At 46.5% G+C, this 56,990-nt stretch carries 51 protein-coding genes and 1 pseudogene; 38 read left to right on the forward strand and 14 right to left on the reverse strand.

The window, feature by feature from the left end; all coding sequences use genetic code 11:
- Positions 1–318: 318 nt before the first annotated feature.
- From I6E49_RS07465 to I6E49_RS07485, 6 genes are all read left to right on the forward strand, one after another.
- A complete protein-coding gene (locus I6E49_RS07465; RefSeq protein WP_235401469.1) occupies positions 319–636 on the forward strand; it encodes a hypothetical protein in 318 nt (105 codons plus the stop codon).
- Entirely contained in the window at positions 633–1,451 is an 819-nt protein-coding gene (locus I6E49_RS07470) for an HD domain-containing protein (RefSeq protein ID WP_235401472.1), read from the forward strand. Before I6E49_RS07465 ends, I6E49_RS07470 begins: the two co-directional genes overlap by 4 nt.
- 259 nt (positions 1,452–1,710) lie before the next feature.
- Entirely contained in the window at positions 1,711–2,973 is a 1,263-nt protein-coding gene (locus I6E49_RS07475; RefSeq protein WP_235401475.1) for an AAA family ATPase, read from the forward strand.
- Positions 2,974–2,975: 2 nt separating this feature from the next.
- Positions 2,976–3,485, forward strand: a complete 510-nt coding sequence (locus I6E49_RS07480; protein ID WP_235401476.1) for a hypothetical protein — start codon at positions 2,976–2,978, stop codon at positions 3,483–3,485.
- Between the two features lie 658 nt (positions 3,486–4,143).
- Entirely contained in the window at positions 4,144–4,347 is a 204-nt protein-coding gene (locus I6E49_RS14630; RefSeq protein WP_366558412.1) for a hypothetical protein, read from the forward strand.
- A 111-nt stretch (positions 4,348–4,458) separates the two neighbouring features.
- Positions 4,459–5,118, forward strand: coding sequence for a hypothetical protein (locus I6E49_RS07485; RefSeq protein ID WP_235401477.1), 660 nt, complete (start codon positions 4,459–4,461; stop codon positions 5,116–5,118).
- A gap of 87 nt (positions 5,119–5,205) precedes the next feature.
- On the opposite strand, the gene I6E49_RS07490 is transcribed toward I6E49_RS07485, so the two are convergent.
- Entirely contained in the window at positions 5,206–6,252 is a 1,047-nt protein-coding gene (locus tag I6E49_RS07490) for a sugar kinase (protein WP_235401479.1), read from the reverse strand.
- 137 nt (positions 6,253–6,389) lie between these two features.
- Between I6E49_RS07490 and I6E49_RS07495 the strand changes: the two genes are divergently transcribed.
- The 3 genes from I6E49_RS07495 to pflA all read left to right on the forward strand — a co-directional run bounded on the left by I6E49_RS07495 (position 6,390) and on the right by pflA (position 9,628).
- Positions 6,390–7,304 carry a glutaminase gene (locus I6E49_RS07495; RefSeq protein ID WP_235401481.1) on the forward strand — a complete coding sequence of 305 codons (915 nt, stop codon included), beginning with the start codon at positions 6,390–6,392 and terminating at the stop codon, positions 7,302–7,304.
- A gap of 50 nt (positions 7,305–7,354) precedes the next feature.
- Positions 7,355–8,827: a phosphomannomutase/phosphoglucomutase gene (locus I6E49_RS07500; protein ID WP_235401483.1), complete on the forward strand. Its 1,473-nt coding sequence runs from the start codon at positions 7,355–7,357 to the stop codon at positions 8,825–8,827.
- A 78-nt stretch (positions 8,828–8,905) separates the two neighbouring features.
- Complete coding sequence (pflA, locus tag I6E49_RS07505; protein ID WP_235401487.1) at positions 8,906–9,628, forward strand: pyruvate formate-lyase-activating protein; 723 nt, start codon at positions 8,906–8,908, stop codon at positions 9,626–9,628.
- 311 nt (positions 9,629–9,939) lie between these two features.
- Here pflA and I6E49_RS07510 read toward each other — a convergent pair whose 3' ends face one another.
- The 4 genes from I6E49_RS07510 to I6E49_RS07525 all read right to left on the reverse strand — a co-directional run bounded on the left by I6E49_RS07510 (position 9,940) and on the right by I6E49_RS07525 (position 15,640).
- Complete coding sequence (locus tag I6E49_RS07510) at positions 9,940–12,327, reverse strand: ABC transporter permease (RefSeq protein ID WP_235401490.1); 2,388 nt, start codon at positions 12,325–12,327, stop codon at positions 9,940–9,942.
- Positions 12,328–12,338: 11 nt separating this feature from the next.
- Complete coding sequence (locus I6E49_RS07515) at positions 12,339–13,019, reverse strand: ABC transporter ATP-binding protein (protein WP_235401493.1); 681 nt, start codon at positions 13,017–13,019, stop codon at positions 12,339–12,341.
- Between the two features lie 63 nt (positions 13,020–13,082).
- Positions 13,083–14,330 (reverse strand): efflux RND transporter periplasmic adaptor subunit, encoded by a 1,248-nt coding sequence (locus I6E49_RS07520; RefSeq protein WP_235401496.1) that lies wholly within the window; start codon positions 14,328–14,330, stop codon positions 13,083–13,085.
- The gene (locus I6E49_RS07525; RefSeq protein WP_235401499.1) at positions 14,315–15,640 is read right to left on the reverse strand and encodes a TolC family protein; all 1,326 of its coding nucleotides are present in this window, start codon (positions 15,638–15,640) and stop codon (positions 14,315–14,317) included. Before I6E49_RS07525 ends, I6E49_RS07520 begins: the two co-directional genes overlap by 16 nt.
- 170 nt (positions 15,641–15,810) lie before the next feature.
- Between I6E49_RS07525 and I6E49_RS07530 the strand changes: the two genes are divergently transcribed.
- The 8 genes from I6E49_RS07530 to nqrF all read left to right on the forward strand — a co-directional run bounded on the left by I6E49_RS07530 (position 15,811) and on the right by nqrF (position 23,350).
- Entirely contained in the window at positions 15,811–16,338 is a 528-nt protein-coding gene (locus tag I6E49_RS07530) for a response regulator (RefSeq protein WP_235401501.1), read from the forward strand.
- 21 nt (positions 16,339–16,359) lie between these two features.
- Complete coding sequence (locus I6E49_RS07535; protein ID WP_235401502.1) at positions 16,360–17,244, forward strand: sensor histidine kinase; 885 nt, start codon at positions 16,360–16,362, stop codon at positions 17,242–17,244.
- A gap of 251 nt (positions 17,245–17,495) precedes the next feature.
- Positions 17,496–18,848, forward strand: a complete 1,353-nt coding sequence (locus I6E49_RS07540; protein ID WP_235401504.1) for a Na(+)-translocating NADH-quinone reductase subunit A — start codon at positions 17,496–17,498, stop codon at positions 18,846–18,848.
- Between the two features lie 28 nt (positions 18,849–18,876).
- Positions 18,877–20,037 carry an NADH:ubiquinone reductase (Na(+)-transporting) subunit B gene (locus tag I6E49_RS07545; protein ID WP_235401506.1) on the forward strand — a complete coding sequence of 387 codons (1,161 nt, stop codon included), beginning with the start codon at positions 18,877–18,879 and terminating at the stop codon, positions 20,035–20,037.
- Positions 20,038–20,050: 13 nt separating this feature from the next.
- Positions 20,051–20,779 carry an NADH:ubiquinone reductase (Na(+)-transporting) subunit C gene (gene nqrC, locus I6E49_RS07550; RefSeq protein WP_235401508.1) on the forward strand — a complete coding sequence of 243 codons (729 nt, stop codon included), beginning with the start codon at positions 20,051–20,053 and terminating at the stop codon, positions 20,777–20,779.
- Positions 20,780–20,796: 17 nt separating this feature from the next.
- Positions 20,797–21,420 carry an NADH:ubiquinone reductase (Na(+)-transporting) subunit D gene (locus I6E49_RS07555; protein WP_235401510.1) on the forward strand — a complete coding sequence of 208 codons (624 nt, stop codon included), beginning with the start codon at positions 20,797–20,799 and terminating at the stop codon, positions 21,418–21,420.
- Between the two features lie 13 nt (positions 21,421–21,433).
- Positions 21,434–22,060, forward strand: coding sequence for an NADH:ubiquinone reductase (Na(+)-transporting) subunit E (nqrE, locus tag I6E49_RS07560; protein WP_235401512.1), 627 nt, complete (start codon positions 21,434–21,436; stop codon positions 22,058–22,060).
- Between the two features lie 18 nt (positions 22,061–22,078).
- Positions 22,079–23,350 (forward strand): NADH:ubiquinone reductase (Na(+)-transporting) subunit F, encoded by a 1,272-nt coding sequence (gene nqrF / locus I6E49_RS07565; RefSeq protein ID WP_235401515.1) that lies wholly within the window; start codon positions 22,079–22,081, stop codon positions 23,348–23,350.
- A 108-nt stretch (positions 23,351–23,458) separates the two neighbouring features.
- Here nqrF and I6E49_RS07570 read toward each other — a convergent pair whose 3' ends face one another.
- The 3 genes from I6E49_RS07570 to xpt all read right to left on the reverse strand — a co-directional run bounded on the left by I6E49_RS07570 (position 23,459) and on the right by xpt (position 28,585).
- The gene (locus I6E49_RS07570; protein ID WP_235401517.1) at positions 23,459–27,058 is read right to left on the reverse strand and encodes an Eco57I restriction-modification methylase domain-containing protein; all 3,600 of its coding nucleotides are present in this window, start codon (positions 27,056–27,058) and stop codon (positions 23,459–23,461) included.
- A complete protein-coding gene (locus tag I6E49_RS07575) occupies positions 27,058–27,831 on the reverse strand; it encodes a hypothetical protein (protein WP_235401519.1) in 774 nt (257 codons plus the stop codon). Before I6E49_RS07575 ends, I6E49_RS07570 begins: the two co-directional genes overlap by 1 nt.
- 181 nt (positions 27,832–28,012) lie before the next feature.
- The gene (gene xpt / locus I6E49_RS07580) at positions 28,013–28,585 is read right to left on the reverse strand and encodes a xanthine phosphoribosyltransferase (RefSeq protein ID WP_235401521.1); all 573 of its coding nucleotides are present in this window, start codon (positions 28,583–28,585) and stop codon (positions 28,013–28,015) included.
- A 162-nt stretch (positions 28,586–28,747) separates the two neighbouring features.
- Between xpt and I6E49_RS14635 the strand changes: the two genes are divergently transcribed.
- The 20 genes from I6E49_RS14635 (at position 28,748) to hisS (ending at position 51,902) form a co-directional block, all read left to right on the forward strand.
- Positions 28,748–29,569: a Rossmann-like and DUF2520 domain-containing protein gene (locus I6E49_RS14635; protein ID WP_295342095.1), complete on the forward strand. Its 822-nt coding sequence runs from the start codon at positions 28,748–28,750 to the stop codon at positions 29,567–29,569.
- A 20-nt stretch (positions 29,570–29,589) separates the two neighbouring features.
- Positions 29,590–30,108: a KdsC family phosphatase gene (locus I6E49_RS07590; RefSeq protein ID WP_235401524.1), complete on the forward strand. Its 519-nt coding sequence runs from the start codon at positions 29,590–29,592 to the stop codon at positions 30,106–30,108.
- Positions 30,109–30,184: 76 nt separating this feature from the next.
- The gene (locus I6E49_RS07595) at positions 30,185–30,769 is read left to right on the forward strand and encodes a Maf-like protein (protein WP_235401526.1); all 585 of its coding nucleotides are present in this window, start codon (positions 30,185–30,187) and stop codon (positions 30,767–30,769) included.
- A gap of 136 nt (positions 30,770–30,905) precedes the next feature.
- On the forward strand, positions 30,906–31,901 hold the full coding sequence (locus I6E49_RS07600; protein ID WP_235401528.1) for an AAA family ATPase: 996 nt from the start codon (positions 30,906–30,908) through the stop codon (positions 31,899–31,901).
- 27 nt (positions 31,902–31,928) lie between these two features.
- The gene (locus I6E49_RS07605) at positions 31,929–32,798 is read left to right on the forward strand and encodes a DUF58 domain-containing protein (RefSeq protein WP_235401530.1); all 870 of its coding nucleotides are present in this window, start codon (positions 31,929–31,931) and stop codon (positions 32,796–32,798) included.
- Positions 32,799–32,835: 37 nt separating this feature from the next.
- Complete coding sequence (locus I6E49_RS07610) at positions 32,836–33,909, forward strand: BatD family protein (protein WP_235401532.1); 1,074 nt, start codon at positions 32,836–32,838, stop codon at positions 33,907–33,909.
- Between the two features lie 15 nt (positions 33,910–33,924).
- The gene (locus tag I6E49_RS07615) at positions 33,925–34,923 is read left to right on the forward strand and encodes a vWA domain-containing protein (protein ID WP_235401534.1); all 999 of its coding nucleotides are present in this window, start codon (positions 33,925–33,927) and stop codon (positions 34,921–34,923) included.
- 11 nt (positions 34,924–34,934) lie between these two features.
- Positions 34,935–35,957: a VWA domain-containing protein gene (locus I6E49_RS07620; RefSeq protein WP_235401535.1), complete on the forward strand. Its 1,023-nt coding sequence runs from the start codon at positions 34,935–34,937 to the stop codon at positions 35,955–35,957.
- A gap of 40 nt (positions 35,958–35,997) precedes the next feature.
- A complete protein-coding gene (locus I6E49_RS07625; protein WP_235401537.1) occupies positions 35,998–36,669 on the forward strand; it encodes an aerotolerance regulator BatC in 672 nt (223 codons plus the stop codon).
- Between the two features lie 48 nt (positions 36,670–36,717).
- On the forward strand, positions 36,718–39,297 hold the full coding sequence (locus tag I6E49_RS07630) for a BatD family protein (RefSeq protein WP_235401539.1): 2,580 nt from the start codon (positions 36,718–36,720) through the stop codon (positions 39,295–39,297).
- 42 nt (positions 39,298–39,339) lie between these two features.
- Positions 39,340–40,041 carry a phosphatase PAP2 family protein gene (locus I6E49_RS07635; RefSeq protein ID WP_235401542.1) on the forward strand — a complete coding sequence of 234 codons (702 nt, stop codon included), beginning with the start codon at positions 39,340–39,342 and terminating at the stop codon, positions 40,039–40,041.
- A gap of 38 nt (positions 40,042–40,079) precedes the next feature.
- Positions 40,080–41,309, forward strand: coding sequence for an S-adenosylmethionine:tRNA ribosyltransferase-isomerase (locus I6E49_RS07640; RefSeq protein WP_235401544.1), 1,230 nt, complete (start codon positions 40,080–40,082; stop codon positions 41,307–41,309).
- A gap of 48 nt (positions 41,310–41,357) precedes the next feature.
- A complete protein-coding gene (locus tag I6E49_RS07645) occupies positions 41,358–42,557 on the forward strand; it encodes a DUF2027 domain-containing protein (RefSeq protein WP_235401547.1) in 1,200 nt (399 codons plus the stop codon).
- A 7-nt stretch (positions 42,558–42,564) separates the two neighbouring features.
- Complete coding sequence (locus I6E49_RS07650; protein WP_235401550.1) at positions 42,565–44,499, forward strand: NAD(+) synthase; 1,935 nt, start codon at positions 42,565–42,567, stop codon at positions 44,497–44,499.
- Between the two features lie 28 nt (positions 44,500–44,527).
- Positions 44,528–44,926, forward strand: coding sequence for a helix-turn-helix domain-containing protein (locus I6E49_RS07655; RefSeq protein ID WP_235401552.1), 399 nt, complete (start codon positions 44,528–44,530; stop codon positions 44,924–44,926).
- A gap of 225 nt (positions 44,927–45,151) precedes the next feature.
- A complete protein-coding gene (locus tag I6E49_RS07660; RefSeq protein ID WP_235401555.1) occupies positions 45,152–47,098 on the forward strand; it encodes a dipeptidyl peptidase 3 in 1,947 nt (648 codons plus the stop codon).
- A gap of 16 nt (positions 47,099–47,114) precedes the next feature.
- Positions 47,115–47,735, forward strand: a complete 621-nt coding sequence (locus tag I6E49_RS07665) for a DNA alkylation repair protein (RefSeq protein ID WP_235401557.1) — start codon at positions 47,115–47,117, stop codon at positions 47,733–47,735.
- 47 nt (positions 47,736–47,782) lie between these two features.
- Positions 47,783–48,286, forward strand: a complete 504-nt coding sequence (locus I6E49_RS14640; RefSeq protein ID WP_363662195.1) for a Fur family transcriptional regulator — start codon at positions 47,783–47,785, stop codon at positions 48,284–48,286.
- Positions 48,287–48,294: 8 nt separating this feature from the next.
- A complete protein-coding gene (locus tag I6E49_RS07670; protein ID WP_235401558.1) occupies positions 48,295–49,569 on the forward strand; it encodes an adenylosuccinate synthase in 1,275 nt (424 codons plus the stop codon).
- 947 nt (positions 49,570–50,516) lie between these two features.
- On the forward strand, positions 50,517–51,902 hold the full coding sequence (gene hisS / locus I6E49_RS07675; protein ID WP_235401559.1) for a histidine--tRNA ligase: 1,386 nt from the start codon (positions 50,517–50,519) through the stop codon (positions 51,900–51,902).
- Between the two features lie 407 nt (positions 51,903–52,309).
- Here hisS and I6E49_RS07680 read toward each other — a convergent pair.
- The 5 genes and pseudogenes from I6E49_RS07680 to I6E49_RS07700 form a co-directional block, all read right to left on the reverse strand.
- Positions 52,310–52,477: pseudogene (locus I6E49_RS07680) on the reverse strand (ISAon1 family transposase); the annotation flags it as partial.
- Complete coding sequence (locus I6E49_RS07685) at positions 52,443–52,781, reverse strand: ISAon1 family transposase N-terminal region protein (protein ID WP_235401560.1); 339 nt, start codon at positions 52,779–52,781, stop codon at positions 52,443–52,445. The gene I6E49_RS07685 and the pseudogene I6E49_RS07680, both read right to left, overlap by 35 nt.
- The gene (locus I6E49_RS07690) at positions 52,751–53,248 is read right to left on the reverse strand and encodes a ribonuclease H (protein WP_235401562.1); all 498 of its coding nucleotides are present in this window, start codon (positions 53,246–53,248) and stop codon (positions 52,751–52,753) included. The genes I6E49_RS07685 and I6E49_RS07690 overlap by 31 nt, the downstream gene beginning before the upstream one ends.
- Before the next feature lie 94 nt (positions 53,249–53,342).
- Positions 53,343–54,023 carry a DNA alkylation repair protein gene (locus I6E49_RS07695; protein WP_235401564.1) on the reverse strand — a complete coding sequence of 227 codons (681 nt, stop codon included), beginning with the start codon at positions 54,021–54,023 and terminating at the stop codon, positions 53,343–53,345.
- Between the two features lie 24 nt (positions 54,024–54,047).
- Positions 54,048–56,018, reverse strand: a complete 1,971-nt coding sequence (locus tag I6E49_RS07700; RefSeq protein ID WP_235401565.1) for a KUP/HAK/KT family potassium transporter — start codon at positions 56,016–56,018, stop codon at positions 54,048–54,050.
- Between the two features lie 156 nt (positions 56,019–56,174).
- On the opposite strand from I6E49_RS07700, the gene I6E49_RS07705 reads away from it, so the two are divergent.
- Positions 56,175–56,315 (forward strand): hypothetical protein, encoded by a 141-nt coding sequence (locus I6E49_RS07705; RefSeq protein ID WP_235401567.1) that lies wholly within the window; start codon positions 56,175–56,177, stop codon positions 56,313–56,315.
- A gap of 351 nt (positions 56,316–56,666) precedes the next feature.
- On the opposite strand, the gene I6E49_RS07710 is transcribed toward I6E49_RS07705, so the two are convergent.
- The gene (locus I6E49_RS07710) at positions 56,667–56,858 is read right to left on the reverse strand and encodes a hypothetical protein (RefSeq protein WP_235401568.1); all 192 of its coding nucleotides are present in this window, start codon (positions 56,856–56,858) and stop codon (positions 56,667–56,669) included.
- Between the last annotated feature and the right edge of the window lie 132 nt (positions 56,859–56,990).

The raw sequence follows: 56,990 nt of genomic DNA on the forward strand, positions 1-56,990 counted from the left end.
GCTACTGATTCCGAAAGATTGAGTCTGGCGGAACGGCTTCCACTTGAATTAATCAATTAATAGAACCTACCTTTAATGTTATACTCACCACATAACGTATCATTATCCAAGAGATGTTTTGTCTTTTCGAAGATTTCCGGTACACCTGGATAAAACTTAAGTTTATCACCATAGCTTAACAACTTCTTGTTGTGCAACCCTGCGAAACGACCTTCTGGCTTAGCATCATTAATAAACTGATTAAGATATATTAGGTCTCTATTCACCTTGTATAGCTAAATAATTAATTTAAGTACTTGAAGACAAAAAGACATAAGAATGTATAAAACAATTGAAATAAAAGACATTATAGGATCTTTCTGTGACATAATGTCTTGCCAGTTAAGGGTAGATATGAATGACGTGAGAAAAGTAATGAAGATAGTAAATGAAGAAGATGACTTTATAACAACAGTATTCACCCATAAGGCAATATGTCGTGTAAACGAACTTTTAGGAATAGACGTTGATGACAAATGTAATTTGATATCCCCTGATGAGACTGTTCGTAATGAGTTTATCAGAGAGTATTACCGTGTAGATTCCTCAACCCGTACCATTGTATCAGAAGTTATAAGAGAATATATAAAGAAATGAAAGGTTATAAAATCTTCCTTGATACTGTACATGGATATATTTCTGTACCAAATGGGTATTGTGACAAGTTTGTAGATACAGCAAATTTTCAACGTTTGCGTAGGATAGAGCAGTTGTCTTCCCGTTCGTTATATCCATGTGCTCGTCATGACCGTTTCGTTCATTCCATTGGTGTGTTTCATATTGGAGAAAGGCTTTTGGATACAATCAAGTCTGACGGTGTAGAATTGGATGAAAGCCTAAGGCAGTCATTTCTTATAGCATGTCTGCTTCACGATGTTGGTCACTCTCCGTTTTCTCATACATTGGAGAGCTGTTTTGGTAGCACGTCCGATTTGTTTGACGTGTATAAGTCATATCTTGTAGCAAATGGGATAGAAGACCAATCACTCCAAAAACTTGATGTAACTCAAACGGATGTAAAACAACATGAAATTATGTCTGCTCTTCTATGTGTCACTACATATAAGGATGCTATACAGTCATTAAAAGGCTATCCTGCATTGATTGGAAGAATGATAATGGGTTTTCAATATATTGATGATTCAAAATCATTAGAAAACTGTTTTATCTCCCTATTACATGGAGATGTTATTGATGCCGATAAACTTGACTATATCTGTAGGGACAAATGGTCTTCTGGTTATCAGAACAACTCAGTTGATGTTGAGAGGATTATTAAGTCTGTAAAATTGTACAGGAATAATGAAGGGGAATATAGCATCGTTTATTTGAAAAATGCTTTGTATGACATACAGAGTATGATTGATAACAAGATATACATTATTCATATAACTATGCCCCGCAACAAATAAAACTATTAGCGCTGTCACTGTATCAATATCTTTTATCTGTTTAATTTAGAAATATATAGTTCATAGATAATGCAATATTGAATTGAATTCGTTATCTTTGCAGAAGATTGGCTGCACCTCAGCAATTCAAGCACACTTGATTGCATTCGGTTTGCACAATCTTTGCATAAGATTGGCTGCACCTCGGCAAAACATTCAAGCAAGCTTGATATTCTGCTCTCGGTTTGCACAATCTTTGCATTGACAGACCATAAGGTTTGTGATAATATCAATAACATCAGTTAAAACAATAAGTGATATGACCACTCTCAAAATACAAAACGTCGGACCATTACTGTCGGCATATGTCGAATTCAAGAAATGCACTTTGTTTATTGGAGAACAAGGTGCAGGTAAAAGTACAATCGCAAAGTTGTATTCTCTGTTCACATGGCTTGAAAAGGGATTGTTAAGACATACGATTTCTGAAGATTCGGTGATAAAATATAATCGATTTAAAAACAAGTACGCTGCATATCATAATCTGAAATCATATTTCTCAGAACAATCATACATCCTATATACTGGTGAGCAGTATGTCTTCGAATACGAAAATGAACACCTGGACATTAGGCGAAATGATTCAAATGGTGAGTTGAATTCTGCTAAGGTGATGTACGTTCCTGCAGAGCGTAACTTGCTGAGCGTAGTGGAGAGTGGCAAATTGCAAAGTGGATTGTCTGAAGCAATGCAAACCTTGATGGAGGAACTGAACAATGCCAAAGCTTATTATGCCAAAGGTGTGGATTTGCCAATCGGAGGTATGAACTTCACATACGACAGACTGAACAAGGTGAGCTGGATAAATGGAAAGAATGCAAATGGTAGGGAGTTTAAAATTGCATTGAAGGAAGCTTCAAGTGGTTATCAGTCGTTGATGCCTATGACGCTTGTTTGTCATTATTTATCAGATCTTGTTCTGAATAGTGGGGCTGAGACTATGGACTATAAAGAACAGCAACGATTGCAACAGGAGGTGGATAAGATAATGGAGGATAATAAAATCTCCGATACTGTAAAAAATGCAATGCTTCGAAATATATCTGCAAGGTACAGATATACTGAGAATGTGAATGTGGTGGAGGAGATGGAGCAAAACCTATACCCGGAATCACAAAAGCGTGTTTTGTTTGACCTACTTAGCATTAACAATAGATTGGAACGCAACAAATTGGTGTTGACAACTCATAGCCCGTATTTGGTGAACTACGTGACCCTTGTTGTGAAAGCCGCTATGATAGAGCCGCAGATTCCTGCAGATGCCGTTGAACTGAAAGATTCATTATATGGTATAGTTCCAGCAGAGTCAATAATGAATGCTTCTGATTTGGCTATATATGAATTGAGAGATGGCGAAGCAAGGTTATTGGAAAATTATGATGGTATTCCTTCGGATTCGAACTATCTAAATCAACAGATGGCTGAGACAAACTATTTGTTTGACCAACTGCTTGACATCGAAGAACAAATACAGGAGGCATAAATATGGAGGATGTCGTAGATTTCTTTATTCCTAAGTGCCAAATGCTTGGAATAACGGCGGAAATGTTTGGTATTTGTGATGATGATGACAAGGCAGAGAAGACTCCTGCATATGTCAGTCTCGATAACGAAGAGAAATGGGGCGCTATTATAAAAAACCATAGTGGAAAACCATTGAATTTTACAGCGGTGGACAATTGTGTTGTTGTTCGGAGAGATAATGATGATATGGAAAACCGTTGTGATGCGATGTTGTCAAATGCAGATAATTTGGTGTTTGTAGAGTTAAAGAACGAACGCCAAAAATGGTTTCCACATGCTGTCGAACAATTGCAGAAGACAATAGATGTTTTCAAGCAATATAACGATGTTAGTATGTATAAAAGGAAACGTGCATACGCATGTAATGTCAGGCACCCGAATTTTGCTTATAGTAACAAGGAACTGAAACAAAAGTTTTACCAGACAAATGGTTTCAGATTATATGACGAAATGACAATAGAGTTCAGATAGAGTCCTTTTCGCTGTAAGCAGATTGGATGAAACAATAATGAATCCCCGTCCGAATGACGGCGTTAGTGCAGAGCGATACTGCAACGGGGAACAAGGCAATATTGAATTATGAATTAGGAGTTACGAGTTGTTCTCGGCTATGCCTGCGATTTGGAATTGAACATTTTTGAATTGTTATGGAACGTGAATTACCAGAAATAAATTTTGTCATTAAATGAATTCATGAGTAATTTATGGTGAATTCGTGAAAAAGAACTTTATGCTGGGTGCGGTGGTTTTTCGGACACGAATTATCAGGAATTATCCAGAATTTTTACCACGAATTGTATTTATGAGTAATTGACGGCACGCTTATGTGGAGTCATTGGAGGAATAATTATAAAACCTACTTTTTGTAAATAATTTACAAAAAGCTTCAATTATGTTTTGTTTGTTGATGAAAATAAACTAACTTTACTTTTATGTTAGTAAGATTCAAATTCAGTAATTTTAAGTGCTTTAGAGACGAAGCAGTCCTAAGCATGTGGCTTCTAAATATAAGAGCGATGACAAGGTGGACAATACATTTAAGACGGATTATTACTCCTTGTTGAAATCGGCTGCTGTTTATGGTGCTAATGCAAGTGGCAAGACTAAACTATTTCAAGCATTTGATTTTATGCGTGATGTGGTTTTGTCGTCAGACAAACAGTCGGACGGTTGGCAGGAGAAGTATGCTCCTTTTAAATTGTCAACGGTGTCAACAAAAGAGTCAAGCGTATTTGAGGTTGTCTTCATTTTGGAGGGGTTGCAATATAGATATGGCTTGCCGCAACGCAGAGGATGCCAACGAAATCATGTGGTATGCTACTCAGGCGCGTGATGCTTATGCACTACTGACGGCATTAAGCTATATCCGAGGGTGAGGACACGACGGATGGATGACGACGACTTTGTGTCGACTGATGCCTTGGCGCATGGTATAGACACATGATTGCAATTCCGCACCTTCTATATCCAACCCTCAGAACCCAGCAAACTGTATGCATTTAAGGAGAAACTGGATGACCTGACGCTCTGGGAGGACGAGGAAGGCAACAGGGCTTACAGAAAAGAATATGAAAGCTTGCTGACACAGACTGACAAGGACGAATGGCTGGCTAAGAAAAATGCCTGGACTGAGGATGTGGAGAAGTTCAGGAGGGAGGCGAACGGGAATGTCATGTATTTCAACGCCAAGATAGACATGAAATACAGCTATGGCTATACCGACAGATTGCTTGCCGACTTTGAGGAGATTGAACTGAGGACTGAACAGAGGACTGACGGAAATGTGCTGGTTTATTATCGTGACAACGATTTCGGCAGATGGAAGTCGGCTGGTGTATATGCAAAGGTGTTCAGGCAAGCCTACGACTTAAGAGTAGTGCAGAACGTGAAAGGCAAATATCTGGTACGCACAAAGATGTTTGAACCTTTGGAGAGTAAGGAACAGGAATATGATTTTGCCGAACTGTTAGACAACGTCATTTTGCATTTTGTTCGAAATGACAAAGAATATTGGGCGTACCTTGAAAACAATATTTGTTTCGCTAAGAAACCAGAACTTGTAACTATAGGTTTTCTGAACTTCCTGAAGATGGATGATGTGTAATGACGGCAAGAACGTACCAATACTAAAGAAGCGGATGAAGCGATAAGGAAAATAGAAGGAGGGTGTATACCTTAACTATAATAAGCCTCAGCGTTGTATGCGTCCGCCAGAAGAAGTAAGATTGCTGATGATTTCCTCTTCGGTGACGAGGTTCTGATCGCCAGGAATAGTATTCTTTAGAGCACTTGCCGAGAGGGCGAAGTCGAGACAATACTGATTGTCGGCTGCCCATTTCTGATGGGCGTGAATATAGCCTGCTACAAATGCGTCGCCAACGCCCATAGGGTCGACAATAGGCTGTATGTCGTATATCTTGGTGGTGTACAGACTGTCGTGTACGGCATCATAGAGCAAGCCTGTAAGAGTATGATGGGAACTTGCCAACTGGTTGCGCAAAGCCATAACCATCTTCTTGCACTTGGGGAAGAGAACGTGTATCTTACGGAAATACTCCTGATAAGCCTCACGATTGATGACATAACCGGCATCCAGAGCATTGAACGGTATGTGCTTGACACCACTTGCCACCTCCCACTCGTTCTGGTCGCCAAAGACAATGTCGCTATATTGCATCATGTTGTATATGACATCGTGAGGCTGCATGCCATAACCCCAAAGATTCTTACGATAGTTGATGTCGCAGACAATGGTCAGTCCCTTAGCCTCAGCAAGTTGCAGGGCATCCATAGTAGACTCCATGGAGTCGCGACTGATTGCACACGTTATGCCAGAGCAATGGAATACGGCAGCATCGCCAAGCACCTTGTCCCATTCCACCATACCACGCTTTAAGGAATACATGGCAGAATTCTTGCGGTCGTATATCACATGCGAATTGCGCATTGCCACAGCCTCCTCAAAATAGTAAGTGCCCAGACGTTCGCCGCCACGCACCACATGGCTCACGTTGAGACCATACTCTCTGAGGTGCATCAATGCTGCATCGCCCATGGCACCATAGGGCAATCGGCTGACGTATTCGACGTTGTTGCCCAGATAAGCAAGCGAGATGGCAGTATTGGCCTCGCTTCCGCCATAGTTGCCAAGCATGCGATGTCCCTGTGTGAGACGCTGGTATCCGGGCTTTGAAAGCCTTAGTAGTATCTCTCCAAAAGTTACTATCTTCGTATTCATATTCTTTTGTTTGATTTTAAGTAGTGCGTAAAAGTAATCATTTTTCTGAAGAAAAACACTATGTATAATATATTTTTTGTATTTTTGCGTCAGTATTACAACTTGCATCGTATAATATACCACTAACAACGAAATCTATGGACTACCAGCCTTTATTGCAGAAAATAAGAAATGAGATAGAAATATACGCCCATGAAGGCAAACAGGCCGACTATATCCCGGCTTTAGCCAATGTCAATCCCGACCAGTTTGGAATGTGTCTTGACTTGCTCGACGGCCGTACCTATCGCCTTGGTGACTCTGATGTGAAATTCTCCATACAGAGCATAGCAAAAGTGTTTTCGCTTGCCATCGCCTTAAGCATTCTGGGCAAGGAACTGTGGAAGCGTATAGGCAAGGAACCTTCGGGCTCGGCTTTCAATTCGCTCGTGCAGCTCGAATACGAACACGGCAAACCCCGTAATCCATTTATCAATGCCGGAGCATTGGTTACTGCCGATGTGTTGCTCACGCATCTGGACAATCCCAAAGAATTCTTCATAAACTTTGTGCGTACCATCGCCGGCAATCCCGACATTGACTACTCGGAGGAGACGATGCAGTCGGAACTGAGTTGCTGCTATCTTAATGCGTCGATAGCCTATCTGCTGAAGCATCATGGCAATCTGCACAATGAGGTGAACGATGTGCTGGAGTTTTACTGTACTATATGCTCAGTAGAGATGAGCTGTGAGGACCTTGCACACGCCTTTATGGCTTTCGCCAAGAGCAATGAACCCTTCTCGCATGCGGGAGTAAACCTGACCGTGTCGAGGGTGAAACGCATCAATGATATAATGCAGACTTGTGGATTTTATGATGAAGCAGGCGAATTTTCATTTCTTGTCGGACTGCCAGGCAAGAGTGGAGTAGGAGGGGGCATCGTAGCTCTGTATCCCTCACGCTACTCCATAGCAGTATGGAGTCCGCGACTCAACTCGAAGGGTAACTCGATAATGGGTATGAAAGCATTGGAACTGTTCACCTCAGAGACTGAAGAGCCGATATTCTGACATCCCATTATACTAATAAACAATGTGTAATCTTAAAAATAAATACTATTATGAATTGGAAAAAACTACAGAATGGTTCTGACATAAGAGGCGTTGCACTTGAAGGAATTGAGGGTGAACACGTCAACCTTACACCCGAAGTGATTGAGACAATAGCCAAGTCGTTTGTGCGCTGGATACGCAATACTATCGATTGTCAGACTCCTAAGATTGCCGTAGGTACTGACAGCCGACTCTCGGGCAGTACAATCAAGGGTGCCTTTGTAAAGGGAGCTGTAGAAGCTGGTGCCGACGTTGTAGACTGTGGTCTGGCTTCTACGCCTGCCATGTTTATGACTACCGTGAACGATGAAGTGCAGGCTACTGCCTCAGTAATGGTGACAGCAAGTCATCTGCCATACAATCGCAACGGACTGAAATTCTTTACTCCTAAGGGTGGTCTTGACAGTAGCGATATTGCTGCCATTCTCGATATTGCCGAGCGTGCCGACTATGGCTACGATGGAGCAGCAGGCAGCTCTGATAGGCTCGACTTTATGGCTATATACTCGCGCCATATAGCCGACTACATTTGTCAAGGCGTACAGGCTGACGACTATCAGCATCCGCTTAAGGGAATGCATATTGTGGTGGATGCCGGCAATGGTGGTGGCGGATTCTTTGAGAAGATACTGAGCCAGCTTGGAGCTGACACCCAGGGGAGCCTGTTTCTTGACCCTGACGGACGCTTCCCCAACCATATCCCAAATCCTGAGAATGCTGAGGCTATGGCTTCTGTATGTCGTGCTGTGGCTGACAGCAATGCCGACTTGGGCGTAATATTTGATACTGACGTAGACCGTTCTGCCATAATAGGACGAAAGGGCGAGCCTATCAACCGTAACTCGTTGATAGCATTGATTGCTGCCGTTATACTTGAGGAACATCCACGAAGCACTATCGTTACCGACTCTGTAACGTCTGACGGATTGGCTGAATTCATCAGCAGTAAGGGTGGCAAGCACCACCGCTATCGTCGTGGATACAAGAACGTGATAAATGAGGGTATTCGTCTGAATGAAGCTGGAGAGGAATGCTGGCTTGCAATAGAGACTTCGGGACATGCTGCCTTACGTGAGAACTACTTCCTTGATGATGGTGCCTATCTGGCTGCCAAACTCATTGTGTATGCTGCCAAACTGTTCGGTGAGGGTCGTCAGGTGCATGAGGCTATTGCCTCGCTCAAGCAGCCGAAGGAGAGCAAGGAGATAAGAATAAAGCTTACCGATCCTGACTTCAAGGCGTATGGTGCCAAATTGCTTGAAGAGATGAAGGTGAAGGCTGCTGCACAGCCCGGCTGGACTATCGTTGAACCTAACTATGAGGGTCTGCGTGTGAGCTGTGGCAATGCCGATGAGGACGGATGGTGGTTGCTGCGTATGTCGCTGCACGATCCCGTGATGCCACTTAATATTGAAAGTAATGTTGAGGGTGGTGTGGATGCCATCGAAAGAAAACTATGCGAGTTAGGAATGTTGAGTTAGGAATTAGGAGTTACTTAAAAAAAACGTTATCTTTGCATATCATTTTTATAAATTCAAAGTAAACTCGATAATTAAAATATGATAGGACGAATTCATTCCTTTGAATCTTTTGGAACTGTTGATGGACCGGGTGTGCGTTTTGTAGCCTTTATGCAAGGTTGCCCATTGCGTTGTCAGTTTTGTCACAATCCCGACACTTGGGACCCGCAGGGCAAGTGTCAGTATGAGATGGAGCCACGGCAGCTGGTAGACGAAGTGCTGAAGTATAGGTCGTTTATAAAGAGTGGGGGAGTGACGGTGTCGGGCGGCGAGCCTCTGATGCAAGCTGACTTTGTGGCGGAGTTTTTCCGACTGTGCCGTATCGAAGGGCTACACACAGCACTCGACACGAGCGGTGCGATAATTACCGACCGGGTGAAGGACGTGCTCGACAATACCGACCTCGTGCTACTCGACGTGAAGACTATGGACGCAGAAATGTATCCACGACTGACGGGAGTGCAGCAAACTAACAATCTGGTTTTTCTGGATATGCTGGAGCAGCGACATCTGCCCACATGGATACGCCACGTTGTGGTGCCGGGACTGACCGACAACGATGAGTGGCTGCAACGACTTGGCGAACACGTGGCCAGATACGACTGTGTGGAGAAAATAGAAATCTTGCCCTACCACACGCTCGGTGAATATAAATACGAGAAAATGGGAATGAAATATAAGCTTGAGGGCGTGCCGGCAATGACGGCAGAACGCGCACAGGAAATAAGGAAAATAATGGCAGAGTATAAGCCGTGCCAGTAAAGACTTACGAATTTTGAATGTTGAGTGTTGAATTGGTGCGCTACGCGCATTAGGAATTGCTCAATGTCGAATTGCAGTATCCAAACAATTTAACACTTAACATTCAACACTTAACATTAGTCCTTGATTCGTAGTGAAGTAACGAACACGAATTACCATAAATTATCCATAAATTACTCATAAATTAATTCGTGGTAAAATTCATGGATAATTCACGATAATTCGTGTTCAAAAGAAAAATTCAAAACTCAACAATTCCAAATCGCCGTAGGCGACCAATTCAAAACTCTAAACTCAAAATTCCAAATTCCTTATTCCGTCTTGATGCTCTCTACAGGATTTGCTGTAGCCACGCGCCACGACTGAATGACGACGGTGGTGATGACGACAGCTGAGACGAGGACAAATGCCATGGGGAAGAGCCACCAATGTATTGGCGTGTGCTCGGCGAAGCTCTGCAGCCACCCGTTGCTGAGCCACCATCCCACTGGAGCAGACACGATAAATGCCACGACGAGCGGCACGGCGTAGCGCATGGCAAACAGACGAACTACGGAGCCTATAGAAGAGCCCATCACCTTGCGTATGGCTATCTCCTTGCGGCGATACTCGGTCTCGAACATCGTAAGCGAGAACACTCCTATGATGGTTATTATGATGCAGATGATGGCGAACAATTTCACCTGCGAGATAAAGCGGAACTCTTCTACATAGGTCTGCTGCAAGTCGTCGTCAAGGAACCACATCTCATACTTCTGCGAACCGTCCAGCCTGTTCAGCACCTCGGCTATGCGACGCTTTGCCTCAATCTTGTCCTGGTTCTTGGCTACTCGCACGAACACCTGACCACAACGATCGCCCCATTGAGCCATGTCCGGACCGAAGATAACGAATGCCACAGCCACATTACTATTGTCGCAGCGCATAGACTTGAGCTTGAAGTTGTTGCAGACACCAACTATGTTATAATTCGACTGACTTCCCCATCCGCTGTTCTGACGACCTATAGAGTCGCCCACGACAAGCCATTTGTATTGCGCCATAGCTGTCTTGTTGAGCACGTAGGCACCCGTCTTCATGTCCGATTCGCGGAAGTCGCGACCCTCTATAATCTTCAGCTGCATGGTGCGCAGATATTCATAGTCGCACGGCAACACTTGAAACACCATGTGATGTTCGTTATCGCCACGTCCCCAACCCATATAGTCGTCGCTTGTGCCGATGGCATTCTGCGCAAAACCGACGCTCTCTACAAACGGCAGCTTCTTCAGTTCGGCACGCACGGCATCCTTCTTGGTCTGTGCCTCTTCAGACAGCCCCGTATAGAACACTTCGTTCTTGTTGAATCCGTAGTCGCTGTTGAAGATGTAGCTCGACTGGCTCGACATTACACCTATATATATAGTCAAGGCAAAAGCCAAGCAGAACTGTACAGCCATGATAGCCATGCGCAACTGACGGCCACGTGGCGAGAGTCCGAACGAGCCTTTCAGCACCATTGCCGGGGAGAACGACGTGCTGTAGAAGGCTGGAATTACTGCCGATAAGGCACCCACGACGAGAGCCGAAACAGCCATTATAGCAGCAAGAACTATGTGCGAAGCGAAATGGATGTCGCCAGAAACGAGCTTCATGCACGATTCGTTACGCTGGAAGGCAACAATAAGTAGGATGCCTATGAGTAGCGCGACAAAGGCGAACATAACGTTCTCCATAATCATCTTAAGGCGCAGACTGCCTACAGACGCTCCCATCACACGGCGGGTATTGATGCCACGCATGCGCATAGGAATCTCGGAGAGCGAGAAGTTGAGCAGATTGAGCATGGCAATAAAGAGCACGAAGACAGAAGCCACGGTAAGAACCCCAACCAGATTGCGGTTGCCACGGTCATTCGGACCTACGCCAGAGAAATATATGTCGTCAACGGGAGTGATGCGGATTTTCATGTTGACCTCCTTGTCAAACCTCTTCTCGTCTTTCTCGCTCAAGCCCATAGATTTCATATAGGCGAGTTTTGTGGCACGCTCCACTTTCTTAGGGTTGGCACCATCGTCAAGTAGCAGATAGGCATTAAAGCTCCATTCGCTATACTCATTCATCACACTCTCGTTCTCGCATATATACACGCCATTTGGCAGGGTGCAGTTGTCGGGCATGTCCTCGCTCACACCAACTACGGTAACGGTAGTTTTGCTTCCATCGCCATTTTCACCCTCAAACGTCTTGCCTGCTGCGTTCGCCGTGCCGAACATCTTCTCGGCTGTACTTCGGCTTACAATAACATTATGTCCGTCTCCACATGTCTTGCTCGACCCCGAGAGCAGCTTGCCCGTGAAGAACTCTATGCCAGGTTTTCCCATATTTATCAAAGGAACTGTTATGGTACGGTTGCCCACCTTGACATCTGTCTTGTTGATATATGGACTGATATAGGTTGCGTCCTTCACCTGCGGTATTTCCTTGAGTAATGTCACGAACGGGCGACAGATGTTGCAACCCCAGTCTTCGCCGAACAAGCCGCCATATATCTCCAGGCGATACATGTGCTCGTGGTCGTGGATGTTATGGTTGTAGGTGCGATTGTAAATCACCTGCGTCATGAACAGATAGAACGTGGCTACGGCTACACCCAAGCCCAGGAGATTGAGCAGGGTGGCGAGGCGGTAGCGACGGAACATATATAATAAGCTTTTCATATCTTCTCAACTTAAATGATTCTCTCGTTGTTGTCTGCAACCTGTCCGTCAAACAGATTGATAATTCTGTTAGCCATCATAGCGTCGTGCTGTGAGTGGGTAACCATCACGATTGTTGTTCCCTCGGCATTCAGCTGCGTTAAGAGTTCCATTACGGCAAGTCCACTCTTCGAGTCGAGATTACCCGTAGGCTCGTCGGCAAGTATCAGCTTAGGCTTGCCCACCACGGCACGTGCTATAGCCACACGTTGCTGCTGACCGCCCGATAGCTGCTGCGGATAATGCTTGGCACGCTGGCTGAGTCCCACCTTGCGCAGAATCTCCGTTACGCGCTCACGACGCTCTTTGGAAGGCACTCCGAGATAGCGTAATTGCAGGTCGACATTATCCCCAACCGTAAGTTCGTCGATAAGGTTGAAGCTCTGGAACACGAAGCCTATTCTGCCACGACGATACTTGGTGCGCTCGCTCTCCTTGAGCTTGCCCACGGGTTCGCCATCGAGCCAATATTCTCCGCTATTTGGATTGTCAAGCAGACCAAGAATGTTGAGCAGAGTAGACTTGCCGCAACCGCTCGGTCCCATTATCGCTACAAACTCGCCGTCTTCGACGTTAATGCTAACACCGTTGAGAGCAACGGTCTCCACTTCCTCTGTACGGAAGATTTTTGTAAGGTTTTCTGTCTTTATCATAGTCTTTATTCTTTTTAATAGGCCTGACTGGGCCTGACTGAGCCTATTTGAGCCTCTTTATTACTACTTTAAAATTAACACTTCGTTGTCCTTGAATGCTTCGTAGCCGCTGGTTATTACTCGTTCGCCAGGTTCCAGTCCTTGTGTCACCTCGTAATACATTGGGTTTTGGCGTGCTATGCTAATGTTGCGTCGGTAGGCCTTATTGCCCGAACGGTCGAGCACGAATATCCAGTTGCCGCCAGTGGTCTGGAAAAATGTGCCGCGTGGGATGAGTGTGGCTTGCGACGACTTGCCGAGAGCCAGCTCTACATAATAAGTCTGTCCGCTGCGCATCTGTTCGGGGTGTGAGTCGACAAAGACAAAGTCGGTGCGGAAGGATCCATCGTGCACTTCGGGATAAACCTTGCGCACACGCAACTGATACTCTTTGCCGTCTCTGGTTATAGTGGCTGTCAGTCCCGGACGCACACGGTCTATGTAATGTTCGTCTATCTTTGCCTCAATCTTGAAGTTGGATAGGTCGTTAATCTGACCGATGTTCTGTCCTGCCTGAATGTTCTGACCCAGTTCGACATCAAGGAGTCCAAGTTCGCCGTCGATGGCAGAACGCACCTCAAGCTTGTTCTTGCGTTCGCGCACGAGCAGCACGTTCTTGCGCATATTGTCGAGATTGTCCTCCATCTGCGCCATTTGTATATGGCGATATAGGCTGTCTTGTTTCAGTCGTTGGCCTATAAGACGCTGCTTGCGCAGGGCGAGGTTGTAGTCTTCACGGCTTTGCAGAAAAACCTCCTTGCTTATGAGTCGCTCCTTATACAAGCGTGAGTTCTGCTGATAGGCACGCAACTTTCGCTCGCAGTCCATATCGAGCGTGGCTTTTTCTGTGCGGTTGTTCAATCTGTCTTGCTGCATTGTTACCTGTGTGTTGCGCAGAAGATTCTGCTTTTCGGCAAGCTCAGCCTCGGCATTTAGAATTTGAAGGTCGAGATTGCTGTTGTTAAGACGCAGAATGACATCGCCCTTCTTGACGCGTGTGCCTTCCTCTATCACCTTCTCTCTGACGATGCCGCCCTCCTCGGGCGATATCTGCACTACCTGGATGGGCACCACCTGTCCGTTAAGACGCACGTAGTCGTCAAACTTGCCACGTGTCACGTCGCTCACAGTCACTTCGTTGCTGTCGATGGTCATGGTGCTTGCTGTGCTGCCTAAGACGATCCACGCAAGCAGCAATGCTACTGCCACGCAACCCGCAATGATGACGATGTAGCGACGCTGTAATGATTTCTTTTCTATTGGTCGGTCCATAATTTTTCTCCTTTATAATATGCTAATAGTTTTTTGTTATAAGCCATGGTCAGCTGGCTTTGCAGCAGTTTCACTCGGCTCTGCAACAATGTAACGGCAGCTGTCTTAACGTCTATCGACGAGGCGAGTCCTTCCTCATACTTGCGTGTGGTGAGATGAGCCGCAAGGCTGTCAGCCTCTACCTGCTCCTGCATCTTGAACACTTCCTTGGTGCTATTGTCTACGTCGGCAGAAGCTTCGACTATGATGCGATGGAGTTCAGACTGCTCGTATTCAAGGTTTTCGCGAGCCTGACTGAGAGCTATCTTGCGTCGACGAATTGTAGATGATGTGGAGAGCTGGCTGAAGAGTGGGATGGAGAGCGATAGGGCTACATATTCGCCAGTGTTGTTCTTGAACTGAGAGAAGAATGAGGCGTGTACTCCATTGTTCAGGTTTTTATAGTACGAGGTGGACACGCCACCTGAGAGAGCAAGTGAGGGGAGTAATGCGCCACGTGCAGCACGCAGATTGAAGCGGGCTGCCTCTATGGCCTGTTGCGCCTTGACGATGCGTGGGTTTGTCATTGCAGCGTATTCGGATATCTGAGCCGGGTTCTCGGTAACTGCTGGTTCGGTGTGGAATGACGGCTGAACAATGTAGAGCGTGGAGTCGGCTGGGAAGTTCATGATCTGTTGCAATGCGAGGCGTGCCTTGATGGTCTGGCTCTGCATGTGGGTCAGCTCATATTCGTCGGCAGCAAGCGTGGCTCGCATCTGCGCCACATCAGCATCGCTCTTTTGGCCTACTTCGGCCATTACCTCAGTCTGATGGAGCAGGGCGAGGCTTTCGTCACGCTTCTTCGATGTGTGGTCGATGGCTCCAAGACAATACGCGAGGTCCATGTAAGCCTTGTACACCTTGAGTGCCACATCGTCTTTCTCTGCCATAATGCCACTACGCCCCATTGCCACATTCGCCTTAGCCATGCGCAGCTGGTTGTAGCGTTGGAGTCCGTCGAAGACGGTGAGCGATGCCTGCAGACCGTAGCCATTGTATAATGTACTGATGTCGGTGTAGGTGTTGGTCTCGGGATTGATAGCGCGTCCGAAGTTGATTTGCACACTCGTTGAGCCGTAGACACTGGGGAGAAAGGCACCAATGGCCTGTGTCTTGATGGCACGGCTGTCGTCAAGGGCAAACTGTTGCTGACGTACAGTATGGCTGTGCTCGGAGGCATACTGCATGCAACGCTCTACAGTCCACGGCTCGGAGGCGTAAATGCTTACGCCTGCTGCAATGGTGAATATGGATAGGAATAGTCGCTTCATATTGTTGTGAATTATTTTTTTTACACCACAAAATTATGAATAAACAAAAGGCTAATAACAATAGAAAGTGAAGAAAATGGATGGTTTTGGCGAGATTAGTAAAAAAGTGTATGAAAATCATACAATTAATTTTGTACTTTTGTAAGTGGTTAAAACAAATTGATGAAAATATGAACTATCCATATAGTACAATAGTAGTTGTCGACGACAACTCTGCCATTCTTACGGCCCTTAAGATTTGTCTTGCAGCTGAATTCGAACATGTCGTGACTCTGACCTCGCCCGACATGCTTGTGGCTACGCTTGCAAATGAACAGAATGTTGATGCTGTGCTGCTCGACATGAACTTCTCGCTAGGAGTGAATACGGGACAGGACGGACTGTTCTGGCTGCGCACAATAAAGAAGCTGCACCCCAATACGCCCGTGGTGCTCATCACAGCCTATGCCGACGTACAGCTGGCTGTGAACGGACTGAAGTATGGAGCAGCCGATTTCGTTACCAAACCTTGGGACAACGACAAGCTAATAGGCGTTCTGTGTGATGCCATAGACAGCAATCGTGAGGTGGTGCCGCTCGACCAGATGGAGCAGGAACACGTGCAACGGGCTGTAGAACAATGTCGCGGCAACATGAGCAAGGCTGCTGAGATGCTGGGAATAACCCGACAGACGCTATACAAGAAACTTAAGAAATAAACGACTTAAGGGACAGGACCGATGGAAATTACTCCTTATTATATTATAATACTACTGGTGCTGATTATTGTCATGCTGCTGATATGGCAATGGCGCCACCAACGGCTTCTCTCGCTAAGGGTAAGGCTGATGCGCGAGGCAATACGCAATCGCGACTTCACCTTTCGTCTGCCCGACAATCGTATGTTTCATGGTGAGCGCGACCTTCAGGCGGCTCTCAACGAAATGAGTGGCGAGATAAACCGACTGTTGGCACGCAGCGAGGTGGAGTCGTGGCAACGGCTGACGCGTGTGCTTACCCACGAGATTATGAATGCCGTGGCTCCTATATCGAGCATAACACAAGCTTACATCAGTTCGCCTCTTGTGAAGGGAACCCCTCTTGAAGAGGGAATGCAGGCTATTCGCGATACAAGCATAAATCTGCAGACCTTCGTAGAAAGCTATCGCAAACTGACACAACTACAGGCTCCGCATATAGAAGAGGTGAGTATAGACGGACTGACAAGAAGTCTGCGCACGCTCTATCCCTCGATTGTGTGGCACGTGAATATTGGCAATAGCCAGGAACGTGTGAGTGCCGACAGCGGAATGTTGCGACAGGTTATGGTAAACCTTACGAAGAATGCAATAGAGGCTGGCGCTCGCAACATCGACCTGCGCCTGGATTATGACGACACGCGCACGCTACTGTTGGTCAGCAACGACGCTCCACACATACCGCCTAAGGAGGCGCGCGAGATATTTGTGCCTTTCTTCACGACAAAACCTTCGGGTACTGGCATCGGACTGCCCCTTTCACGACAGATGATGCTGGCGCAAGAGGGCGACCTTTGGCTTGCTGAAACACCAGTGGCAGGATTTCATACAACCTTTGTTGTGGCTGCAAATTCATATAGTTCTTGATTTGCATCATTTTGTGCGTGTTTTGATAAATTTTGGTAGGATTTTGCAAAGTCGAAATGTCATTATTGTAGATTAATGAATTAAGATTGTGTAAAACGTATAATAACGGCCTTAATATGGTTAATTATTAAGGCTTTTTATATCTTTACCTCACAAATTTTTGTTAATTTTGTGGGCAACTTTGGAGCCATAAAACCATGAAATATGGCAAAAACCAAATAACAGCAAAAATCTTATCATTTTTTATATTTATGGCAAATGTAATTAAGTTACGTAAGGGTTTGGATATCAACCTTAAGGGAAAGGCTGCTGAGCAGAAGTTTCCGGTAAAGGCTGCTGCCCAGTACGCCCTTGTACCTGATGACTTTGTAGGCATGATCCCGAAGGTGGTAGTTCGCGAAGGCGACCACGTGAAGGCTGGCGACGCTCTGTTTGTCAACAAGAAGCAGACTGACGTCAAGTTCGCCTCACCCGTGAGTGGAGTAGTGCAGGCAGTTGTCAGAGGCGACCGTCGCAAGGTATTGCGCGTTGTCGTAGAGGCTGATAAGGATCAGCAGTTTGTTGACTTCGGTCAGAAACAGGTGGCTTCGCTCGATGGTGATGCCGTAGTTAAGGCTCTGCTTGAAGCCGGATTGTTCGGCTACATTAACCAGCTGCCTTATGCTGTGTCAACAACTCCCGACCAGAAGCCTCGCGCTATCTTCGTAAGCGCTTTGCGCGACATGCCTCTCGCAGGCAACTTCGAGTTTGAACTGCAAGGCAACGAGAACGACTTCCAGACTGGTTTGACCGCTCTGTCGAAGATTGCCAAGACTTATCTCGGTATTGGTGCACAGCAGACAAGTTCTGCCTTGACATCAGCCAAGGACGTTGAGGTGAACGTATTCGACGGACCATGTCCTGCTGGTAACGTAGGCGTTCAGGTGAACAACATCGCTCCTGTCAACAAGGGTGAGGTGGTTTGGACTGTAGACCCGACAGCCGTTATCTTCTTCGGTCGACTGTTCAACACGGGCAAGGTAGACCTTCGTCGTCTTGTAGCAGTAGCAGGTAGTGAGGTAAATATCCCAGCTTATGCTGAGGTGCTCGTAGGTCAGCCCATCGCAAGTCTTCTGGAAGGCAAGCTCGCTTCAACCGAGCATGTGCGCATCATTAACGGTAACCCGTTGACAGGTCGCAAGTGTACAGCTGAGGACTTCGTAGGTGGTCACACTTCGGAGATTACAGCAATTCCTGAGGGCGACAATGTTGATGAGATGTTGGGATGGATACTTCCGCGTACCAACGACTTCTCGGTCAATCGTAGCTACTTCTCATGGCTCTTGGGCAAGAACAAGGAGTACAGCCTCGATGCTCGTGTGAAAGGTGGCGAGCGCCACATTATTATGAGTGGCGAGTACGATAAGGTGCTACCTATGGACATCTATGGCGAATATCTCATCAAGGCCATCATAGCCGGCGACATCGACCGCATGGAGCAGCTTGGCATCTATGAGGTAGCTCCTGAGGACTTTGCCGTGGCTGAGTTTGTAGACTCTTCAAAGCTCGAACTTCAGCACATCGTGCGTCAGGGTCTCGACATGCTCCGCAAGGAGAATGCTTAACATTTAATTTAATTACAAAGAGAAAAGTATGAATTTTCTAAGAAAATATCTTAACGACATCAAGCCGAATTTCGAGCCTAATGGAAAACTCCACGCTTTCCGCAGCTTGTTCGACGGCTTTGAGACTTTCCTGTTTGTACCCAACCAGACATCCAAGACCGGTGTAAACATTCACGACGCCATCGACTCGAAGCGAATCATGAGCTTCGTAGTAATAGCGTTGCTTCCGGCTTTGCTGTTCGGTATGTACAACGTGGGATTCCAGAACTATAAGGCTGCCGGCGCTTTGGCTGACGCTTCGTTCTTCTCAATGTTTATCTATGGAGCATTGCAGGTGCTTCCTAAAATCATCGTCAGCTATGTGGTAGGTCTCGGCATCGAGTTTGCCTGGGCACAGTGGAAGGGCGAGGAAATTCAGGAGGGCTTCCTTGTTTCGGGTATCATTATCCCGCTCATCATCCCCGTAGGCTGTCCGTTGTGGGCTCTTGCCATTGCCGTAGCCTTTGCCGTAGTTATCGGTAAGGAGATTTTCGGTGGTACCGGTATGAATATCTTCAACGTGGCTCTCGTTACACGTGCGTTCCTCTTCTTCTCTTATCCTACTAAGATGAGTGGCGACGCAGTATGGGTGGCTAACGACACAATCTTCGGACTTGGCAACACTCTGCCTGATACATTCACCTGCGCTACTCCGCTTGGTGAAATTGCTCAGGGAGCAGCTGTCAACAACAGTCTTTGCGACATGATTACAGGTCTTATCCCTGGTTCAATAGGCGAGACAAGCGTTATTGCCATTGCTATTGGTGCTGTCATCCTGCTTTGGACAGGCATCGCATCATGGCGCACTATGCTGAGCGTGTTCGTTGGTGGTGCTATTGCTGCCTACACATTCGAAGCTCTTGGCATGACTCCAATCGCATGGTATGAGCACATCGTATTGGGTGGTTTCTGCTTCGGTGCTGTATTCATGGCTACCGACCCCGTTACATCAGCCCGCACACAATGTGGACAGTACTGGTATGGCGCTATCATCGGCATTATGGCAGTTATCATCCGCGTTATGAACCCTGGTTATCCAGAAGGTATGATGCTCGCCATCCTCTTCATGAACATGTTCGCTCCGCTCATCGACTACTGTGTAGTACAGAAGAACATCACCAAGCGAATGAAACGTTTAACCAACAAATAACCATTATCGGAATATGGAAGAAACAAAGAAGAAGGGGCTGAACACCAGTTCAAACTCCTACACAATCATATATTCTGTCGTTATCGTAGTTGTCGTAGCGTTCCTGCTTGCCTTCGTGTCTTCTACACTCAAACCGCAGCAGGACGAGAACGTGGCTCTCGACAAGAAGAAACAGATTCTCGCAGCCCTCAACATCCGCGACATCGACGGAGCTGAGGCTACAGAACAATATAATAAGGTGGTTACAGCCGACAAGATCATCGACCGCAACGGCGAGGAGGTTGAGGCTGGAAAGCAGGGTGGCACAGAAGCTGGCTTCCTCTGCAACAGCACTTCTACCAAGGAAGGCAAGCTTGCTCTCTACGTGTGCAACGTTGATGGCGAGACCAAGTACGTCATCCCTGTTTACGGTATGGGTCTTTGGGGCGGCATCAGCGGATACATTGCCCTGAACGCCGACAAGCAGACCGTATATGGAGCTTACTTCAACCACGAGGGCGAGACCGCTGGTCTTGGTGCCGAAATCAAGGATTCTCGCAAATGGCAGGATCAGTTCAAGGGCAAGCATGTCTTTGCCGCAGGCAAGGAAGGCGTGGCTCTCTCGGTAGTGAAGAAGAACGAGGTTAGCGATCCTACAACCCAGTGCGACGCCGTGACAGGCGCAACACTTACTTGTAACGGTGTGAGCGACATGCTCAAGAACGGCCTCGGTGAGTACACAAAATTCTTAACATCTAAATAAGGAGGAGGAACAAGATTATGAGTTTGTTTTCAAAAGAGAATAAGGCTGCATTCACCAATCCTCTGAACCTCGACAACCCTATCCTCGTACAGGTGCTCGGTATCTGCTCGGCTCTCGCCGTGACATCCCAGCTCAAGCCTGCCATCGTGATGGGTCTTGCCGTGACAGTGATTACAGCATTTGCCAACGTGATTATCTCAATCATCCGCAACACCATACCTAACCGCATCCGTATCATCGTGCAGCTTGTGGTTGTTGCCGCTCTCGTTACCATCGTGAGCCAGATTCTCAAAGCTTTCGTCTACGACGTGAGCGTGGAGCTGTCTGTCTACGTGGGTCTTATCATCACCAACTGTATCCTCATGGGTCGTCTTGAGGCCTTCGCCATGCAGAACAAGCCTTGGCCATCGTTCCTCGACGGTGTGGGCAACGGTCTTGGCTATGCCTACATCCTTGTGGTGGTTGGCGGCGTGCGCGAGCTTCTTGGCCGTGGCTCATTGCTCGGCTTCCAGCTCATTCCTCAGGGAGTTTACGACGCAGGCTACATCAACAATGGTATGATGACAATGCCCGCCATGGCGCTCATCCTCTTGGGATGCGTAATATGGATTCATAGAGCTTACTTTTACAAAGAAAAATAATCAGAAGTAAACAATGGAACATTTAATTAGCCTTTTCTTCCGGTCCATTTTTGTGGACAACATGATATTCGCCTTCTTCCTCGGTATGTGTTCGTTCCTTGCCGTGTCGAAGAACGTGAAGACATCATTGGGATTGGGTCTTGCCGTGACATTCGTGTTGCTCGTCACTGTGCCTGTCGACTATCTGTTGCAGACTAATGTGTTGGGTCCCGACTGTCTTATTGAGGGCGTAGACCTTTCCTATCTGAGCTTCATCCTCTTCATTGCCGTTATTGCTGGCATCGTGCAGTTGGTAGAGATGGTAGTAGAGAAGTTCTCTCCGTCGCTTTATGCGGCTCTCGGTATCTTCTTGCCTCTTATCGCCGTTAACTGTGCCATCATGGGTGCTTCGCTCTTCATGCAGCAGCGTATCAATCTTGACCCTTCCAACTCGCAGTACATCGGCAACGTTGTCGACGCTCTTGTTTATGCCATTGGTAGCGGTATCGGTTGGACCTTGGCCATCGTAGCCATGGGTGCCATCCGCGAGAAGATGCAGTACAGCGATGTGCCAAAGCCTCTTCAGGGTCTCGGCATTACATTCATCACCGTAGGACTCATGGCAATGGCCATGATGTGCTTCTCTGGTCTTAAAATATAATAAGGAGGACTCAACGTTATGAATACATCATTTATATTTGCAAGTATCGGAGTTTTCCTTGTTGTGATACTCCTCTTGGTTGTCATTCTGCTCGTAGCTAAGAAGTTCCTCAGCCCGAGCGGCAATGTCAATATCGAAATCAATGGCGACAAGACCATCAACGTGCCTCAGGGCTCGTCGTTGATGAATACACTCAACGAGAACGGCATCTTCTTGCCTTCAGCCTGTGGCGGTAAGGCAAGCTGCGGCCAGTGTAAGGTTCAGGTGCTTGAGGGTGGCGGCGAGATTCTCGACTCCGAGAAGCCTCACTTCACACGCAAGCAAATCAAGGACAACTGGCGTTTGGGTTGCCAGTGCAAGGTGAAGTCGGACATGAAGATTAAGGTGCCCGATTCGGTTATGGGTGTTAAGGAATGGGAGTGCGAGGTTATCTCCAACAAGAACGTTTCTTCGTTCATCAAGGAGTTCAAGGTGGCATTGCCTCCGGGCGAGCACATGGACTTCGTTCCTGGCTCTTACGCTCAGATCAAGATTCCTGCATACGACTGCATCGACTACGACAAGGACTTCGACAAGGACCTCATTGGCAAGGACTACATCGGCGCATGGGAGAAGTTCAACATCTTCTCGCTCAAGGCCCACAACCCCAACCCGACTGTGCGTGCTTACTCAATGGCCAACTATCCCGACGAGGGCGACATCATCACCCTCACCGTGCGTATCGCCACAACTCCGTTCCTGCCACGTCCGCAGGTGGGCTTCCAGAACGTACCTACGGGTATCGCCTCTTCTTACATATTCTCGTTGAAGCCGGGCGACAAGGTTATGATGTCAGGTCCTTATGGCGACTTCCATCCTAACTTCACTTCGGGCAAGGAGATGATATGGATTGGTGGTGGTGCTGGTATGGCTCCGCTCCGTGCCCAGATTATGCACATGACAAAGACGCTGCACACAACAGACCGTGAGCTCCACTTCTTCTATGGTGCACGTGCTCTTGGTGAAGCCTTCTTCCTTGAGGACTTCTGGGAACTGGAGAAGGAATTCCCCAACTTCCATTTCCATCTCTCGCTCGACCGCAAGGATCCTGTAGCAGATGCTCAGGGTGTGAAGTATTACGAGGGATTTGCTGTGAACTGTATCCGCGACACCTACTTGAAGGATCACGAGGCTCCCGAAGATTGCGAGTACTATCTCTGCGGACCTCCTATGCTTATCAAGACAGTTACAGACTATCTCGACTCGCTCGGCGTAGATCCTGAGAGCATAATGTACGATAATTTTGGATAAATCAATAATACCGGAATAAACAAAATGACAAAGCCGCTGAAAAATCAGCGGCTTTGTTTCGTTTGTAAGGGGTTGTCCCAAAAGAAAACTATAGTATCACTACAGTGGTTAGAATGGTTTGATTGTTTTTTCAATCAATATTATTTCGTCGTCCGTCAGTTTGTATTTTCTGTAAAGCTGTTGGTCGACAAGAGTAATCTCTTGAGTCCAGTCAATGTCTGAACTTGTAGTGAAATCCTGCGAGGGGACAAACATAAATTTCTCTGGCGAGAGGTCTTGTGAGGTGATGGTCTGAAGCATGAGGAAGCGTACAAACTTTGTCTTCAGATATGTCATATAGTTGGCTGCCTCGTCGGCTTCGGCAAAAGCTCCTCCTACCAGATAGCTCTGTGTGCACACCGTGCCAGGGTCGAGGATAGCAAGCGACGAGAGTATGCGGAACTGTCCGTTACGGTCGGGGGTGCCGGCATGCTCGCAGGTGGCTTTTGAGAATACAACCTTATGGAGGTCGATGAGTTGCGCGTTCTTCTTTACTTCGCTGCGCAGTACATAGCTGTCGTTACCGCTCGACTTCAGCAATAAGGTGTCGGCATCGGTTTCGGGATTAGCAGAACCTCGGAACGTAGTGACGAAGCCGAATGGTGTTTGTCCACATACTATGGTGTTGAGCATAGATGCATTGTTTGAAGCCGCCTTGTTAATGAGTGTCAGAGCCTCGTTGTTACGAACGAAGATAGGGTATTGGTCGAGGTTGCGCTCGCACGTCTGCATCTTGCCGTATAGGGTGTTGGTGAATGTACAGCTGCCATTGTGCTTCTTGTCCCAAAGGAAGTAGTTGACACCTCCCGAAATGTCAACTGTGGGGAAACATTCCTTTGAATCGACAAAGTCGGATATGGAGCGCAAGTGATGGTCTGCCAGCATCGACTGTCGGAAACTGTCAAGCCCTCGTCCGCCAGTGAACCATCGTGAGGGCATAATCATCGAGATGTAGTCGGGATTCATCTCGCGAGCGGTGTCTACAAAGTGGTTGTAGAGCGGTATGCCATAGTTGTCTTTCTGTGTGCCGATGTTGACCTGATAGGGAGGGTTGCCTATTATTGCGTCAAATTTCAGTTGTTTCATTTTCTTGTTGCTCGAGAAGTTGTGCGGGTCGGTGACGGTGCGTATGAACTTACGCTTGTAGAGTATCACTTGTGAGTTCATATCGGCCATGTGGCATATGTTGATGTTGCTGTTGTCGCGGTATCCCATCAGTGTGCGTCGTGTGACACGGTCGGCCATACGAGTGCGGCATAAGGCAAAAATGTTGTTCGACACAATATCGTCCCATAGCTGCTGAGCCTCGTCATCGGTGAGTGTGTCGAAGAGTCCCTGCGACTGGCTGCTGCGCAGTTTGTAGAGCGAGTATGCCACATAGAGCGAGTATAGTCCGGTCTTAGAAGCAATGTCGAGCACTCGCACCTTTGGGTTCATCATTGTGTGCTGTGTTGCGTCTCCGTTGTAGACAAATCGTGGTTCGGACAGCATCTTGCCGAAACTGTTGTCGAAAAAACAGTAGCCGCCCAATGTGTCTGCCATATGTCGGTTGACGGTTTGCCATGGTGTGAGTATGGTCTCACGGTCGGGATAGCAGAAATCAGACAGTATCTGTGCTATGCAGTTGATTCGATCGGGCACGTACAGTGAGTCGGCTTTATGTAGTCGTGCCACGATAGCTTTGGCTGTGGCTACGAAGATGTCTTCTCGATAGAAGTGCTTGAGTCGTTCGAACATGCGCAGCGTGATTCCTGTTGGCATGAATTCGCGCCACGAATCGGGGTCAATACTCTTTATGAACGAGTCGAGCGTAAGTCCCTCTACGTTGTCTACTGTGCCATAAATCATAAGTGGCAGACGAGTGGAAATCTGGCTAAGAATGGCCAGTGCACGCTGACGTGGTGTCAGTCTGCTTGATGCCTCGCGTGCTGCCGCAACAGCTTCCTTCTCGCTTGTTGAGAGTTCAGTTTTCTTTGTATTGTTCTTTGTGGCGGCAGTTTTCTTGCGTGGGTTCTTGGTGAGTGTCTCCTTGTTGCGCTGGCGTTCAGCCAATACACCCAGAACCATTGCTTCTGCCACTTGGTCGAGAAGTTTCATGTCCTGCTGTCGCAGATTGTCAAGATTGCCATAGAGGCAGTCGTCACGGAAACCGTTGCGTATAAGCGTTTCAGAATATGTAGAGTTGATGCTTTGTATGAAACTTTCTGTATTGTATACAGTCTGTTTGCCATGCTTTATCTCTACGAGTGGACAGTAGTGTAGAAAATCGGTAAGTTTCTGTCGGCGCTCGTCAGCATCGTTAGTCGAGGTGTTGTTATTGATATACTGGTCGACAACAGTGAGTGTGCGCTTCGGTGCGAAGTCGATGGCGAAGCATTTATGCTTGACGTTTCTGTCGGTGTAAGGACTCTGACAACGGAATATAGTTTGAAAATAGCGCATACTTCCTGTCTCGGCGCTTCCTGCGAGCATAAGTACGGCATTCCATTCGGGAATGGACACGCCCATAGTGAGACGACCACACGATAGGGTGATGGTTTTGTCGTGCTGTGTCACAGCAGTTTTCACTCTCTCCAGTGCGCTTCGCTCAAATCTTGTCTGTTCGTAAATGTCGAGACGGTCGGAGCCAGCTTCGCCGTTGCCAGCTACATTGACAATGGTGTATTCGCTGAAGGGGTTGGTAGGTGAGTCTTCGCCCAGAATCTCTGCCAGGCATTTGGCTGCCATTACTCCCGGTACATACCAAAGGGTGTGGTTGAGCGATGGTTGCAGATAAGCGTTGGCATAGGGCTGTGTCTTGTCGTTGCTGTCTTTGCCGATGAGTGTGATGAACTTACGCACGTCAGCCTCGTGTACAAATCGTGATGTGTTGTCAACGGTTGTCTCGGTGCGGAACAACTCGGCAAAGTTCAGTCCGTCAGCCTTTGTCAGGCTTCGCATTTTGTCAGAGATGTCGTAGGTAAGTATGTTCATCTGTGCCAAACCCTCATACGGATTGGTAGTTTTGGGGTGAAGACTTGTCCACTGCTGTTTTGCTTGCTGCTCCATGGTGTAGTCCCAATGAAACACTTCGCGTGTGTCGAACATTCGTTGAATGTTGTAGGGTGTGCCTGAGAGATATAGTGTATGCAGCGAGCGGTTTTGCAGGAATGCAGCAATCACTTCTTGTCCGAGTCGTGAGTAGACGCCTTCGTGTGCCTCATCGACAATCATAAGGTCCCACTGTGTGCTGAATATGTCATTGTTCTTCTCAATGCCTTTCTGTTTGTTGACGCGACATGAGCCACGCAAGTCCTGCATTGATGCGAAATATATATAATGGACATTGATGTCCTTTTGTGCTTGTGCCTCAAGGGCTTCGAATGATAGGGCATCAGCCGATTGCATTGTAAGTGGTAGAGCCTGCTGACGCTTGCATCCGTAGAGCCAGTCGGTCATTCCAAGCTTTTGTAGCGAACAAAACCATTCTTCACGCACGTTTGGACGATGTGTGAGGATGAGTGTGCGACGGTAGCCGCATTGGCGTGCCACTTCAAGTGCACACAATGTCTTGCCGAAACGCATCTTTGCATTCCACAGCATGTTGTGCTTGCGCTTGAAGTATCTGACAGTTTGAGCTATGGCCTGTTGCTGTTCGCTTCTAAAATCAATATTATTGTTTGAGTCCATTATATTTGTTTACTAATCAGTCGTTTAAACATTAATTTGTCGCCTTTGAGTGGCGATGCTCCTTTCCATGACATGATATAGCAGGGGAGTTCGGTGTCGGGTATTGTATACTTGACACCATCCATTTGCCATATGTTCCATGTGATTATTTCGGCGGCTTTGAGCATTATCTCGATACGAGGCAGTTTTTGCCACCGTTCAAGATAGTAGTCACAGAATGTGTTGAATATGTTTTCTCTTGCAAGGAAAACATTGTCGTGTTGCATGTCGAATCCGTATGTCGATTGCAGCGCCATGAAGGCTTTGTTTAGCCATATGCGTCGGGAGTTTTCGTTGGCGGTGTGTGGCGTGTTTTCGTTGATTACTCTGAATTTTCGGTCGAGAATACCTATGCGTTTATTTAGGGGAATTTCTAACCCAGATGTGGTGTCGTATCTGCTTGCAAGATAAGGGGCTTCGCCACAGGTAAATTCAATTCGTCGACTCTGCACGTATTTCAGCCATGGTTTGTCGGCTGTGAATACTATAGGTTGTGTTGTGGATTCCCATACGTGACAGCCATCTGCTGTCACTGTTTCGACATTGAAAACATTGGGACGACCGAACCATTGCTCGTCGATAAGGTTGTTTTGGGCGTTGCAAATCCATGCTGGGGTGAATACTTCGGCGCGTGTCTTGGCGCGAACCACCTGCTGGTGTGTATGCTTGAAGGCTCGTGGAAGTATTTGGTCAATGTCGTCGGCATGTAATATGCTTTCATGACATCCTCCCATACTCAGTGTCTGATCTATAAGTAATGACGCAAGAACCCGCTTGTTGCTTCTTGTTATTGGGGGGTTGAATGTCAAGTGTGGCGCAGAGGTCATTTGTGTTTCTGGGTTATGGCTATTGGCAAGAGGCTATGATGTCCAGCTGCTTGACACCATAGCCTCTTATTATTTTGGGCTCAAAAAATTACTGCTCGTGAAGTTTTATTTCGCAGTTGTCGAGCGATTCGATGATAGCGAGCGACTCTACTCTTATGCCGCTCTCTCTGAGAAATTTGCCTCCGTCCTGAAATGCTTTCTCAATGATGAATCCCATGCCTTCGAGTGTGGCTCCTGCCTGTTGGCAGAGGTCGATGATACCCTTGGCAGCGTTGCCGTTGGCGAGAAAGTCGTCAATGAAAAGTACGTGGTCGTCGGCGGTGAGGTAGTCGCGGCTGATGATTACGTCATACTCGCGCTGCTTGGTGAATGATGTCACCTTAGTGGCGAGCATATTGCCCATAGTGCTTGGTTTCTTCTTTTTTGCAAATACCACGGGCAGATTCATAAGAAATCCCATCATGATAGCGGGGGCTATACCCGATGCTTCGATGGTAAGAATCTTGTTGACCTTGGTGCATGCAAATCGGCGGATAAACTCCACTGCGATGTCTTTCATCAGATTGGGGTCCATCTGATGGTTTATGAATTTGTCTACTTTGAGAATGCCACCAGGATAGCATTTCCCGTCTTTTAGAATTCGGTCTTTAAGAGCTTTCATAAATGATATTGCTTACGAATTATTTTACAATTTAAGGCTTGGTTAGGGCCATTTTCTTTCAGTTGGCAAAAATAGCAAATCTTTTTTAAAAATAGGCAATATGCCTGTGGTTTTTGCAAAACAATGCCTACTTTTGTACCTGTTAGCATTTGATAATGCAGCGTGAAGCAGATAAAAACTAATAGTAAAATGAGAATTATAATCATTGGAGCTGGCAATGTTGCTACGCATATTGCTCTGGCTTTGAAACGGGCTGGGTTGCCGCCAACTCAGATTTGGAGCCGCACGACGGAGTCGGCTCAAGCTTTGGCTGAGAGTGTTGGATGTTTGTATACGAATTGTCTTGACGACATAATTACAGATGCCGATGCCTGTATAATCAGTGTGAAGGACAGATATGTCAAGGACATTGCCGCACAGGTATGCAAAGGCCGCTGTCAGACTGTGTTTATGCATACGTCTGGTAGTGTTGGTTTGGATGTGTTTAATGATCTTTGTGATAGTTGTGGCGTGCTTTATCCTATGCAGACATTTAGTAAGGATAAAGAATTGGACTTTAAGAAAATACCATGTTTTGTTGAAGGAAATAATAAAACTTCTACAAAGATTATTATGAAATTGGCATCGACTATATCGAATAATGTTCACTACATGACGAGCGACGACCGTAAATGGTTGCATCTTGCTGCTGTTTTTGCGTGCAATTTCAGCAATGCCTGTTATGTTGTATCTGATGGTATATTGCGTCGTAATGGATTGGATTTCACTATTCTACAGCCATTGCTTGAAGAAACAATAAGCAAGTTGGGGACATTGGCTCCAATTGATGCTCAGACTGGTCCGGCAGTACGTGGCGACAAGAATATTCTAGATTCACAGGTTGCAATGCTAGCCGACAACGAAAGTGTGCAGAAACTATACATCAAAATGTCGGAAATAATAGCCGAACAGCAAAGTAATAAGAAATTAGAATCGGGTAAGTAAAACTTAGTATCGAGAAAATCATGATAAACTACGATTTGAAGAAAATCAAGGCTGTCCTGTTTGATGTCGATGGTGTACTCTCGGCTGAGACTATATTGTTAAGTTCCGAAGGCGAACCACTTCGTACGGTGAACATAAAGGACGGCTATGCCATTCAATTTGCATGTAAGGTTGGATTGCGCATTGCCATTATCACGGGGGGCAACACGGCAGCTGTACGCAAACGCTATGAGGGGCTTGGCGTGAAGGACATATGTATGGGTGCTGGCGTCAAGATTACGGCTTACGACGAACTGCTACAGCGATATGGTCTGGAAGACGAGGAGGTGATGTTCGTTGGCGATGACATTCCCGACTATCAAGTGATGAAGCGTGTTGGCTGTGCGTGCTGCCCCAATGATGCTTGCGACGATATTAAGAGCATTAGTACATATATAAGTGGCCGAATAGGCGGTCATGGCGTGGGGCGCGACGTAATAGAACAGGTGCTGCGGGCGCAAGGCAAATGGCTAAATGAAGATGCTGCTTTTGGTTGGTAGAAAGCTAAATTGGCATGAAACAATATAATAAATAAGGTGATGAGATTGTAATTAAAATAATATAAAGAAATATACAATGGAAATTATACTGGCAAGTAATTCGCCCCGTAGGAAGGAATTGCTCAATCAACTAGGACTTGATTTTGAAGTGAGGGTGATGAGTGGCATAGACGAGTCCTATCCCGACAACCTGCCATCGAAGGATGTTGCCGAATATATCGCGTCGAAGAAATCGTCGGCCTATTCGATAGCTTCTGACGAACTCCTTATTACGGCTGACACAATAGTAGTCGTAGGACATGACATCTTGGGCAAACCTCATGATCGTGAGGATGCCTGCCGTATGCTGCGCGAAATAAGCGGCAAGACTCATCATGTAATAACTGGTGTATGCATAAGAACGGACAGCAAGCAAAGCCGATTCTCTGTGTCTACCGACGTGAAATTCAAAAATCTCACGGATGGTGAGATTGATTTCTATGTAGACCATTTCAAACCTTACGACAAGGCTGGAGCCTATGGCATTCAGGAGTGGATTGGCTTGGTTGGGGTTGAGTCTATCTCGGGTAGTTTCTATAATGTAATGGGGCTGCCCGTGCAGCGCATATATGAGGAATTGACTGCTTCGTTCGGTTTGAACTTGGATAGCATCAATCCGTAGTAGTAAAAAAATGTGACATATTTAATATATTTTAGACTCTATATTTCGCCTTAGAGATATTATTTATGTAATTTTGCGTGTGAAAAAGGTCGTAAGACCTATGTTTAATGAATTTAGAAAATTAATTATTACTGAAATGTCAGAATCAATAGATATCCGCCAACTTAATGCCCGGATAGAACAGCAAAGCAGTTTTGTCACCAATTTGGTGACCGGTATGAACCAGGTAATCGTAGGCCAGAAGCACCTTGTAGAGTCGTTGCTTATATCGCTTCTTAGTGATGGACACATCCTGCTGGAGGGTGTTCCGGGATTGGCAAAGACACTTGCCATCAAGACATTGTCAAGTCTTGTAGACGCAGACTTCAGCCGTATTCAGTTTACTCCCGACCTCTTGCCAGCCGACGTTATTGGTACATTGGTCTACTCGCAGAAGGACGAGTCTTTCCATGTGAAGAAGGGTCCTGTGTTTGCCAACTTCGTATTGGCCGATGAGATTAACCGTGCGCCAGCCAAGGTGCAGAGTGCACTGCTTGAGGCAATGCAGGAACATCAGGTAACAATCGGCGAGCAGACATTTGCTTTGCCTAAGCCTTTCCTCGTTATGGCTACACAGAACCCTATTGAGCAGGAGGGAACATATCAGTTGCCTGAGGCTCAAGTCGACCGTTTCATGCTTAAGGTGGTAATTGGTTATCCTACACTGGAAGAGGAAAAACAGATTATTCGTGAGAATATCAAGGGCGAGCTCAAAAACGTGCTGCCAGTGACTACTGCAGAGGAGATAATGAAGGCTCGTGCCGTAGTTGAGGACGTGTATATTGACGAGAAGATAGAGCAATATATTGCGGATATAGTGTTTGCATCGCGCTATCCCGAAAAGTATGGTCTGGCAGAAATCAAGGATATGATTACGTTTGGTGGTTCGCCACGTGCAAGTATCAGTCTTGCCAAGGCAGCCCGTGCTTATGCCTTCATCAAGCATCGTGGCTATGTAGTGCCTGAGGACGTACGTGCCGTTGTTCACGACGTTATGCGCCACCGTATTGGCCTCTCGTATGAGGCGGAGGCAAGCAATGTGACGAGCGAGGACATAGTATCAAAGATTATCAATAAGGTTGAAGTACCCTAAAAGGGTATAACGATCATTCGATTTATAATGGAAACTTCAGAAATATTAAAGAAAGTCCGCAAGATTGAGATAAAGACCCGCGGACTCAGCCAGAACATCTTTGCAGGCCAGTATCATTCGGCCTTCAAGGGTAGGGGAATGGCTTTCTCTGAGGTGCGTGAATATCAGTTCGGCGACGACGTTCGCGACATTGACTGGAATGTTACTGCGCGTTTCCGCAAACCGTTTGTCAAAGTTTTTGAGGAGGAGCGCGAGCTTACCGTAATGTTGATGATAGATGTGTCAGGGTCTCTCTCGTTCGGTACGCGTCATTGCACTAAGTCGGATATGGCTGTCGAGATTGCGGCAACCATAGCCTTCAGTGCAATCCAGAACAATGACAAGATTGGCGTGATTTTCTTCTCCGACCGTATCGAGAAATTCATTCCTCCAAAGAAGGGGCGAAAGCATATCTTATATATTATACGTGAGATGCTCGACTTCAAGCCGCAGAGCACCAGAACCGACATAGGAGAAGCTATGGCTTTCTTCACACGAGCTATGAAGCGCCGTGCTACGGTGTTTGTACTCAGCGATTTTCTTGACAATAAAGACTTTTTACGACAAATGCAGATTGCCAGCCGTAAGCACGACATTATGGCCATACAGGTGTACGACGGATGGATGAAGAAACTGCCTGATGTAGGCTTGATGCGCATTGTCGATGCTGAGACAGGACACGAGATGTATCTTGACACGTCAAGCCGCAAGGTGCAGCGAATGCATGCACAATATTGGGCTGAATCGGAGGCAAAGCTGAAGGATGTCTTCTCGCGTTCGAAAATCGACTGGGTGTCGGTAGCGACTAACGACGATTATGTCAGAGCTATGATGCGTCTTTTCGGATCGCGTATTTAGAGATATTTACAGTCAGTCAAAACGTAAATAAAAAATAATGAGGATATTCATTTCATACATATTGTCATTGCTGTTCTGCGCCACTGTGTGCAATGCTCAGGACGTGACAGTAGAGTCAAAAATAGATTCCATAGCAATACTTATAGGCCAGCAGGCTCATTTGTCGGTAGAAGTGTCGGCAAAAGAAGGAGCTAACGTAGTGTTCCCGCATTTCAAGCGTTCGCAATATTATGTTCCTGGTGTTGAAGTGCTTGAAGAAACATCGTCCGAGCCAGTTGTCTCGGATGGCATTCTTAAGGTGAGCCATTCATATACGCTTACAAGTTTTGATGAGAAACTGTATCCGTTGCCAGGTGTCAAGGTGAAGGTGAACGGTAAGGTCTACACATCCAACCAGCTTGCTCTCAAGGTGGTGACATGTGATGTGGACACTCTTCATCCCGAAAAGTTCTTCCCTCCCAAGGATATACAGGACAATCCTTTCATGTGGAGCGAGTGGACTCCGCTGATGTGGTCGGCACTTGCTGTTATAGTGTTGTGTCTGGCTTTTGCCTATCTGTTGCAACGTTTGAAGCACAACAAGCCAATCATAGCCAAGATACGCATTGTGAAGGTTGTACCTCCACATCAGAAAGCGCTCAATGAGATAGAAAACCTTAAGAAGGTGAACTTTGAGTCGACCGATGACCAGAAGGAATATTACACAAAGCTAACCAAGGCTTTGCGTAAGTATATTAAGGAGCGTTTCGGATTCAATGCTATGGAGATGACAAGTTCGGAGATTATAATGCACCTCAAGGCCAATGGCGATGAGAGTATGATGAACGAACTGCAGGAACTCTTCATGACAGCTGATTTGGTGAAGTTTGCCAAATATTCTTCATTGCTAAACGAGAAGGACATGAATCTCGTCAACGCCATAAACTTTATCGACAAGACGAAACGCGACGACGTTCCGACTGAGGAGAAGATTATGCCTACGCTGAGCGACGACGAGAAGAAGACCAACAAGAACCACAGAGTGATAAAGTCGTTACTGTGGCTGATTGGCATAGCAGCATTTGTTCTGGTGGTTTACATAGTCTACAACGCATGGCTGTTGCTGGAATAAGAAAAACGAATGACAATGGAATTTGCTAATAAAGAATACTTTATACTCATCTTACTGTTGATTCCGTACATTGTATGGTATCTTTTATATCGTAAGAAAAGCGTGCCCTCAATGCGTGTCAGTACAGCCGAAGCCTATCGTTACGGATACTGTACATGGCGTACACGTCTGGTGCACGTTCCGTTGGTGTTGCATTGCATCTGCTACACATTGCTCGTATGCGTATTGGCTCGTCCTCAGACACGTAATGCGTGGGATACTAAGTCGGTAGAGGGCATTGACATAATGCTTGCAATGGACGTTTCGACTTCCATGCTTGCCGAAGATCTCAAGCCCAACCGTCTTGAGGCTGCTAAGAATGTGGCTGCAGAATTCATAGCCGGACGTCCTAACGACAATATAGGTCTTACCATTTTCGCCGGCGAATCGTTCACACAGTGTCCTATGACTACCGACCATACATCTCTGTTGTATATGATGCAGTCGGTGCGTACTGACATTGCTGCCAGAGGCATCATTTCTGACGGAACAGCCATTGGTATGGGCTTGGCAAATTCTGTGTCACGTCTGAAGAATTCAAAGGCCAAGAGCAAGGTGGTAATCTTGCTTACCGACGGTAGTAACAATATGGGCGACATCTCTCCTATGACGAGTGCTGAGATTGCCAAGAGCATGGGCATAAGAGTTTATACTGTCGCTGTAGGTACAAATAAGGTGGCTCCCTACCCGGTGCCAGTGGCTGGAGGTATACAGTATGTAAACATGCCTGTAGAGATTGACACTAAGACACTCGAAGAAATTGCCCATACAACAGGTGGCAGCTCTTATCGTGCCACCAACAACAAAGAGTTGTCAAAGATTTACAAGGACATCGATACACTTGAGAAGACCAAGATGGACGTAAAGCGTTTTTCAAAGCGTTATGAGGCTTACCAGCCGTTCCTTCTCTTGGCTGTCATCTTGCTGCTTGTAGAGATAGTCTTGAGAAACACAGTACTTCGTAAAATACCATAAAGCGAAACAGTATGTTTAAATTTGCTGACCCATCATATCTATGGCTGCTGGTAGCCGTAGTCTTTCTTGTCGTACTTAGATTCTATAATCTATGGAAACGTCGCCGTCTGATGTCGCGTCTTGGCGACAAACAGCTGTTGGCGGCAATGATGCCCGATGTGTCCAGAGGGCGTCCTACAGTTAAGTTTTGGCTACTTATAAGTGCATTGGCACTTATGATTGTTATGCTTGCTCGTCCTCAAATGGGGTCGAAAATAGCCAATGACAAGCGCAATGGAATCGAGACGATAATAGCCATGGACATAAGCAACTCTATGCTTGCCCAGGATGTTGTGCCGTCGAGACTCGACAAGAGCAAGATGCTTGTAGAGAGCCTTGTCGACAATTTCACAAACGACAAGATAGGTCTTGTAGTCTTTGCTGGCGATGCCTTCGTGCAGTTACCTATTACAAATGATTATGTGTCGGCCAAAATGTTTCTTCATGACATTAGTCCGTCGCTTATAACAACACAGGGCACCGACTTAGCCCATGCCATCAATCTTTCGGCAAGCAGTTTCACACAGCAGCAGGGGGTAGGACGTGCCATTATTGTCATTACCGACGGTGAAGATCATGAGGGTGGTGCCGAGGAAGCAGTGAAGGCTGCACGCAAGAAGGGCATAAATGTGTTCATATTGGGTATAGGTAGCACCAAGGGTGCACCAATCCCAGTAGGTGGCGATTATCTCAAGGACGCTTCGGGCAATGTTGTTATGTCGGCCCTCAATGAGGATATGTGTCGTAGTCTTGCTCAGGTTGGCAGCGGATCATATATCCATGTGGACAATACCAATGACGCCCAGGAGAAACTGAACAGTGAATTGGCAAAACTTCAGAAGGGCACCACACAGGATGTGGTGTATAGTGAGTATGCCGACCAGTTTCAGGCTTTCGGCCTAATTGTAATCTTGCTTTTAATTGTAGAAGCTTGCTTGCTTGAGGCCAAGAACCCACGATTCAAAAATGTTTTTCTTTTCAAGAAGAAGGCTTAAATAGAAGAAGGCTTAAATAATTCCATAATTAAGATACAATATGAGAATTGCTATAGTTATAATTATGTTGATAGCTTCGGTGGTGGACATCAGTGCCCAGTCGGACCGTCGTTGTATACGCAGTGGCAACCGTCAGTATCGCCAGCAGAATTTTGTTAAGGCAGAGGCTGAGTATCGTAAGGCTGTTTCAGCTAATAGTACCAATACTCAGGCTTTATACAATCTTGGCTGTGCCTTGATGATGCAGAACAAGGACTCATTGGCAACAGTACAGTTTGAGAAAGCCGGACGCCTTGAGAAAGACCCTAAGCGCAAGGCTATGGTCTACCATAATATCGGATTTATCTGCCAGAACCATCGTCTATATTCTGAGGCAATCGAAGCATACAAGGAGAGTCTTCGAAATAATCCGTCAGACAATGAGACACGCTACAATCTTGAATTGTGCAAGCGCTTGAACAAGTCGAACAAGCAACAGCAAAAACAACAAAACAAGCAGAATAACGACAACAAGAAAAAAGACGATAAGAAGAAAAAGGAAGAAAAGAACAAGTCGCAGCAGAAAAATCCTGAAGATCAAAAGCAGAAGATGAGCAAGGACAATGCTGAGCAACTGCTTAATGCTGCCATGCAAAACGAGCAGGCTACGCAGCGCAAGGTTAAGGAAGCGCAACGTGCTGGCAAGTCTAAACGTCTTGAGAAAAACTGGTAGTAAGAATACAAACTTTCAATGAGAAAGCTAATGACAAAGCTAAATAGAATGAAACGGTCTATATTGTTTTATGTTCTGTGCGTATTTACGTTATGTACCTACGCACAGGGCATTTCTGTTTCTGCACCGTCGCATGTTGCGACAGGCGAGAATTTCCGTCTAACGTATAGTGTTAATGCTCAAAGTGTGGACGACTTCCGGGCTGCAAACATTCCTTCGGGTCTTGAGGTGATAGCAGGTCCATATACGTCCTATCAGTCGAGCTATCAAATGATAAATGGCCATACAAGTCGTTCGGCAAGTGTCACATATACCTATACTCTGTATGCAGAGAAGGCAGGCACCTATACAATTCCTGGTGCGCGAGCAAAGGTAGATGGCAAGACCATCAGTTCGCATTCAGTACACATTAAGGTGTCGGGAGCAGCAAAGAGTGGTGGTTCGTCGGCTCCTAAGAATCATGAGGACGAGAGTTACGATGTCAACAATACTGGTCATATCTCTGCCAAAGACCTCTTTGTAAAGGTTAGTGCCAATAAAAAGCGTGTTCACGAACAGGAACCGATACTGCTGACATACAAGGTTTACACTCTTGTCGATTTGACTTCGCTCGACGGCAAGATGCCAGACCTTACTGGTTTTCATACCCAGGAAATAAAACTGCCACAGCAGAAGAGTTTCCATGTAGAGAAGGTTAACGGTCGTAATTATCGTTGTGTCACGTGGAGCCAGTATGTAATGTATCCGCAGATGACAGGCAAACTACAGATTCCGAGTATAACATTCAAGGGTGTAGTAGTGGCACGTAACAATGCAGTAGACCCCTTTGAGGCTTTCTTCAACGGTGGTTCGGGTTATGTGGAGATAAAGCGTGACATCGTGGCTCCAAGTCTGAACATAGAGGTAGTTCCGCTTCCTGCCAAGCCAGTCAACTTCAGTGGTGGCGTGGGCCGTTTCAATATTTCAACCCAGCTTCTTGGACGTGGTTCATATAAGGAGGGCGACCCCGTTACTTTGCGTGTTGTGATAGGTGGCAATGGCAACCTTAAGCTTGTAAAGCAGCCGGTAGTAAATTTCCCAAAAGATTTTGACAGGTATGATCCTAAGGTAACAGACCGTACCCGTCTTACTGCAAATGGTATTGAAGGCAATATGGTTTACGACTATCTTGTTGTACCACGCAACCAAGGCAAATACACTATTCCTTCGGTAGAACTGAATTATTACGATGTTGCTGCCGATACATATAAGACTGTCCGTACCCAGCCAATTGAAATAAATGTTGCTAAGGGCGACGGACGCAAGTCGTCTGTGAGCGACTATTCTGGTGTTGAGTCATCTGATATTCGTGCAATCAAGACTGGCGAAGCCACTTCTGGCAAGGGATATTCGTTCTATCGTTCAGCGTCTTACTGGTTGGGGCTTATTCTGCCTTTTGTATTCTTTGTAAGTGTGCTCGTTTACCATCGCAATCGAGTACGTGATAATGCCGACGTAGCACGTATGAAGGGCAAGCGCGCCAATAAGGTTGCCACCAAACGTCTGAAGAAGGCTCTGCAACTACTTAATGCTGGTCGTCAGAACCTGTTCTACGACGAGACCTTGAGAGCATTGTGGGGTTATGCCGGCGACAAGTTGAATATGCCGGTCGAACAACTCTCGCGCGAAAATATCGCCGCAAAGCTTGAAGAGCGTGAGATTAGTCGTGACACTATTGACAAGTTCATTGCTGCTCTTGACGAGTGTGAGTTTGAGCGTTATGCTCCAGGTGATGTAGGTGGCAATATGATGAAAACATACGATACAGCTATGATAGCTATTACTGACATTGAGGGTGACTTGAAGACCTCGCGTGGCAAACGCAGTGCACAAACAGCGTCAACACTATCGGTTATAATCATCGGTTTTGTTTTGTCGTTGTGCAGTGTCGAAGTCTTTGCTGTCAATAAGGCAGATGCCGATTCTGCTTATACTAGCGGTAATTATATTCAGGCAGCCAGGATTTACAACGAGCTGTTGAAGGTTGACGAAAGTGCAACTCTTTATTATAATTTAGGCAATGCCTACTATCGATTAGGCAATATCGGTCAGTCGGTAGTGGCGTATGAGAAGGCTCTGCGCCTCGCTCCTCAGGATGATGACATACGTGCCAATCTCAAATTTGTCCACAGTAAGACCATCGACCGCGTGTCTTCGGGTTCGCGTATGTTCTTTGTCGATTGGTATGAGTCGATGCTCAATCTTTGTGGCATAGATGGTTGGGCCGGCATTGGTGTAGCTTCGTTCATTGTAATGCTTCTGCTTATTGCTGTCTATTTCCTATGTGGTAGGGTAGTGCTGCGTAAGGTGGGCTTCTATGGAGCGTTGCTTTCGTTCGTCATATTCATTATGTCCAATCTTTTTGCTTGGCAGCAGCTGCGTGCATTCAATGCTCACGATCGTGCTGTTGTAGTGCGTCCGTCTGCACAAATCAGAAAGACTCCTTCAGATACAAGTGCAAGTGCCTTTGTGCTTCATGAGGGCACGTCGGTAGTCATTACAGATAGCTTGATGAAGGGATGGTTGGGCATCCGTCTTGACGATGGTCGTGAGGGATGGATTAAGAGCAATCAGGTAGAAGTGATATAATTCAAGATTTTACAAATAATATAAATAAAACCATTCGCAATAATGCTGTTAGATATCCAGACGTTTTTGGCAAACGACAGGCTTGTCCTGTCATGGTTTAACGGTAGCAACTCTGTCTTTCTCGACGGATGGATGTCTGCCCTTACGTCAGGCTTTACATGGTTGGCGTTGTATGCGTCGCTGTTCTATCTTGTGGTCAAGAACAATGAGACAATGGGACAGATAATGCTTGTTGTAGGTTGTGCTTTAGCTTGTGTGGGATTGGCTGATATTATGGCCGATGTCATAGTAAAGCCTCTGGTAGAGCGTTGGCGACCGAGCAACGATCCCATCTTTAAGTATGATGTGTCGGTAGTGGATGGCTATCGTGGAACGTCTTATGGATTTTTCTCGGCACATGCAGCAAATACATTCTCCTTAGCATTGTTTTTCTGTATGCTTGTGAGGAGTCGGGTGTTGAGTGTAGCGCTTGTACTTTGGTCGTTTGTCAACTGCTATACCCGTATGTATCTTGGCCTTCATTATCCTTCAGATATTGTTTGCGGTCTTCTTTGGGGCAGTGTATGTGCTATAGGAGTCTATTATTTTTATTTGCGAGTGAGCCGCCGAATGTTTGGTGAGGACAATTACGTATCGACTCAGTACACGTCAACGGGCTACCGACTTTGTGATGTTGACATTGTAGTTTTTGTGCTCGTTTCTACAGTTCTCATCACCTTATTCAAGGCTTTGTTTATTTATTAAGACCATATTATAGAATTTCAGTTAGATAAAAATAGAAAATGGAAACAAAACGTATACATATTAAGGACTACAATTATTCTCTTCCTGACGAGCGTATAGCCAAGTTCCCGCTTGCTCAACGCGACCACAGCAAGTTGCTTCTTTATAAGCATGGTGAGGTGTCGGAAGATGTCTTCTATAATATTCCAAATCATTTGCCGGAGGGTGCTCTTATGGTGTTCAACAACACCAAGGTAATCCAGGCACGTCTGCACTTCCGTAAGTCTACGGGTGCACTCATCGAGGTGTTTCTGCTCGAACCTTATGTACCTGCCGACTATGAGCAGATGTTTCAGACTACCGGTTCGTGTTCTTGGCTTTGCATGATAGGCAACTTGAAGAAATGGAAGGGTGAGACATTGCGTCGTACTTTTGATGTAAAGGGTCGTGAGGTGACACTCAATGCCGAGCGACGTGAAGATGTAGGCAAGAGCTATCGTGTCGATTTCTCATGGGATGATAATACTGTATCTTTTGCCGAATTGCTCGACTCTGTAGGCGAGTTACCAATTCCTCCTTATCTTAATCGTGAGACTCAGGAGAGTGACAAGACAACTTATCAGACAGTATACTCTAAAATCAAGGGCTCCGTGGCTGCTCCTACGGCTGGTCTGCACTTTACATCAGACGTGCTCGCATCGCTCGACAATCACGGTATTGATCGTGAGGAGGTGACGCTACATGTTGGGGCTGGAACATTCAAGCCTGTAAAGTCAGAGGAAATACAGGATCACGAGATGCATACCGAGTACATATGCGTCCATCGTCAGACTCTCGAAAAACTCATTAAGCATAATGCATGTGCCATTGCCGTTGGCACTACGAGTGTTCGCACGCTTGAAAGTCTTTACTATATGGGTGTTAAGCTTGAGAAGAATCTTGACATCTCTGAAGATGAATTGCACGTATGTCAGTGGGAGCCTTATGAAGATGAAACCTTCGAAATGGCAGCTAAAGTTACGCCTCTTAAGGCCATACAGAACATTCTTGCTTATCTCGACCGCCACTCGCTTAATTCGCTTCATTCAAGTACGCAGATAATCATTGCCCCAGGCTATGAATATAAGATAGTAAAGATGCTCGTTACTAATTTCCATCAGCCCCAGTCTACGTTGCTATTGCTCGTGAGTGCATTCCTGCATGGAGATTGGCACAAGATATACGATTATGCTTTGGCGCACGACTTCCGATTCTTGAGCTACGGAGACAGTTCATTGCTCATACCTTAATGTGTGAGTAGTTCATATTTTATTTAATAAAGAAAACACGTTACAATTATGAAAATAGGTGATAAAGTACAGTTCCTCAGCGAAATTGGCGGTGGAAAGATTGCTGGATTTCAAGGCAAGGACATAGCCTTGGTTGAGGATGAAGACGGATTTCAGATTCCAACTCCCATTTCCGACCTTGTTGTGACCAGTAGTGGCGAAGAATATTCTTCAGCGCGTTCGGTAGTCAAGAAGGGTGGGGCAGAACAGGCTTCCGAAACTGCCGACCCCGACACGTTCAATATGTCGGTAAAGGCTAAAATCAACGCTACAATTGATGATGAATTTATAGAGGAGGAAGAATATGATGCTGCCGACCGTGAGATTACCTATCGTGCTAAGGTAGAGGAGCGCAAGGGAGGCAACGTGCTTAACCTCTATTATGCTTTTGTGCCAGAGGATGTCAAGAATTTCTCGAAATCAACATTCGCTTGCTATCTTGTCAACGACAGCAACTACTATGTACATTATCTCTATATGAGTGTTGACGGCCATTCGTTCCGCTTGCGCGGTGAAGGCGAACTTGAGCCCAATACTAAGCTCTATATTGAAAGCTTTGCACTCGACCAGCTCAACGAAATCGACCGTGTACGATTCCAGCTTCTCTCGTTCAAGCGTGATAAGGATTTCGTAGCCAAACCGGTTTGCGATGTTCAGTTCCGTATTGACAAGGTGAAGTTCTACAAGTTGCATACATTCCAGTCAAACGATTTCTTCGAGACTCCTGCTCTGCTCTATCCCGTGGTGAAAAACGATGAGGTAGCACAGCTCAAACCTATTGAGGCTGAAAAACTTATATATGTAGAATCTGATGAGACTGAAACTAAGAGCAAGAAAGATGTTCAATCTAATGTTTCTTACAGCAAGTTGAAGGGACTTGAATCGCTCAATACTCCAAAGCACGCCAAGTCGAAAAAATCATCCAATGAGCCTCTTGTTGTCGACCTCCATGCTAACGAACTCCTTGAGACTACTGCAGGAATGGGTACATCTGACATATTGAACTATCAGCTCGACTACTTCCGTAGAACCCTTGAGGAGAACAAGCATAATAAAGGACTCCATATTGTGTTCATTCATGGCAAGGGCGAAGGCGTGCTTCGTCATGCTATAATCAATGAGTTGCGCTATCGTTATAAGAATTATCCCTATCAGGACGCCTCTTTCCAGGAATATGGTTATGGGGCTACACAGGTAACAATCAGATAATAAAGAAATGAAGTACGGTTACATCACAGTTGCGTCTGCCATTCCTTCGGTGAAGGTTGCTGATGCCGATTACAATATAAAGCAAATAGAGAGTCTCACAGCTCAGGCTGAAGGTAAAGGGGCTGAGATTATCGTATTCCCTGAACTTTCAGTCACGGGCTACACTTGTCAAGACCTCTTTGCACAACAGACGCTTATTGAGCAAGCAGAAATGCAGATTCTGCAGTTGCTCGACTTCTCTCGCAAACTCGATATTATCTGCGTTGTGGGAGCGCCAGTGTGTATTGGTTCTGGGCTGTACAACTGCGCTGTAGTGTGCCAGCATGGCAATATCCTTGGTATTGTGCCCAAGCGTTATCTGCCTAATTACGCTGAATTCTATGAAAAGCGTTGGTTTGCTTCTGTTGACGATATTGTACGTCCTACAGAAGTACGTTTTGCTGGCAACACCATTACCGTACAACCTGGTATTCAGCTGTTCCAGACTTGCGACGGAGTGAAGTTTGGCATAGAACTGTGTGAGGACCTTTGGGCACCAGTTCCACCGTCAAACGACATTGCTCTCGCAGGAGCAGATATTATTCTCAATCTTTCTGCAAGCGACGACCTTATAGGCAAGAATGCCTATCTGCGTTCTCTTCTCTGCCAGCAGAGTGCTCGCTTGATATGTGGTTACGTATATAGCTCATGTGGATTTGGCGAGAGTACTCAGGATGTTGTCTATGGTGGCAATGCGTACATTTGCGAGAATGGAACTATGGTGGCAGAGTCGGAGCGTTTTGCTCTTGACGAACAACTCGTGATAAATCAGATTGATGTAGACAAGTTGCGCACCGAACGCCGTAAGAACACATCGTTCGTACAGGCAAGTGCCAATAATGATAATCCGGTGACTATCATTTCTACAGATGCCGTAGAGCCTCGCGACTTTTCTCTTATGCGTAGCGTCAATCCTCATCCATTCATACCTACAAGCAATGATATGTTTGCTTCTTGCGATGAGATTTTCTCTATTCAGGTATGTGGTCTTGCCAAACGCCTTGTACACACATGCTCCAAGCGTGTGGTACTTGGCATAAGTGGTGGCTTGGACTCTACTCTTGCGCTGCTGGTATGTGTCAAGACATTCGACAAGCTTGGCTACGACCGTAAGGGAATAGTTGGTGTCACTATGCCCGGCTTCGGCACTACCGACCGTACCTACAACAATGCCATCTCGCTCATGCAGAGCCTCGGCATCACAATACGCGAGATACCGATAGCCAAGAGCGTAACTCAACATTTCGAGGATATCGGCCACGACATAAATGTGCATGACGTGACATACGAGAATGGCCAGGCACGTGAGCGTACGCAGATACTCATGGACCTCAGCAACAAGTTGGGCGGCTTAGTCATTGGTACGGGCGACCTTAGCGAACTTGCACTTGGTTGGGCAACATACAATGGCGACCACATGTCAATGTATGGGGTCAATGCCAGCATACCCAAGACCCTCATACGCTATCTTGTAGGCCATGTAGCCAATAATAGTATCGACGAACAGTCGCGTCTGACGTTGCTCGACATTATCGATACTCCGATTTCGCCAGAACTTATCCCTGCCGACGAGGATGGCAACATCAGCCAGAAGACCGAGGATCTTGTAGGCCCATATGAACTGCACGACTTCTTCCTCTATCATTTCCTGCGTTTCGGATTCCGTCCGTCCAAGCTCTTCATGCTTGCTCGTCATGCCTTCAGTGTAGAGACTTACGATGATGATGTAATCAAGCATTGGTTGCGTACTTTCATTCGACGTTTCTTCCAGCAGCAGTTCAAGCGCTCGTGCCTGCCCGACGGTCCGAAGGTTGGTAGTGTTTCACTCTCGCCACGCGGCGACTGGCGCATGCCCACCGATGCAGCATCCGCTCTGTGGCTTGCAGAATGTGATACACTTTAGGTAGATAAATTCCACTAAATGACATTAAATGGAACAGACAGCCAAAGCAAAGAAGGCTCCCGTGTATCTGACCAAAATCTCGCGCGAAACATTCGACAAACTGAAGGAGCAGATCTTGCACGTGCTTGTCGTAGAGAAACGCTATCGCGAAAGTGGTTTCTCAGCCCATCAGTTAGCTGAGATGCTGCATACCAATACGCGCTATGTTTCTATCGTGCTCAGCGTGCGCTATCATGCCAACTTTGCGCAGTTTATAAACAAGCTGCGCATTGAAGAGGCAATGGCTTTGTTGCAAGACCAACGTTATGCCAATCTACGCATTGAGGAGATTTCTGATATGGTTGGGTTTGCCAATCGTCAGTCGTTCTATAGAGCTTTCTGCCAGATTGTGGGCAAGACTCCTCGACAGTATCAGGAGCAACTGTAATAAATATCATTAACTGAACTTTAGCAAGTTCAGAGAATGCAGAAGTTAAAGAAGTTAGCGCTCCCTACGGTCGCTAGAAATTTTTGCTAAGGCAAGCGGCAAAGCCGAGCGATAGCCATTACTCTTTTTGCTGAATATTCAGCTATAAGGCATACGGCTTTAAATTCTATAACTTCTTTAAATTCTATAACTTCTGAACTTGCGAAAGTTCGATCATTAATTACAATGACAGAACAATTCAACTATACCGACGAGCGTTTTGCCGACATACAGATGCTCCGCTATCGTCTCGACGGATTTGAGAGTCTGACGCTTCGTCAGAAACTATATATTTATTATCTCGCTAAGGCTACACTGTGCGGTCGTGACATTACGACCGACCAGTTTGGCCGATATAATCTACGCATACGCTTCTTGCTTGAGGCTGTCTATAAGGGCTACTCTGGCAATCGTCAGACGGACGAGTTTTGTGCCGTTGTCGATTATTTGAAGCGTGTGTGGTTTGCCAATGGCATCTATCATCACTATGGATGCGAGAAGTTCATACCCGATTTCAGCGAAGAATACTTTCGCGGCATCGTCATGGCAACCATTCCCGACAGCGCATGGGTCAGCAACGAATTGAACGAATTGTGCCCCATAATGTTCAATCCTGCCATCATGCCCAAGCGCGTCAATCAGCGTGCTGGCGATGACATTGTAAAGACCTCGGCTTGCAATTTTTATGACAATGTAAGTCAGAAAGAGGTGGAGAACTATTATGCACAAATGCGCAATGCCGACCCAGATAAAGCTACTCCAATTTCTTATGGACTGAATTCTACGTTACGTCGTACAGACAACGGTTCTATCGTAGAGGAAGTATGGCGTGAAGGTGGCTTGTATGGCAGTGTGATCAAACAGATTATTTACTGGCTTACAAAGGCTTCTGCTGTGGCTGAAAATGAGCAACAGGTTGAAATTATAAGTCTTCTTATAGAATATTACCGCACTGGCGACCTCCATGTTTTCGACAAGTATTCTATAGAATGGTTGAAGGAGCATGAGGGACGTATCGACTTTATCAATGGTTTCATTGAGGTATATGGCGACCCGCTTGGACTGAAAGGTTCGTGGGAGGGTATTGTACACTATAAAGACCCGGTAGCAACGCAGCGCACACTTACTCTTTCTGGCAATGCACAGTGGTTTGAAGACCACTCTCCGGTTGACCCTCGATTCCGTAAACCAAAGGTTGTTGGCGTTACTGCCAATGTGGTTTGTGCTGCAATGCTTGGTGGCGATGAGTATCCGTCAACGGCTATTGGCATCAATTTGCCCAATGCTGATTGGATACGTGCTCAATATGGTTCCAAGAGTATCACTATAGGCAATCTGACACATGCTTACAATCAGGCGTCACGAGGCAATGGCTTTATTGAGGAATTTGCAATCAACGACGAGTCTACTCGCTCTCTCATCGGTCTATATGGAGATTTATGCGACGATTTGCATACCGACCTCCACGAGTGTCTCGGTCATGGTTCTGGACAGTTATTACCTGGTGTCTCTGCCGACGCTCTTGGCTCATATGGCTCAACAATAGAGGAGGCACGTGCCGACCTCTTCGGATTATACTACATCGCTGACCCGAAACTTGTGCAACTTGGACTTACCCCCAATGTCGAAGCCTATCGTTCTCAGTATTATACATACATGATGAACGGTCTGCTTACTCAGCTCACACGCATCAAGCCTGGCCACCAGATTGAGGAGGCTCACATGCGCAATAGAGCCCTCATCGCACGATGGGTACTCAGTCATTACCCCAATGCCGTACAGCTTGTGCTGCAGGAAGGCAAGACCCGTGTGCAGATTTCCGACTATGAGCACCTACGCGAAGCCTTCGCTGCCCTACTCGGCGAGATACAGCGCATAAAGAGCGAGGGCGACTATGAGGCTGCCAAGACTCTTGTCGAGGAATACGCCATAGATGTCGATGCCGACTTGCACACAGAGTTGCTCGAACGCTATCGTTCTCTCGGCATTGCACCATACAAGGGTTTTATCAACCCACGTATGACGCTAATCACTGACACTGACGGAACTCCCACAGATGTCGTTGTTGACTACAGCGAGAAGTACGATGAACAGATGATGCGCTACTCGCGCGAGTATACCTCAAACTCATGAAAGAACAATATATTTTATGGAAACATCCGAACAGGTAAAACAGATAAAACGTTCGTTTAGATTGTTTATGAACGGAGTCACTGCTGCCTCGATGCGTAGCAAGGGACTTAACTACAAGATAAATTGGGGCGTTCAATTGCCCGATTTAAAACGTATGGCGGCTCAGTATGGACACAATGCAGAATTGGCTTCTGCATTGTGGGCTGAGAATGGGGTGAGAGAGTGCCGGTTGTTGGCTACGCTGATAATGCCTGCCGACAAAATGTCTTCCGATGAAGCTATTGATTGGGCAACGTCTGCCGATATAACATCCGAGATAATGGAGATGGCTGTGTTCAATCTGTTCCAGCATCTTCCGTATGCCGATAGTCTTGCACACACCATGCTTAATAACGACAATATGATAATCCGTGCCGGAGCCTACCATCTTGTGTGTAGGTTGCTCAAACGTGGCTGTTCCGTCAGTGCTGCTACTATAGAAAAACTTCTTGACGTGGCTCGTATCGACACTCAGACAACCGACCGACAATTGCTTCGTGCACTCGTATCGTGCTTGCAATATATGGCGTCTACAGACCATATTCAGGCCAAAACAGCTGCCACAGTACTGAATGACGCTGGATTTGACGCTTTTTAGCATATCTTCTTGGTTGAATTGCCAAAAAAACGTAACTTTGCAACATGATGCAAGAAGATGCTATACAAAATGCACATGCTACACTAGCTCGAAGCTTGCAGGCCACGAACAGTCGCTGTACACCCGAACGGCGAGCCATACTTGATGCGGCATGCTCTATGGATGTTCCTTTCTCTATAGCAGACATTGCAACTAAGTTGGCAAACGAAGGTTTTAAGGTCAGTCGGGCCACACTTTACAACACGCTACGGCTGCTTGTCGATTTGCGACTTATAGTATGTCTTAGAATGCAAAACTGTACACGCTACGAAGTGGTTGACCCTACGCGTGCAAGATGCCGACAGGTTTGTACAGTGTGTGGACGTACGACGGATATCTGTGCGCCTACCGAAGTGGCACTGCTGCCTGGAGCTAAGACGCGACGGTTTCGTCCCACAGCTTATGCACTCTACGTATTTGGTCTGTGTGCTTCATGCCAGCGACGAGCGTGTCAAGACGCAAATATTAACAAAAAACATACTCGGTCCTCAGGGACAGAGAAAGAAAAATAAGGAAATATATGAACAAAGGAAAAGTTGACGTCCTGCTCGGATTGCAGTGGGGCGACGAAGGTAAGGGCAAGGTTGTTGACGTCCTCACCCCGAAGTATGATGTGATCGCACGTTTCCAGGGCGGTCCTAATGCAGGCCACACACTTGAGTTTGAAGGCCAGAAGTATGTACTCCGCAGCATCCCGTCGGGCATTTTCCAGGGAGGCAAGGTCAACATCATCGGCAACGGCGTGGTACTCGCTCCCGACCTCTTCATGCAGGAGGCTAAGGATCTTGAGAAGAGCGGACACGACCTTAAGAGCCGTCTGCACATCTCTAAGAAGGCTCATCTCATTATGCCCACACACCGTGTGCTCGACGCTGCCATCGAAGCCTCTAAGGGCAAGAACAAGGTGGGTACTACAGGCAAGGGCATAGGTCCTACATACACCGACAAGGTGTCGCGTAGCGGACTCCGTGTAGGCGATATCCTCGACAATTTCCAGGAGAAATACGAGGCACACAAGGCTGCCCACCTAAAGCAGATAGCAGCCCTCGGCTATACCGACTTCGACATCACCGAGACCGAGAAGACATGGATGGAGGGCATCGAATACCTCAAGCAGTTCCAGATTGTCGATTCGGAGCACGAAATCAATCGCGTACTGCGCTCTGGCAAGGACATCCTCTGTGAGGGTGCTCAGGGCACAATGCTCGACGTCGACTTCGGCTCATATCCTTTTGTGACTTCTTCTAATACCATCTGTGCCGGTGCTTGCATCGGATTGGGCATCGGTCCTAACCGTATTGGCAACGTATACGGCATCATGAAGGCTTATTGCACACGTGTCGGTGCAGGTCCTTTCCCCACAGAGTTGTTTGACGAGACTGGCGGCAAGATTCGCGACCTTGGCCACGAATACGGAGCCGTTACAGGTCGTGAGCGCCGTTGCGGATGGTGCGACCTCGTACAGCTTAAGTACTCTGTCATGATCAACGGTGTCACCGAACTCATCATGATGAAGAGCGACGTGCTCGACAGCTTCCCCGTTGTCAAGGCTTGTGTAGCCTACGAGTTGCCCGATGGCACACAGACTACTGAGCTGCCTTACGAACTGTATGATGCCAAGCCCGTATATAAGGAATTCAAGGGATGGAATACAGACATGACACGCTTCACAAGCGAGGATCAGTTCCCCGAAGAGTTCAATGCCTACGTCAAGTTTCTCGAGGAGTACCTTGAGACACCAATACGCATAATCTCAATAGGCCCCGACCGCGACCAGACAATCGTTCGCAAATAATAATACACTGAACTTTCGCAAGTATAGAGAATTCAGAAGTTAAAGGAGTTAAGAGGTGAAGCCAAATGCTTTTAGTGTTATAAAGCAAGAACTAATGGCTTCACTCCTTAACTCCTTTCGCTTGCGAATGTTCAATCCTCGCGCATGCACGCATATATTTGCGTCGCAAATAAGTGACATGTAAAACTTATTATATAAGTAAGTAATCTAAATTATTTTATTGCTGTCCGGTAAATAATTATCTACCCTTATATTGCTTTATTGTTCAGTGTTTTATTGCAATATTTTCCAAATAAGGCTTTATATACCATGCTGGCTGAACCATATTGTTAGTTTTACATGACTGCAATAATTAAATGTATCTTACAGGTCATTATTGACATTTTGAAAGCGAAAGAATGAATACGTTATCATCCCCCGATGAATACGTTATCGTTGGCATATGAATACGTATTCGTATTAGGAGACAGATACAAGCGTCTCAGAATAAGTAACAGTTCAGAATTATCTTAATATAATAAATAAGAGGAGGGTGCGTCAAAACTCATACTGCTTTTTTATATTTAACAATTGTAGGAGGTTATGACGTCTTCGCCATAACCTGTGCAAGGAAACGGCACCAGCAATTAATATTGTAATGTCATTTGAGATTTGTCAACTGCACAGACTATGGCGGGATACCATAGCCTCCTATGGTTTGTGTTTTGTTTACGAAACTTTCGTTTAGGGTCCTTGTGAATCCTTGCCCTGTTATTGTTGTTGTGGGGTTTATGAGATGTGATTTAGCAATGGTGTTGGTGGATATTTAACGTTAAATTTTATTTCTTTCGTCATAAATTCAGAGTGCAAGCAGCAGGGTATTCAATATATTTTTTGTACCTTTGTAGCTATGTTTTGATTCTTGCTGAAAATCAGCAAACATTATTAACGATTAAATAATATATTGTATGTCAGCAAATTACACAAAGCCCTCAATACCTAAAGGCACGCGCGACTTCTCTCCGGTGGAGATGGCAAAGCGCAACTACATATTCGACACAATACGCGAAGTATACGCCCTGTATGGCTTCCAGCAGATAGAAACCCCTGCCATGGAGACCCTTTCTACGCTTATGGGCAAGTATGGCGAGGAGGGCGACAAACTGCTCTTCAAGGTGCTCAATTCGGGCGACTATCTTGCCAAACTCTCCGACGACCAGCTCTTGCAGCGCAATCCGCTGCATCTTGCAACAAAGCTCTGCGAGAAGGGCTTGCGCTACGATCTGACAGTTCCGTTTGCACGATACGTAGTGCAGCATCGTGACGAAATTCAGCTGCCGTTCAAGCGCTATCAGATACAGCCCGTATGGCGTGCCGACCGTCCGCAGAAGGGCCGTTATCGCGAATTCTACCAGTGCGACGCCGACATTGTTGGTTCTGACTCGCTGCTCAACGAGGTGGAGCTGATGCAGATTGTCGACACCGTATTCACTCGCTTCGGTGTGCGCGTGGCCATTAAGATAAACAACCGAAAGATTCTTACGGGTATTGCCGAAACCATTGGCGAGGCTGACAAGATAGTGGATATTACCGTGGCTATTGATAAGCTCGACAAGATTGGCATTGACGCTGTCAACGAGGAATTGCGCCGCGACGGCATCAACGAGGAAGCCATTGAGAAGCTGCAGCCTATCATAGCGCTTACTGGCACCAACGACGAGAAACTCGCCACTATTGCTAAGGTGCTTGCCCAGTCGGAAGTGGGAATGAAGGGTGTTGAGGAGACTCGCTTTATTCTCGACACGCTCAAGACGTGCGGGCTGCACAATCAGATTGACCTCGACCTCACGCTTGCCCGTGGACTGAATTATTACACGGGTGCCATATTCGAGGTGAAGGCTCTCGACTATGCCATTGGCTCCATAACTGGTGGCGGACGCTACGACAACCTTACCGGTATCTTCGGATTGCCCGGAATCTCGGGTGTGGGCATTTCGTTTGGTGCCGACCGTATATACGACGTGCTTGGCGGTCTAGACCTCTATCCCAAGGAGGCTGCTCAGGGTACCCGTCTGCTCTTCATCAACTTTGGTGCTGCCGAGACTGCCTACTGCCTGCCTCTGCTGCGCCGTTGCCGTGAGGCTGGCATCCGCACCGAGATATATCCTGATAGTGTGAAGATGAAGAAGCAGATGGCATATGCCAACGCCAAGCATGTGGCTTTTGTGGCGCTGGCTGGCGAACAGGAAATTGCCGAGGGCAAACTCACTCTTAAGAACATGAGCACCGGCGAGCAGACTCTCGTTACGCCCGAACAGCTCCTGGCTGCCGTAAGCAAGCCTACGGAACTTTAATATAAACGCACACAAATAATTTCGTGGATAATTCATGAGCCCACTTTAAAAAGGGACATATTTTGAATTCAGTCTGACCAGTGTGGTCATTCTGAGTGAAACATGGCAATCGACTCCTCCGGTGAATATCTTTTGAGAAATTGCATTGAAAGAGCCGAAAGCTTCTCTGATAGGGCCGAAAAGGTAGGGTGTTCAAAATCGCTTAATCCTGCGCATTTTTTAACCTATAGTATTGATGCGCTTGACCACCAAATTTGGAGAAAGGTTTTCATTCGTCCATTCCGTAATGTGACGGTGTCTTCCTTCCTCCAATCTTTGTTTAAGATTGAAATTAGCTTTGTAAGTCTGAAAAGAAAGAACTTACAACATCTGCCGAGACACCTTTTACAATAGCAATGATGGTTGCAGATGCTTTTACCTATGTTTTCGGGAAAGACAAGCCAGTCTTCTGCATGCGAGAGTTCGGACCACTCGCGATAGCCGCTGAGCACTTCCTTGTATTGCTTTTCAAACGTATCCCCGTTTATGTGATAATAGTGGTCAAGCGAACGGGAGGTCGTAGAAATCGTCTCCATACACTCCTTTTAAAAAAGCCGCAAACTCCTTGGAGTAGCGGGTTCCTTCAGCTTTCTGCTCATAATAATCAGAGAAGTATCGGTTGTTCTGCTTGTCGTAGCATTTGCGTCTTCTGACAATCAGATCAACACCTTTGTCGCGTATTTGGAAGTCACGTATAGTTACGGCATCACAGAACCCTTTGGATTCAATCTCAGGGCTTTCTTTATATTCAGCCTTAACCGATTCGTCAAGATAGATGCGGATAAGGGATGCCTCTTCTTCTACACGTACTACTTCAAAATTTGTAAGTATCGAATGCATTTGTTGACATTATCGTTATCTACGTCGTTTTCCGTGCCATCCTCGCCTTCATGGGCGCATGGTGGTATGGAGACGGACGCAACGATTTCAGACGAGACCGATTGTCTATTGTTTTTCTGATGAAACTCCTTCCTTGTCTTAGCCATTGCTTCCGTAGCCCTATCGTGGGTTTCTGTCAGCAATGGGCTTTTGTGGTACTGCACAATCTTGACCCCGACTGAGTTGTGCCTTTTCTTTTCCTCGATGCATTGAATGATCAAGTCTGGATTGGCTCTCGCCTTCCTCCCTCGCGACTCGGCAGAGATTGCAAGCGAGCTTGCATCTTTGCTCTCGCTGCCCGTTCGGTTGGCTGATTTAGCCGTTGGAGTCTTGTCAAAGTTCAGAATATAGGCAGCGTTGGTCAGGAAGAGAATGTCTGAACCTTCCGGTATTTCCTGCATTACCTTCACCATGAGGGTTAGCATCATTCGGAACTCTGTGGTGTGCAAGTCGCTGATTACTTCGCCATAATCACATGAACCACCTATCCAAACGTAATATGTAGAAGTATCTTGTGTCTAATTATTTTATCTTCAATGTCCGCAGATATTCCTTCTGTTCGGGCGTGATTCTGTAGCTCTCGATGGCCTTCTGTATGGTCTTGTTGTGCGTCCAGGGAGCAAGGCGGCGTTGCTCGATGTAGGGAATCGCCTGATCCCATTGCATGGCAAGGGCGGTGGCGAAGAACCAGGCAACCATCATCTTTACGTAATACTCTTCGCTCCTTACTGATGCAGGAATTTCAAGATATTCTGCCTTGAAGTCTTCGTCCAGGTAATTAGACATAAGTGTCTCTATTCCAAAACGACAAGTATAAACGTGTAATGATTTGCTCCAAGTCCTGATTTTCGCCAACAGTTCCTTCTTATGTTTGGCAAACACCTTTGGAGACATGATGTTGCAAACTGCCCAGTTGTCCACGAATGGGAGGAAACGGTCTGTCAGCTGGATGCATTCCTCGTAGTCCTTCACCTGAGAGATAAGGAGTCCGTGAAGCATATTCTCATCGTAGTATTCGTGAGGAAGCTGATGCAGGAAATCCTCGCATTCTGCCTCCTTTGTAAATTCTTTTGCGAACTTGCGAAGCACGGGCACACGAATGCCTATGAAGCTTTCCATAGGCACTCCCGGTGTCAGTTTGGCTTGGAAAGCAGCATACTGCTTATCCTGCATGGCGAACAGTCTTTCTTGAAGTGATGTCATACGTTCTTGGTTATGTTAGGCGAATCATTCTTCCGCAATTTGCGTGATGCGTCTGATACTTCTGTTGCGTTGGTTGATGATGAGCGGAACACGTTCCACCACCACCATAGAAGTGTCGAGGCCCAATGCCTTAGGCTCGTCGATGCCTATCTTGCTGATAAGAGCGTAGAAAGTCATCAGCAGGTTCTGCTGGCGGTTGTCGGAACTCTCCGGATAATATACGCGATGAATGATGATGAATCGGAAATCGCCAGGTATTCCGTTCTTGCGAAGCGAAGGATAGGTGCTTCTTAAATCTACCATCTTGTTTGCCACCAGGTCTTCTACCACTTGTCGCAGATAGAGGCTCACCCTGGGCTCAATGCGGAAACCTATGTGCATCGTTATGCTGTAGAGTGTGTCGGGAATAAGGGGTTCGCAACTGTACTCCAGCGTGTCAGGAGTATCTGCAAATTCCAGATTGATAAGCCAGTAATGGTCAGCACGCTTGGGCTGCTTGTTGATGATGGAATAGAGCAGTTTGTCGTCTACGGCGCCTTCCTTGTCGGCATGGTTTACATAGACAAGATTGGAGGCGTACTTGGGGATACTCTCGTCGGCTTTGATGTCGGAGATAATCTGATAATAGTCATCCAGCGGTTTGGTGCTGACATAATGTCGACGTATCTTCATGGCTCGAACCCATACATACATCATCAGGAACAGGATTCCGCCAATGAGCATCGTACACCATCCTCCAGCGAGAAACTTTGACAGGTTAGCTGCCAGAAAGATGGCTTCAATGGTGCAGTATGCGCCCATAAACAATATCGTTAGGACTCGCGACACGCCCTTGCTGTGCAGGTAGAAACCGAGCAGAAGGGTGGTCATCAGCATGGTGATGGTGATGGCGAGTCCGTAGGCTGCCTCCATGTGTGAGGAGTCGCGAAAGAGCAGGATGATGAGAACCACGCCGATGTACATGGCAAGGTTGATCATCGGAATATAGAGCTGTCCCTTTACATGGGTAGGATGCTTGATTCGCATACGCGGCCAGAAGTGCAGGTTCATGGCTTCGCTCAATATGGAGAAGGTGCCGCTGATAAGTGCCTGGCTTGCCACGATTGCCGCACCCGTGGCCATGATGATGGCGAAGAACAGCATGCTCTGGGGCATGATGGAAAAAAACGGATTCATGGAGGAGGCTGTCTGAATATGGCTAAGCACCCATGCTCCCTGTCCCAGATAGTTAAGAATGAGCATGGTCTTTACGAAGGCCCAGCTTATAGTGATGTTCTTCCTGCCACAATGTCCCAAGTCGGAGTAGAGAGCCTCAGCACCGGTGGTACAAAGAAATACGGCACCCAGAATCAGGAACCATTCGGGCGATTGTGACAGCAGAGCAATAGCGTAATAGGGGCTGAAGGCTTTGAGTATCATGGGGTAAGACGTGATGCTGAAGGCTCCCGTCACGCCCAGCAGCAGAAACCATAACAGCATGAACACTCCAAACGACTTGCCTATGCTTTCTGTGCCAAACCGTTGCACGAAGAAGATGATGGTGATGATGGCAAGCGTGATTGGGATGACCGGCAGATCAGGACTGATGCTTTCGAGTCCTTCGATGGCTGTGGTAACCGTGATGGCTGGGGTGATGATTCCGTCTGCCAGCAAGGTGCTTGCGCCAATGATAGCCAATATGTAAATCCACTTGCTCTTGAGTCGGCGCAGCAGGGCGTAGAGAGCGAGTATGCCTCCTTCGCCATTATTATCGGCTCGCAGAGCCACACATACGTATTTGATGGTGGTCTGCAGGGTGAGTGTCCAGATGATGCAGGACAATGCGCCCAGGATGGTGTTCTCGTTGATGGTTTCGCCTGTATGGAGGATGGCCTTCATCACGTAGAGGGGTGATGTTCCGATGTCGCCAAACACGATGCCTAATGTGACGAGCAGTCCCAGGAAGTCAGCCCGATGATGATTGAAGGCTACCGATTTTTCTGTCTCTTCTCTCATTTTAATTCTCTTTTTAATTAAAAAATGTTATCCTTTAGATTATTAAATGTGCGTGCAAAGGTATAAACATGAGAGGTAAGATAGGATTTGTTTAACAAGATTTATCGAATTTAACATATCTACATTAACACAGCTTATGGAGGCGAGTGCCCTTGGGTGCTTACGGAGCATGAAGTGTTCAAGACCGACTTCTTCGAAATGTTTTTCATCAAGAAAGCTAATGGCTACGTGCTAATAGACTACAGGAAGATTAACCTGAAAGACGGCATGGTGCTCATCGTGAAGCCACACCAGTAGCAGGAGTGGCTTCTACGGCAATTGAATTAACCCCAAATTCTGTATGGTCTTGTTGTGCGTCCCCGCCATAGTCTGAGCAAGCAAAACGGGGAGCTAATGTCTTTCCCAAATTCATGGATAATTCATGACTTAAAGATAGTGCTATCGTTAACTGTTCAGGCTATGGCGAGGACACCATAGCCTCCTGTGGCTTGCATTTGTGAGTTTCTTTGGCTTTTGTGTTTTTCATGCTATTTCGATTATTAAAGTTAATGATGAGGCTTCGGGATGCGTTCGGGATGCGTTCGGGCGACCCTTGCCAGCGCCACTATCGGCTACGAGATCTGCCAACATTCCGCTTGTTTCCTTCCACTAGAGGTCGGGATACATGAATTCAGCCCCACTTACGTGTGCGCCAAGTATTGGGAAAAGCATTGGCACGAGTGGCTGATGCATGTCCTTGGACACTTGCAATAGCGAAAGTTGCACGCATTCGGTGCCTTTTCCGAGGCGTGGCATAGCTGGAGGGGTGTGTTTACTGAGATTGTATTTAAAATTTGTCATGTCTGATGATTTGTTAAGTTGTTGATTATCAGCCTTTAAGAGGAAGTGGGGTGAGTGTGGGCGTTACAGTTACAGTTGTTACAGTTTTGTTTGCAAGGGTTGTTATTTCTGCCTTTTTATATATAACTTATT

The organism is Leyella stercorea, assembly GCF_021531655.1.

What these genes read in the sequence shown, in the direction of transcription:
- I6E49_RS07465 (WP_235401469.1), top strand. Translation starts at nt 319, where the DNA reads ATGTATAAAACAATTGAAATAAAAGACATTATAGGATCTTTCTGTGAC.
- I6E49_RS07470 (WP_235401472.1), top strand. Translation starts at nt 633, where the DNA reads ATGAAAGGTTATAAAATCTTCCTTGATACTGTACATGGATATATTTCT.
- I6E49_RS07480 (WP_235401476.1), top strand. Translation starts at nt 2,976, where the DNA reads ATGGAGGATGTCGTAGATTTCTTTATTCCTAAGTGCCAAATGCTTGGA.
- I6E49_RS14630 (WP_366558412.1), top strand. Translation starts at nt 4,144, where the DNA reads ATGCGTGATGTGGTTTTGTCGTCAGACAAACAGTCGGACGGTTGGCAG.
- I6E49_RS07490 (WP_235401479.1), bottom strand. Translation starts at nt 6,252, where the DNA reads ATGAATACGAAGATAGTAACTTTTGGAGAGATACTACTAAGGCTTTCA.
- I6E49_RS07495 (WP_235401481.1), top strand. Translation starts at nt 6,390, where the DNA reads ATGGACTACCAGCCTTTATTGCAGAAAATAAGAAATGAGATAGAAATA.
- I6E49_RS07500 (WP_235401483.1), top strand. Translation starts at nt 7,355, where the DNA reads ATGAATTGGAAAAAACTACAGAATGGTTCTGACATAAGAGGCGTTGCA.
- pflA (WP_235401487.1), top strand. Translation starts at nt 8,906, where the DNA reads ATGATAGGACGAATTCATTCCTTTGAATCTTTTGGAACTGTTGATGGA.
- I6E49_RS07510 (WP_235401490.1), bottom strand. Translation starts at nt 12,327, where the DNA reads ATGAAAAGCTTATTATATATGTTCCGTCGCTACCGCCTCGCCACCCTG.
- I6E49_RS07515 (WP_235401493.1), bottom strand. Translation starts at nt 13,019, where the DNA reads ATGATAAAGACAGAAAACCTTACAAAAATCTTCCGTACAGAGGAAGTG.
- I6E49_RS07520 (WP_235401496.1), bottom strand. Translation starts at nt 14,330, where the DNA reads ATGGACCGACCAATAGAAAAGAAATCATTACAGCGTCGCTACATCGTC.
- I6E49_RS07525 (WP_235401499.1), bottom strand. Translation starts at nt 15,640, where the DNA reads ATGAAGCGACTATTCCTATCCATATTCACCATTGCAGCAGGCGTAAGC.
- I6E49_RS07530 (WP_235401501.1), top strand. Translation starts at nt 15,811, where the DNA reads ATGAACTATCCATATAGTACAATAGTAGTTGTCGACGACAACTCTGCC.
- I6E49_RS07535 (WP_235401502.1), top strand. Translation starts at nt 16,360, where the DNA reads ATGGAAATTACTCCTTATTATATTATAATACTACTGGTGCTGATTATT.
- I6E49_RS07540 (WP_235401504.1), top strand. Translation starts at nt 17,496, where the DNA reads ATGGCAAATGTAATTAAGTTACGTAAGGGTTTGGATATCAACCTTAAG.
- I6E49_RS07545 (WP_235401506.1), top strand. Translation starts at nt 18,877, where the DNA reads ATGAATTTTCTAAGAAAATATCTTAACGACATCAAGCCGAATTTCGAG.
- nqrC (WP_235401508.1), top strand. Translation starts at nt 20,051, where the DNA reads ATGGAAGAAACAAAGAAGAAGGGGCTGAACACCAGTTCAAACTCCTAC.
- I6E49_RS07555 (WP_235401510.1), top strand. Translation starts at nt 20,797, where the DNA reads ATGAGTTTGTTTTCAAAAGAGAATAAGGCTGCATTCACCAATCCTCTG.
- nqrE (WP_235401512.1), top strand. Translation starts at nt 21,434, where the DNA reads ATGGAACATTTAATTAGCCTTTTCTTCCGGTCCATTTTTGTGGACAAC.
- nqrF (WP_235401515.1), top strand. Translation starts at nt 22,079, where the DNA reads ATGAATACATCATTTATATTTGCAAGTATCGGAGTTTTCCTTGTTGTG.
- I6E49_RS07570 (WP_235401517.1), bottom strand. Translation starts at nt 27,058, where the DNA reads ATGGACTCAAACAATAATATTGATTTTAGAAGCGAACAGCAACAGGCC.
- I6E49_RS07575 (WP_235401519.1), bottom strand. Translation starts at nt 27,831, where the DNA reads ATGGGAGGATGTCATGAAAGCATATTACATGCCGACGACATTGACCAA.
- xpt (WP_235401521.1), bottom strand. Translation starts at nt 28,585, where the DNA reads ATGAAAGCTCTTAAAGACCGAATTCTAAAAGACGGGAAATGCTATCCT.
- I6E49_RS07590 (WP_235401524.1), top strand. Translation starts at nt 29,590, where the DNA reads ATGATAAACTACGATTTGAAGAAAATCAAGGCTGTCCTGTTTGATGTC.
- I6E49_RS07595 (WP_235401526.1), top strand. Translation starts at nt 30,185, where the DNA reads ATGGAAATTATACTGGCAAGTAATTCGCCCCGTAGGAAGGAATTGCTC.
- I6E49_RS07600 (WP_235401528.1), top strand. Translation starts at nt 30,906, where the DNA reads ATGTCAGAATCAATAGATATCCGCCAACTTAATGCCCGGATAGAACAG.
- I6E49_RS07605 (WP_235401530.1), top strand. Translation starts at nt 31,929, where the DNA reads ATGGAAACTTCAGAAATATTAAAGAAAGTCCGCAAGATTGAGATAAAG.
- I6E49_RS07610 (WP_235401532.1), top strand. Translation starts at nt 32,836, where the DNA reads ATGAGGATATTCATTTCATACATATTGTCATTGCTGTTCTGCGCCACT.
- I6E49_RS07615 (WP_235401534.1), top strand. Translation starts at nt 33,925, where the DNA reads ATGGAATTTGCTAATAAAGAATACTTTATACTCATCTTACTGTTGATT.
- I6E49_RS07620 (WP_235401535.1), top strand. Translation starts at nt 34,935, where the DNA reads ATGTTTAAATTTGCTGACCCATCATATCTATGGCTGCTGGTAGCCGTA.
- I6E49_RS07625 (WP_235401537.1), top strand. Translation starts at nt 35,998, where the DNA reads ATGAGAATTGCTATAGTTATAATTATGTTGATAGCTTCGGTGGTGGAC.
- I6E49_RS07630 (WP_235401539.1), top strand. Translation starts at nt 36,718, where the DNA reads ATGAAACGGTCTATATTGTTTTATGTTCTGTGCGTATTTACGTTATGT.
- I6E49_RS07635 (WP_235401542.1), top strand. Translation starts at nt 39,340, where the DNA reads ATGCTGTTAGATATCCAGACGTTTTTGGCAAACGACAGGCTTGTCCTG.
- I6E49_RS07640 (WP_235401544.1), top strand. Translation starts at nt 40,080, where the DNA reads ATGGAAACAAAACGTATACATATTAAGGACTACAATTATTCTCTTCCT.
- I6E49_RS07645 (WP_235401547.1), top strand. Translation starts at nt 41,358, where the DNA reads ATGAAAATAGGTGATAAAGTACAGTTCCTCAGCGAAATTGGCGGTGGA.
- I6E49_RS07650 (WP_235401550.1), top strand. Translation starts at nt 42,565, where the DNA reads ATGAAGTACGGTTACATCACAGTTGCGTCTGCCATTCCTTCGGTGAAG.
- I6E49_RS07655 (WP_235401552.1), top strand. Translation starts at nt 44,528, where the DNA reads ATGGAACAGACAGCCAAAGCAAAGAAGGCTCCCGTGTATCTGACCAAA.
- I6E49_RS07660 (WP_235401555.1), top strand. Translation starts at nt 45,152, where the DNA reads ATGACAGAACAATTCAACTATACCGACGAGCGTTTTGCCGACATACAG.
- I6E49_RS07665 (WP_235401557.1), top strand. Translation starts at nt 47,115, where the DNA reads ATGGAAACATCCGAACAGGTAAAACAGATAAAACGTTCGTTTAGATTG.
- I6E49_RS14640 (WP_363662195.1), top strand. Translation starts at nt 47,783, where the DNA reads ATGCAAGAAGATGCTATACAAAATGCACATGCTACACTAGCTCGAAGC.
- I6E49_RS07670 (WP_235401558.1), top strand. Translation starts at nt 48,295, where the DNA reads ATGAACAAAGGAAAAGTTGACGTCCTGCTCGGATTGCAGTGGGGCGAC.
- hisS (WP_235401559.1), top strand. Translation starts at nt 50,517, where the DNA reads ATGTCAGCAAATTACACAAAGCCCTCAATACCTAAAGGCACGCGCGAC.
- I6E49_RS07685 (WP_235401560.1), bottom strand. Translation starts at nt 52,781, where the DNA reads ATGCATTCGATACTTACAAATTTTGAAGTAGTACGTGTAGAAGAAGAG.
- I6E49_RS07690 (WP_235401562.1), bottom strand. Translation starts at nt 53,248, where the DNA reads ATGATGCTAACCCTCATGGTGAAGGTAATGCAGGAAATACCGGAAGGT.
- I6E49_RS07695 (WP_235401564.1), bottom strand. Translation starts at nt 54,023, where the DNA reads ATGACATCACTTCAAGAAAGACTGTTCGCCATGCAGGATAAGCAGTAT.
- I6E49_RS07700 (WP_235401565.1), bottom strand. Translation starts at nt 56,018, where the DNA reads ATGAGAGAAGAGACAGAAAAATCGGTAGCCTTCAATCATCATCGGGCT.
- I6E49_RS07710 (WP_235401568.1), bottom strand. Translation starts at nt 56,858, where the DNA reads ATGACAAATTTTAAATACAATCTCAGTAAACACACCCCTCCAGCTATG.